We start from the raw sequence: 55193 nt of genomic DNA, 5'->3' as shown, positions 1-55193 counted from the left end.
AGACATATGGGGCATGGTCAGCAGATCAAACATTTGGCGCAGTGACTAGCCCCGAACTAAAGGGGTATACACCAGATCAGACAGCAATTGCAGCGCAGACAGTGACTGGTGATTCGGCAGATCTGGAGTATACGGTTGTGTATACAAAGGATAATAAGCCCGTCAAGCCCGTCAAGCCCGTCAAGCCCGTCAAGCCCGTCAATACAATGGGTTCAAATGCCCATTTAAATTACAAAGCGTCAGTTAATACTGTAGTTTCTAATAAATCTACAAAGGAAAATAAATCTGTTAATAATACACTGCCTCAAACAGGTGAGCAAGAAAGTAATAATCTAAGCGTCGCTGGAATTATTGCGATGATTCTAATAAGCATGGGGTCGTTTATTGGGATTAGACGTAAGGAAAAAAAGTAAATCAACGTCGAAAAATTCACGTAAATATAATCCATTTTTTATATAAAAGGTAGTCTGACTTCTTAAAAACGGAAGTTAGGCTATTTTTATGTTGGGGGTGGTTTTTATGTAAATGGTACTAATTACTATTTACATAAACGTCTTAGTACGATATTCTAGATAATGTATCTAGGTTGTTGTATTTATTAAGGTAGGTCTGGATGTAAGCTGATTCCTGAGACAACTTTTAAGAGAGCGTATAATGAATAAATCGTCTCTCAAAAGGAAGGAATTTTTACATGCCAACTCGTTACGACAAAGAATTCAAACAAAACATCATCAACCTATATAAACAAGGCGAATCAGCCGCCCAACTGGCCAGAGAATATGGCATTGGCTATTCAACCGTTCATAAGTGGATCCAGGGCCAAGCCAAAACGCAATCCGGTAAATCGCCAGACGAAATTAAAGCGATGGAAAAGCGGCTGGCTTCCCTGTCCGAGGAGAACGAAATCCTAAAAAAAGCCCTGGGCTTCCTTGCGCAGAAGTAACCAATATTTTTGATTACATTCACCAAGAAAGCCATCACCACCAGGTAACTAAGATGTGCCGAATCCTCGGTGTTTCCAGAGCTCAGTATTATCGTTATCGATCCCCAAAGCCTTCAAAACGCCGGGCCGAAGATGAGGACTTAAAACAACGGATTCTGCGGATCTTTGCGGAATTCAAGCAGCGATACGGCGTTATGAAGATCCACCATGAATTGAATCTGGAACTTCAACCACTGCAGCGTCGGTGCAGCCCAAGACGGATTTCCCGGCTCATGAAGGAACTGGATATCCACTCCGTTACCGTCAATAAATGGAAAGCGGCTTCGGCTTCCAAAACCAAGGTTGAACAGCGTCCCAACTTGCTTAAGCAGGATTTCTCGACCACTGGTTTAAATCAAAAATGGACCGCTGATATGACCTATATTCAAACGAAGCGTAATGGCTGGTGTTACTTATCAACCATCATGGATCTGCACTCAAGACGAATTATCGGCTATTCATTCTCAAAAAAGATGGATACTGATTTAGTCTTAAAGACCCTGGAAAGCGCGGTTAAAAATCGAACCATTACTGGGGACCTGATTATCCACACAGACTTAGGATCACAGTACACCAGCGATGATTACAACCAACGGTTAACAGAACTACATATCCGCCACTCTTACAGCCGTAAGGGGTGTCCATACGATAATGCACCAATGGAATCTTTTCATGCTTCCCTCAAAAAGGAATGTGTTTATCCAGTGCCGGTCTTTGAGAATTATGAAACTGCCGCTGCTGTCCTTTTTGAATATGTGCATGCTTTCTACAATAGGAAGAGAATTCATAGTTCACTGGGCTACCAGACCCCCTTACAAGTTGAAATCGCAACACTTACGAGCCAAATGGCCGCCTGATTTAATGCTTTCCATGGTTCAAATAAGTTATTAATCACGATTAATGATTTATTTGAGCTGTGGAAGGTAAACGCGGTTCTGAATGTCTCTTAAAACCTGTCTCAAATATTGACTTCAATCCAGTGAATGTCAATGAATGTAATCGTATGTAACTAGAAACTATGTAGTTTAATGTTGGTATTAAGGATGAACTGACGTAATTGAGTACTTATCATGGAAGGATAGCACTGTTTTGAGAACATTAAGAAAAAACATTTTAGCATTAGGAGTTTTTCTGTCTATTGCTTTAATTAGTATAGCTTTAGCAGGTTGTAGTAGTTCAAAAAGTTCTAGCGATTATTCGAGCAGTAAAGACATTAAAATTGTAGCCACTACTGATTTTTATGGCGAGGCAGCAAAGAAAGTTGTTGGTAATAAAGGTACTGTTAATTCGGTTATTAATAATCCTTCTGTAGATCCACATGACTATGAGCCTACATCTAAAATAGCCAATGAGGTCAGTAAAGCAGATGTTGTAGTTGCTAGTGGTATTGATTATGATCCATGGATGAGTAAACTCGTAAAGAATAGTAAATCTTCAACTAAGTATATTAAAATTGGCGAGGATGTATTAGGCAAAAAATCAGGAGATAATCCGCATATTTGGTATGATCCAACTACGATGCCTAAGTATGTAAATTTTTTAGCTAATAAGTTAAGCAAAATCCAGCCAAAAAACAAGAAGTATTTCCACGATAATGCCAAAAAATATATCAAATCCCTTCAAGCTGTTAATGCTGAGATTAGCAGATTAAAAAAATTGGCTGATAAAAAGACTAATAGTGAAGTTTACGTTAGTGAACCGGTTTTTGATTATGCATTGACGGCTCTTGGATATAAAGTTGCCAATACAAACTTTGAGAATGCTATGGAGAAAGGAACAGATCCTTCTGCTAAGGAAATCCAAACAATGGAGAAGGGAATCAAGAACCATAAGATTGCCTTTTTCGTATACAACAAGCAGGTTTCTGATAAAACGGTCACGAATTTTGTTAAGTTAGCAAAGCAATATAATGTGCCTGTGTTGAAGGTTACAGAAACATTGCCAGCACATATGAATTACAAACAATGGATGCTTTCACAATATAAAGAGTTAGACAATATTTTGACCAAGGTTAATCGTGAATCTAAATAGATATGGTTTGTATTAAAAGGCTCATGAATCTCTTTTGAGATGACTGAGTCTTTTACAATAAAGAGAGGTCATAATGAATAATATTTGGGTCTCTGTCAAATCGTATTGGTGGAGATTTTGAACGGCACATTTACTTCGGTGAATGTGCTTTTTGTTTACTCATGAATTAAACTAATCCGGATAAAGAAGTTGTCAATATTTCGAAAACCAAAACAGTTACGCTTTAATGCCTTGATTTTACGATTAAGTCCTTCAATTGGACCGTTGGAAAATGGATAACGACAACTGTTTAGAAGGGCTGAACCATTTTTGATAAACGTGTTGATCGTTATGTCCATTTGATTACTAGTGGGTTGGTAGTTAGTAAGTAAGGATTGGAACGCATTAGCATCCTTTTGGTGTATGGCACTTAAGATACCTTGATAGGTTTGATACACAGATCTAAATCTGGGAAAAGCGTCTAGAGCTAAATCAATGGCGTTTTGTTGCGTCATATACTCGTTAATTCCGCGTAAATAAACAGCCTTAGAATCATTAACTTTTATTTCATCAAGATGAAATAAACGCCATTGAGATTTTAAAATATGATAAATTCGTGAATGCTTATCTTGGATAGTACGAATGGTCTGCGTGCGTTCATTATCTAAGGCACGCCCAGCCAGTTGAATAATATGGAAACGATCGATAATCGTGGCCGCATTGGGAAATAAGCGATGAATGAAGCTGCCATATTCAGCATTCATGTCAATCGTCACTGATTGAACTTGGGCACGTTCTTGAACCGAAAAACGAGCTTCAAAGTAGTCAATGATATCTTTACTTAGCCGATCTTTTAAAGTAACAATTCGGCGATGACTAACGGCATCGCAACAATTAAAGGACATCCAGTGATTACAGGAACGAAATTCATCAAAGCAAAGATTCTCTGGGAGATGTTTAACACGATAGGCTAAGTGAATATTGGCATTTAGGATTCGTTGAACACTGCTTGGCGAAATTCCACAAAGTTTAGCAATTTCTTTACTCGTCAACATATCGCGTGCCAAAACGATCACTTGATGTTTGATATTATGTGTGAAAGTTTCGTTACGATTAACCAACTTAGTTTTAGCACCACAGGTTTTTGAACAATCTTTACATTGGTATCTTTGACGTTTTAAATGCATTTCGTAACGACCACCGGATAAGGTTCCTAAACGCAGGTGACTCATGTGAGTTCCGTTTTTAATTAAGCTTTTATGGCCACAATGTGGGCACTTTAAAAGTTGATAAGACAAAGTTGCATGGACGACATGAATACGTTGGTTTGTGGAACACCGTTCTTTAGAAATACCAGTGACAATTAAGTTTGGGTCTGTTATTTCGAATAAGCATAAGATAGAATTAGTTAGGGACATCTGAATTTCCTCTTTTCGATTTGTTTTGGCGATTAAATCGTAGCACAAAGAGGACAGATGTCCTTTTTTATTTTTCTGATTTTCAAAACAGACAAAAAACCGGTATTAGTTATTCACCAATACCAGAAAGTGTAGACCCTAATATTTTAACCGTTGAGGATCTTTCATTGGCATATGGAAGCAAAGTAGTAATTAATCATTTGAATCTTGCTTTAAAAAGAGGAGAGTTTAAAGCAATTATTGGTGAAAATGGTGTAGGTAAGACCACATTTATTCGTGCTTTACTGGGCCAATTAACGCCACAAGGTGGCTGCATAACATTTGAAGATGCGTCTTTAAAAATTGGGTACGTTCCTCAATTCCGAAATTTAGATGAAGAATACCCACTATCTATCACTAATTTTGTGGGATTAAATTTAATGACTAAGAAAGCTCCCTGGCCATCTAAGCATGAGAGATTAAAACTGCAACGAGTCATGGATGATACTAATCTCACTGATGTATGTAAACGGCCGATTGGTGTTGCTTCGGGTGGTGAAAAGCAGCGGGCTTATTTGGCACAAGCGCTTGTTAATGATCCAGACCTGTTGATTTTAGATGAATCAACAGCCAGTTTAGACAATGTAGTAAAGGTTGATCTCTTAGACTTAGTTAGTGATTTTCAAAAGGCTCGAAACCTAAGCGTGTTGTTTATCACGCACGATTGGCCACTTGCTAGAAAATATGCGGATAGCTTTTTATTGATGAAACCTATGCATTATATTTCAGGAGTTATGAATGATTTTCCTATTGATAAGATTGGAGAAATTGATGTTTAATTTAGAATTTATGCAACACGCTTTTACGGCGGGGACTTTTATTGCAATTATTAGTGGGATTATGGGGGTATTTGTAATTGCTAGAAAAATGTCTTTTTTGACTCATACTTTGTCAGAAATAGGATTTTCTGGTGCCGCCTTTGGTGTCTTTATTGGTTGGGCACCGTTGAACGGTATGCTACTCTTTACATTAATTAGTTCGGTAATGGTTGGCCAATTAGGGGTTAAGTCATCGCGTAGGGAATCGGTTATTAGCGCTGTTTCCTCATTATTTATGGGACTAGGAATTTTATTTTTATCCATATCTAACCAGACTTCAAATTCAGCCACTAGTATTTTATTCGGTAGTGTAATAGGGATTAGTGAGCAGGAAGTAAATCAGATAATGCTGCTTTCAGCAATTATCTTAATAGGAGTCTTAGTTCTATATAGGCAGTTAAAGTTTGATTCCTTTGATTCTGTCGGAGCTCAAGCGAACGGTATTAATAATATGCGAATTTCAATTGTGTTTTTGTTGCTAGTATCCATTACAGTAAGCGTAGCTGCACAAATAATCGGATCATTGTTGATCTTTGTTCTGCTAACCTTACCAGCGGCTAGTGCAAGGTATTTTGTTCATGGGGTTGGAAAAATGATGTTACTGGCAATTATATTTGCGCTTTTTGGTACTTGGACAGGGTTATACTTAGGATACGTCACTAATTGGCCTGTTAGTTTCTTTATTGCCACTGCAGAGGTTATTATCTTTATGGGGTCCTTAATTTGGTACCAAATTAGATATTAGTTACTGTGAAGCGAGTGATTATTGCCACTGTTAGGATCTTTTAGATAAAGTCTGGACTTTTATGAAGTTTACAGTATCGAAGACCTGTCTCTTAGAACAATCTTCGTTTTTTAAATATCGGAGTGCTCTGGCAATCTGTTTACGGTATAATGCATTTGTTATGATGAAAAACATTATTTGTAATTAGAAAGGGGTTTTAAATGATGAAGGTACGCAAAGCGGTTATACCGGCAGCTGGTTTAGGGACGCGCTTTCTTCCAGCTACAAAGGCACTGGCTAAAGAAATGCTGCCAATAGTGGATAAGCCGACGATTCAATTTATTGTTGAGGAAGCGAAGGCAAGCGGAATTACCGATATTTTGATTGTTGAGGGTAAGCAAAAGAGATCGATTGAAGATCACTTTGATTCAGCACCTGAATTGGAACAAAACTTAAAAATGAAGAATAAGACGGGGTTACTTAAACTAGTTAATGACACAACCGCTATTGGTGTGAATTTATTTTTTGTTCGTCAACCTTATCCTAACGGATTATGTGATGCTGTGCGTATGGCTAAGTCGTTCATTGCTAATGAACCATTCGTGGTTATGCTGGGTGATGATTTAATGAATGATAAGATTCCGCTGACTAAGCAATTAATTAATAGATATCAAAAGACTCACGCATCTATTCTGGCGGTTAAGAAGGTACCACATGAAGATGTATCCGATTATGGTGTTATTGATCCTGAGAACCAGGTCTCTGACGGGCTTTACAATGTTCGTCAGTTTGTTGAAAAGCCAACTATAGATAAAGCACCTAGTGATTTGGCTATTATTGGAAGATATTTATTAACCCCAGAAATATTTGATATTTTGGATAACCAAAAGCCAGGTAAGGGTGGTGAGATTCAATTAACCGATGCTATTGATACGTTAAATCAAACCCAGCGAGTATTTGCTCACGAATTTAAGGGTCAACGATATGATGTGGGCAATAAGCTTGGGTATGTTCAAACCAATATTGAATATGGGTTAACGCATCCTGAAATTCAGGATAAGTTAAAAAACTACATTTTAGTTTTAGCAGAAAAATTAAAGGCAGAGGATAAACAGAGTAAAAAAGTGGTTTCTTCACGGTTGGACAAAAAATAATTGTGTGAAAAACAATATTACGTTTGGAAATTATAGGAAGCGATCAGTATGGGAACACAAAATATTAAACATCGTGAACATCACAGTTACCATCACCGGCGAAAACGCTATCTTAAGTATATAACATTAGCAGGAGTTGCCATTTTATTGATTGGTATGGGAAGCTATGTTGGTTACGCTTGGTATAAACTGTCACAAACATCGCAAGTGATTTATAAAACATCTGGGGCTCCAAAGTTAAGAAGTGCTAGCGATGTCATTAATAAGACTAAGCCGGTTTCGATTTTGCTGTTGGGAACAGATACTGGTGCTTTAGGCCGAAGCTATAAGGGACGTACGGATACTATTATGATGATGACTATCAATCCTAAGACACAGAAAACAACGCTGATGAGTTTACCCCGAGATATGAAGGTTGATTTGCCAGGCTATTCTGCTTATTCACCTGCCAAAATAAATGCTGCCTATACCTATGGTGGCACGAAAGAAACCATCGCTACTTTGCAGAAATATATGAATGTACCAATTGATTATTATTTATTGATTAATATGGGTGGGCTAGAGAAGGCTATCAATAAGATTGGTGGCCTAGATATTGTATCGCCGTTAACATTCACTTATGAAGGCACTAAATTTACGAAAAACAAAGCAATGCATATGGACGGTAAGACAGCTTTAAAATTTTCACGTATGCGCTATGATGACCCACGGGGAGATTATGGACGGCAACAGCGTCAAAGATTGGTAATTGAAGCACTGATGCGTAAATCAATTTCATACAAGACAGTTCTTAATAACGATTTTTTAGTGGATATTGCAGACGAAATGAAGACAGATTTAACACGTTCACAATTAATTAAACTAGCACTGAACTATCGTCATTCGGGCAAAAATGTGAAATCAGAATATGTTCAAGGAACATCTAAGAAAATCGGTGGCCAAGATTTTGAAGTGGTTTCATCGGTTGAACGCCTAAGAGCAACTAATATATTGCGAAAGAGTCTTGGGCTATCATTGGAAAAATAATGGCAATTAGTATTAGTCATTATCTCCTCTCTAATTTCAGTTCCAATCACGAAGTGTTAAAAAGGAAAATTCTAAAGCCGAATAGTGGAAACAGCCTACCAATTTTATCATGTTAAATATAAGTAATAATTCATCGTTGGAGGATTGATATGGAAAATAGTTTAGATTTACGGCAAATAATCGGTATATTAAGAAAACATTTATTGTTTATCATAATCAGTGCGTTTGGACTAATGATAATTGCATTCAGCGTGTCAGAGTTTGTATTAACACCGAAATATACTTCTACAACACAATTACTAGTTAATCGAAAGTCGGATAATGATGCTGCTGGTACCGAATATCAAGACCAACAAGCAGATGTTCAAATGATTAGTACATATAAGGACATCATCACTAACGAAGTTATTTTAAAGCAGGTCAAGCATAATCTTGCTAGTCCAGAACGAGTGATCCGAAAAGCACAAAAGGCCGTGTATAGAAGAAGTTCTGCAACTGGCAAAAAAAAATTAGTGCGGGCGGCCAGACCTGCATTAATTGAATCAACTGGGAATTCATATAATGTTTCAGTGACTGACCTAGAGAATTCGATATCTATTTCGAACCAGCAGAATTCGCAAGTGTTTGCATTGAGCGTTGAAAGCACGGATCCACAAGAGGCAGCAGCAATTGCTAATGAGACAGCTGATATTTTTAGGTCTAAAATAAAAAATATTATGAGTGTAAATAACGTCACTATTGTATCTAAAGCTACAGCTAATGATAATAAGACTTTTCCTAAGACTAGTTATATTACATTGTTTGGATTATTATTAGGAGTGTTGGTAGGTATAAGTTATTCGTTTGTTAAGGAATTAACAGATACAACGATTAAGGATGATGAATTTTTAACTAATGAGTTAAAATTGACTAATCTAGGTCACATAGCAGAAATTCGTAAAATACATGGTTCACATTTAGCTAATAAACGGCATGAGGAACATCTCAAACCGAATCATCGAAGAGTTTAAATTTTAATTTATGTAGGAGAAAATTATGAATATTTTTCATCATCAAAGAAAAAAGCTTTCCACCGATACTTTAAGGAACGGTGTGAAATTAATTACTGATGTTGATCCTAAAGACGTTGTTTCTGAACAATTTCGTACAGTTAGAACAAACATTAATTTTTCGGCAGTTAATCAGAAGTTAAAAACAATTATTTTTACTTCTTCGGCAGTTAGTGAAGGAAAATCAACTGTTTCAGCTAACTTGGCGGTTATTTGGGCTCAGCAGGGGCAGAAAGTTCTATTTATTGATTCAGACTTGCGGCGTCCAACTTTGCATACTACATTTGGTTTATTAAATACTAATGGTTTGTCCACGACTTTATCCACTGATATAGATTTCAATTCAGTAGTGCAAAAGACGGAGATTGATAATTTATCTGTGATCACTAGTGGACCCATTCCACCTAATCCATCAGACCTGTTGGCTTCTAATCGGATGAAAGAATTAATTTCTTATTTTAAGAAAATCTATGATGTGATTATTTTAGATGTTCCGTCATTATTGTCAGTTACTGATACGCAAATTATTGCAGCTCAGGTTGATGGGGTGGTGTTGGTAGTGCGCCAAGGATTAGCACAAAAATTAGCTATAAAGCGCTCAACTGAACTCTTAAAAATGGTTAAAGCCAATTTATTAGGTTATGTATTAAATGACGTTGCACCTAAGAATGGGTACGGTTATGGCTATGGATATGGATATGGGTACGGTTATGATAATGAGGGTAAATAGTTGCCAAGGGATATGATATAAAATGATTGATTTGCATTGTCATTTGCTTCCAGGGGTGGATGACGGGTCTAAAAGTATGGATATTTCTTTGAAATTAGCTAATGATGCAGTAAGGGATGGCATCGACTATGCATTATTAACGCCTCATCATATGAATGGTGTTTATCTTAATCACAAAAAAGCAGTTATTCAGCAAACACAAGAGTTTCAAGTGGAGCTTGATAGACACAAAATTTCACTCAAGGTTTTTCCTGGGCAGGAAGTTAGAATAAATGGCGATTTATTAACCGCTCTTGATCAAGATGATATTTTATTTGCTGATAAGGGTGGGCGATATCTAATGTTGGAATTCCCGGATAATGATATTCCAAGCTATACTAATAATATGATTTATGAACTTATGCAACGGGGAATTATACCGGTTATTGTTCATCCAGAACGTAATACTATGATTATGAAAAAACCAGACATTTTGTATGATTTATTAAGTAGGGGCTGCCTTTCTCAAATAACAGCTAGCAGTTATGTTGGAATCTTTGGTCACAAAGTACAGAAATTTAGTAAACAATTAATTCAGGCTGGACAGGCATATATTTTTGCTTCAGATGTCCATAATTTACCTAATCGTAAATACGAAATGACTAATGCTTTTGTAAAAATGAATCATGAATTTGGTAATGATTATGTATCTCGATTTAACGAGAATGCTAAAAGAATAATTAATGGTGACAATATTTTGCCCAATAATTTTTCTGAAATAAAAACACATCTATTTCGTTTATTTTAGTCTGAGGGGGGGGCTGACTTATGCAAACTGAGGGACATGGTAGAGGAGATTTTCAACACTATCATTCATTGAAAAGCAATAATACAATAAGTAAAGATCAGATTGAAAAACGTGTTTTCTACCATTTCTTTAAACGTTTTTTTGATGAATTATTAAGTATAATTGCTATTATTTTATTAATTCCGATATTTGTTATTACTGCTATTTTAATAAAAATTGATGATCCTAATGGGCCAATAATTTATTCTCAAATTAGGATTGGAAAAGATGGTCATCCTTTTAAGATGTATAAATTTAGATCAATGGTTATTAATGCCGATAGAAAACTAAAGGTTTTATTGGACAGGAACGATGTTGATGGCGCAATGTTTAAAATGGAATCTGATCCGCGAGTCACCAGAGTTGGTCGAGTTATTCGCAAATATAGTATTGATGAATTACCCCAACTTATAAATGTAATTAAGGGAGATATGTCTTTGGTAGGCCCAAGGCCGCCTTTAAGATGGGAAGTAAAAAAGTATACCGAATATGATAAGCAAAGATTATTAGTTATTCCTGGATGCACAGGCCTCTGGCAAGTAGGAGAAAGAAATAATGTTGGCTTTCATGAGATGGTAGAATTGGATCTTAAGTACATACGGAAGGCCGGAATATTATTTGATTTTTACATTTTAATAAAAACGATTACAATTATGATTTTTCCTAACAATGCCTACTAATAAAAGGGGGGAGATGAATAACGTTGGAAACTAAGATATTGGTAGCGGCTCACAAAAAATTTCAGATGCCGCGAAATCAAAAATTATATTTTCCCATATTAGTCGGAGCAATTTATAATTACAAGCAGGGAATTAATTATCAACGTGATGATGAAGGCAATAATATATACTGCCACGAATTCCATTACAAATAAAAATAAATTATTATTGGCAATAGATCCTATGTATTCAATTATTGGATGTAAGCTGATTCCTGAGACAACTTTTAAGAGAGGGTATAATGAATAAATCGTCTCTCAAAAGGAAGGAATTTTTACATGCCAACTCGTTACGACAAAGAATTCAAATAAAACATTATCAACCTATATAAGCAAGGCGAATCAGCTGCCCAACTGGCCAGAGAATATGGCATTGGCTATTCAACCGTTCATAAGTGGATCCAGGGCCAGGCCAAAACTCAATCCGGTAAATCGCCAGACGAAATCAAAGCGATGGAAAAGCGACTGGCTTCGCTGTCTGAGGAGAACGAAATCCTAAAAAAAGCCCTGGGCTTCCTTGCGCAGAAGTAACCAATATCTTTGATTACATTCACCAAGAAAGCCATCACCACCAGGTAACCAAGATGTGCCGAATCCTCGGTGTTTCCAGAGCTCAGTATTATCGTTATCGATCCCCCAAACCTTCAAAACGCCGGGCCGAAGATGCAGACTTGAAACAACGGATTCTGCGGATCTTTGCGGAATTTAAGCAGCGATACGGTGTTATGAAGATCCACCATGAATTGAATCTGGAACTTCAACCACTGCAGCTTCGGTGCAGTCCACGACGGATTTCCCGGCTCATGAAGGAACTGGATATCCACTCCGTTACCGTCAATAAGTGGAAAGCGGCTTCGGCTTCCAAAACCAAGGTTGAACAGCGTCCCAACTTGCTTAAGCAGGATTTCTCGACCACTGGTTTAAATCAAAAATGGACCGCTGATATGACCTATATTCAAACGAAGCGTAATGGCTGGTGTTACTTATCAACCATCATGGATCTGCACTCAAGACGAATTATCGGCTATTCATTCTCAAAAAAGATGGATACTGATTTAGTCTTAAAGACCCTGGAAAGCGCGGTTAAAAATCGAACCATTACTGGGGACCTGATTATCCATACGGATTTAGGATCACAGTATACCAGCGATGATTACAATCAACGTTTAACTGAACTACATATCCGCCACTCATACAGCCGTAAGGGTTGTCCGTATGATAATGCGCCAATGGAATCCTTTCACGCTTCCCTCAAAAGGAATGTGTTTATCCAGTGCGGTCTTTGAAGATTATGAAACTGCCGCTGCCGTCCTTTTTGAATATGTGCATGCTTTCTACAATAGGAAGAGAATTCATAGTTCACTGGGCTACCAGACCCCCTTACAAGTTGAAACTGCAACACTTACGAGCCAAATGGCCGCCTGATTTAATGCTTTCCAGGGTTCAAATAAGTTATTAATCGCGACTAATGATTTATTTGAGCTGTGGAAGGTAAACGCGGTTCTGAATGTCTCTTAAAATCTGTCTCAAATATTGACTTCAATCCACTACCCTCTGAAGTAGAACAATATACAGATTATGATAAGCAACGATTGTATGTTGTTCCGGGATATACAGGCCTTTGACAAGCCACTGAGCGGAATAATGTTGGATTTGATGAAATGGTTGAATTAGATCTTGAATACATCCAAGATGCCAGTGTAATGAATGATTTGAATATTATTTTGAAAACTGTTGCCATAATTTTTAAATCAAATGGATCATATTAAGTGACGAGGGAAAATATGAGGAAAAAAAAGGTATTATTCTTTGTAGAGGCCATGGGTGGCGGTGTTTTCACATATATTACCAATTTAGCTAATGGATTATCAGAAGATTTTGATGTTTATGTAGCATACGCTGTTCGAAAACAGACGCCCATTAATTATAAAGACTACTTTAATAAAAATGTGCATTTAATTAAGGTCAACAATTTTACTCGTCAAATATCAATTCACGATATAAAAGCTTTCTTTGAAATCAAAAAGATATGTAAAAATGTTAACCCGGATATAATTCATTTACACTCATCTAAAGCTGGTGTATTGGGAAGATGGGCTTTTAATGGGAAAAATATTCCTGTTTTTTATACTCCTCATGGATATAGCTTTTTGATGTCCAATATTAGTCCTTTTAAGAAAAAGTTATATAGATTTATGGAATTTATTTCTGCTAAAAGAAACTGTACAACAATCTCATGTAGTGTTGGTGAAAATCGTGAAACTCAGAAGTTAACTTCGCGTGCTTTTCATGTTGATAACGGTATAAATGTTAAAGATATTGATGCTGTTCTTAATAATCAGGATTCAAATAAGAATAAAAGTAAAGTAGTATTTACAATTGGAAGAATCTCGACACAAAAAGGGCCCAAGGTTTTTAATAAAATTGCTGAGAGCTTACCTAATACTAAATTTGTTTGGATAGGTAATGGGGAACTTCGATCTCAGTTAACATCACCTAACATTGAAGTAACCGGATGGAAAAATAGAAGTGAAGCATTAAAGTTGGCTTCAAAATATGGAATTTTTCTATTAACATCTAAGTGGGAAGGATTGCCAATGTCACTTTTAGAATCTATGTATATGAAAAAAGTATGCGTGGTTTCGAATGTAAGTGGGAATAATAATGTCATTGTTAATAAAGAAAATGGTTATCTTTGTAACTCAATTGACGATTACGCTGGCACCATTAAAAGATTGTTGGTAAATATACCGGATAAAGTTGTGGATAATGCTTATGAAGATGTAATAACACATTATAATTCCACTGTGATGGCAAAAAGCTATGCTGATATTTATAGGGAAGCATTGAAAGAAAAGTAATGTTAAATGAAAGAAAAACAATGAAAAGGAAAATCAAAATACTTCACGTCCAAATTACAGATAATTACGGTGGGATAGAGTCGTTATTGACTAATATTTATTCGGATATTGATCGGAAGAAATTCAAGTTTGACTTTATAACAACGGCTAAAAAGCCGTATCAGGATAAATTAAAGAGCTTAGGTGCAAATATTTATTTAATGCCTTCAATTAAGAACACTGTTTTATATATTAAAACATTTGATCATGTGCTAGATAATAATTACGATATTGTGCATTTTCATAAAAACTCTGCCGCTAATATCATTCCTATCTTATTAGCCAAACATCATTCAAGCCATCCTAAAATAATTATTCACTCTCATAATACATCTCCTAGTGTGAATAACGCGGCTTTGACATTTTTACATAAGAGTAATCGTTGGCTTGTCAATCTTATGGCAGACAAAAAAGTAGCATGTGCTAATGTTGCGGCTAAATGGATGTTTGGTACATTAAATAATGTTCAAATAATTAATAATGGAATTGATATAAATAAATTTACTTACTCAGGCCAAGATAGAGACTTGATTAGGGAAAAGTTGGGTATTTCACCTAGTGATCTTGTTTTAGGAAATGTCGGCCGGTTTAGTGAACAGAAGAATCAATCATTTCTAATAGACATTTTTGGTGAAGTTAAAAAAGCTGTGCCTAATTCTAGACTTATATTAGTTGGAGATGGCTTATTGCTAGATAAAGTGAAACAAAAAGCTAAGAAGCTTGGCCTAACATCTAAGATTAATTTTGTAGGGAAGCAGTCTGATATTCCTGCATACTTATCAGCAATGGACGCGTTTGTAATGCCGTCTTTATATGAGGGATTACCAATATCTGCTGTTGAAGCGCAGTCAGAAGGATTAGATGTCTTCTTAGCAAATACGATAAGCAAAGAAGTTGTCTTGACTAAAAACGTTAAAATGTTTTCTTTAGATGAAAGGCCAAAGGAAATAGCAGGTATGATATTAAAGAATATTAAATTTAATGATCGTAAGAATGATGCAATAACGGTTAAGAATTCCAACTATGGTTTGAATACTACAATAAAGAAGTTCATTGATTTATATCAGGGATTATAATATGACAAGAAGAATTAAAGTGATGCACTTTGTTTCTGGATTAGGAAACGATGGTGTAACACAAGTTATAAAAAATTATACTAGTAGACTAAATCGACACTATGATATCGACAATATTATTGTTTATCAGCATCATGTAGACCGCGCTAAATTAGCAGAACTTGAAAGAATTGGTAATCGTCTTTATGAAATACCCTATAAATTGGATCATCCTTTTGCTAATTTGCGTGATACGTATAAGTTGATAAAAAAAGAAAAGCCAGACATAGTTCATGCTCACATGAGTTTACTAAGTTTTTATCCGTTGTCTATTGCCTGGTTGTTGAGGGTTAAAGCGCGTATTGCACATGCACACATTGCACAAGATAATGTTAATCCACATTTAGCAAAAATTTTTAAAAGATTAAATTTAATTTTTGCTAATCATTATATTGCGTGTGGACAAGCGGCGGGAGAATACTTATTTAATGGGCATGACTTTGATATAATGTATAACGCCATTGACCAAGATAAGTATAAATTTGATCTAGAAAAAAGAAAGGGACTTCGGAAAAAATTAGGTATCTCAGACGAAACCATTGTATTTGGTACCTTAGGGCGATTAACAAAACAAAAAAACCAAGGATTTCTGATTGACGTTTTTAATCGTTATTGGAAGGTCAATGAGGATTCCAAGTTGATTATTGTTGGAGTTGGTGAATTAAAGGATAAGCTCACTCAAAAAATAAAAGCGAATAATCAAGAGGATAATGTTATTATAGTTTCTGGCACAAATGATCCAGAGAGTTATTATTGTGCGTTTGACTATTTTATGTTGCCTTCGCTATATGAGGGGTTACCCGTTTCAGCCGTGGAGTCTCAAGCGAGTGGTGTAAATATGATTTTATCGGATAATATTGATAAAGAAGTAAGATATAATAACAATGTCGTTTTCGTTCCGATTAATCATGGTGTAGATCCATGGATATCAGCAGTGAATAAATTAAAACCAAGTTATAGAGAAAAGCCATCTAAAGATAATAAATATAATATAGAAAAACAATACTCAAAAATCTATCGATTATATTTAGACTTTATTAAAGATTAAAAGAGAAAAAGATGAATAAAAAAATAGGATTATTTTTACCTTATTTCGGTAAATTCCCAAATTATTTTAGGTTATGGATTAAAAGTGTAGCAATTAATCCTGAGATACAGTTTATATTAATTACAGACCAAAATTTAACTGCCACGTTGCCTTCTAATCTGCGTGTTATAAAGAAAGAATTTAAAGATATTCAACGGTTAATAAAAAATAAGTTTAATAAGCTGGATATTTCATTGGATAGTCCTTATAAATTGTGTGATTTTAAGCCAGCATATGGTTACATTTTACTTTAATAAATATTGCAATTTTAAGAGGATTTACAGAATTTGTTTTATTAACTTCAAGATCGGTATATTGTTGGCGTTACCGGCAAGAATTTAGTGATTATGAAAATGGGGTTATTTAAATCAGATACTAATGCGATGAATTCTTGTTTAGGCTCACAAAATTTTTTTAGGGAGGAATAATATTTGATATCAAGAAAATTTATATTTACGTCTTATGGAATGTCTTTTTTTTCACTGTTCACTTTTTTTTATTGTTTATACAGTAATTCTAATAATCTTTATCAATATCTCTTTATAATTCCATTAATTTATTCAATTGCTAATATTACATTTACTGTTTTTTTAATCCACAAAGAAACATATGGGTTAAATATAATTTTTTATATAGCCTATGTACTAATATTTATTAGATATGTGTTAACCCCCTTTTTCATTATCTTCTCAGGTAAATTTATTTCCTGGGGCTGGGGACCTAATCCTTTAAAAGGATCAATGCTATTTGCTGAGATATTAATGAGCTTAGAGCTAATTATCATTTATTGCACACAATATTTTTCTATAAAATACTATAGTAAAAGATATAGAAATATTTTTAATAATCAAGCGAAGTCTTTTACTAAGAATAATTGTGATCACTTATTGGTATTATCTGTTTATGCTCTTTTTTCGGGCACTCTTGTATTGTGTTTTCAACCATCTCTGTTATCCATCGGTTCCTTAATAAAAAATGCTATCACAAATGATCCCACTATTTTTACTGGGAATAATAATTTATATGGTGCGTTCACTATTCTTTCAGATACTTTTAAAAAAGTAATAGTGATTATTTTATTTATACTATTACAGAAATCATACATAAAAAATAAAGGCCATTTATATTATTTTCATCTATTTTGGGGAATATCCATAATCCTTTTAAGTGTACTTTTGAATATGGGTTACAATCGCTTAAGAATTGTTTTTGCACTTGTTTTGGGCTTGTATTTTACTAGATATATTTTGGGGAAAATCCCGCTAACATTTTATGTAGTTTTAAGCATGGGCTTAATAATTCCGGTAATTTTAATTTCGATTAATAAATTTTCTTATGCTTTGTCTTTGAGTACTAGTCCTGTAAAATCAGTGATTGCAACTATGAGTGGGCAATTTCAAGATTATTTTTCAGGGCCAAGGTTAGTTGGCCAAATGATAGATATGAAGAAATATGGCAGCTTTAATATTAATATAAGCACATTTATCAATGACTTTACCGGGAGTTTACCTTTCATTTCAAATTATGTAAATCAGGAAAATCGGATTAACTATTACTTTAATATTTTTAATGGTATGAGTAATCAATCACTGATTGCTCCGATTTTGGGAATAGGATATGTTTACTTTCCTGCGTTTCCTTTTTTGTTTTCTATAATTTTTGAGCATTATGTTATTAAATTAGATTTTTTAATGACTAGATCAAATAAGATATCATATAAATATATATATGCATATATGGGTTATGTTTGTTCCATGTGTATGGGATATAGTACACAAAACATATATGCTCAATTTATGAATGCTTTTATTCCTTTAATCATTCTATTAAAATTAAATGATGTGATATTTAAAGCAAGGATGGGAGAAAATAAGGGCAAATTTCTTATTGGTATGAATAATACTAAAAACAATTAGAGATTTTAAAATAGGAGTAGTATATGAAATTTTCTGTAATTGTACCTGTATATAACATAGAGAATTATTTATCAATGTGCATTGATAGTGTTTTAAAGCAAAAGTTTTATGATTATGAATTGATTTTAATTGATGATGGCTCCACAGATCATAGTGGAGAAGTATGCGATCAATATTCCAAATTGCATAAACAAGTTAAAACGATACATAAAGAGAATGGAGGCCTCTCAGAAGCACGTAACCTTGGAATAGGTATGTCTAGCGGAGAATATATCATATTTCTTGACGGAGATGATATGCTCAAAAATGATGCATTATATAATATATATTCCTTAATTAATAATCATAATTATAATGTTATTATTGGAAATAGAACAAATTGGTGTCCTGACAATGAATACGTTAGTTATGATCTTACTGAATTTCAACAAAATGGTATTAATACTATGAGCTCTTTATGTGAACATATAGTAAAAAGGGGATTCCAACTTCCATGGCCAGCATACCAGACTATATATAATAGGATGTTTTTACTAAAATCCCACGTTAAATTTAATATTAAGAATTCTGGGGCAGAAGATGCCGAATTCTTTTTTGAAATTATTCCAAAAATACATTCATTTAAAGTCACATCGTTATCTTTTGTAAATTATCGTCTTAATCGGGAGGGATCTATAGATAATACAAAAACGTATAAAACAGTAATAAGTCAGTTACTAACTTTTAGAAAAGCGTACAATAATGCTAGTGGTTTTGAAAACCCAAAGTTAATGAAGATGTATTTTGCTAATTGTTATACTAGTATAGCACCTCAAGCAATCTTAATCCAAAATAGCCATGACAGGGCAACATGCATAAATTTTATTAAAAACAATAAAAATATTATTCAATCTTCTAACGGCTTTAAATATGTATTAGCTAAAATAATATGGCATATTTTTGGGTATAAAGCAGGTTCTCAAATAATTTGGAAGTTAAGATTTAAGAGAATTAGGGACCATTTTAATATAGTTAATATTCGAAAATTTTAACGTTACTTGTGCAATAGAGAGCGTAAAATATCTTGTGTAAATGCATAAAAGATTTCTGAATTGTATAGAAATAGGGAATGCCTTCCCTTATGATATTTAGTAACCACAGAAAACATCACAGGAGGCATTCCCCATGAATGAACTTACCACAGAAATTATCGCTGCACTAGCCCAAAAGCAAGATTTGGACGAAGTTTTTCGTCACCACCTCGAAATTGCGATTAACCAGCTGCTTCAAACCGAATTGGCAGAGTTTTTGGGTTACGAACGCTACTCATACGCTGAAATTAACACTGGTAATAACCGCAAAGGCAGTTATGAGCGCTCGTTTGATACGAAGTACGGCCAACTTAACTTAACCATTCCTCGAGATCGCAATGGCCGGTTTGAAAATCATACCTTGCCAGCCTACGGTCGGCACAGTGATAATTTAGAAACAACGGTCATTCAGTTGTATACCAAGGGAATTACCACTGCTGAAATTGCCGAACTCATTGAGAAAATGTACGGTGCTCACTACTCCAAAGCCACGATTTCCAACATGACTAAAGCCGTCAATGAACAGGTTCAAGCTTTCCAGCAACGTCGACTGGCTTCACAATATGCGGCCATCTTCTTAGATGCCACTTACTTGCCGTTAAAGCGGGATACCGTTCAAAAAGAAGCCGTTCATATTGCGATTGGCATTCGTCCAGATGGTACGAAAGAAGTGCTGAACTACCAAGTGGCGCCAACGGAATCGACTGGAATCTGGACTGAACTGCTGGGAACCTTGATCAAGCAGGGCGTTAAAGATGTGCTGTTGTTTGTGGCCGATGGGTTAGTTGGTTTGGATGAAGGCTTGAATCGGCATTTCCATAAGAAACTGTCCAAGATCTATGATTTTTGATATACTTCTATGTAAAAAGCGAGTTTAAGCTATGAAAAATTATCCCAGCAATATTACTCGGCAATAATTTGAATTAATTCGACCAGCTTTAGAAAATTTTCGTAAGCGAACTAAGCCTCGAAAATATGACCTCTACGAGGTCTTCTGTGCGGTCCTATATGTCTTGAAAACCGGTTGCCAATGGCGTCAAGTCCCCGGTGATTTCCCAGAATGGCGGTCAGTTTACAACTATTACAAAATTTGGTCAACTAAAGCTGAGCCTACAGCTGATTCTTTATTGGAACAAGTTTTAAAAAAATTGTCATTGCTCGGCGAACTTACCAAGGACGTTCAGCTTTAACTTCCTTTATTATCGTTGACGCTCAGAGCGTCAAAAACACCGCTACTGCTGAAAACAAAGGTTACGACGCTGGTAAGAAAATCTCGGGGATTAAGCGCCATCTGGCAGTTGATATCAATGGCTTTCCGCAGGCCATTCACATGACGCGAGCGAACGTCTCTGATCGAGACGGGGCCAGTGCAATGATCGCTTTACATGCCATGCATTTACGCCAGGTTCAAAATGTCTTAGTTGATGGTGGTTATTCAGGCGTTAATTTTCAGCTCGATGTAGCCAGTAATTTAAACGCAACCGTGCAGGTTGCGAAGCGCAATGAGTTGCATCGATTCGAAGTCATGCCCCAAAGTTGGGTAGTCGAACGATCTTTTAGTTGGCTAGAGAATTGTCGGCGACTTTGGAAAAATTGTGAGCGTCAATTAACCACCAGTCTGCAAATGGTCGTTTTAGCGTTTTTAGCACTATTACTTAAGAGATTTTAGACAGCTTCTAAAGCCAAACGACAACGTTGCCTGGTTCATGTTGGGCGGAATCTGATGAACAAAGTTCGCGTAAAAGACCGCAAGGCCGTGATCAGTGACTTTAAACAAGTTCATCGGGCCGCCAACCGTGAAGCAGCCGAACTGAAACTGAATGAGTTCGCCAACAACTGGCATCAGACCTATCCCAAATTAATCAAAGATCTGCTTAAAATGCCGAATTTACTCACTTTCATGGACTTTCCACCAGCTATCCGGCAATCACTATACTCCACTAACCTGATTGAGAACTTTAATAAGCATCTCAAGCGCACCACCCACCACAAAGAACAATTTCCAACGGAAGATTCACTGGATCGCTTCCTGGTTTCTCAGTTTAATGTTTATAACGAGAAGTCTCTGAAGCGGATCCACCGAGGGTTCAAAGGACTCCAGGACACCTTGGAAGCATCATTTATTTAAGTTAGATACATATTATATGTACGAAGGCATTTCATTTACACAAGATTCTTGACGCTACCCAAAATTATTAAATTCGACATAATTTTTGCCAAAAAATAATTTTTATAGTTGGGTATCTGAGATGAACATTATTACTACAAATTGTAATAGGATCATTGATAAAAAGAAATTTGAATGTTTTGACATTCATCATTGCTCCTTATTTTTAATTGCTCAATATGTACAACTTTTAAAAAAATATAAAAATTAATAAATTATAAAACAAATATTTTGGATAATAGATTTTAATAGTTTAGAGGTCGAGATGTATGGATAAAATAGATTTTGTTATTACCTGGGTTGATTCGGATGATTTTAAATGGAGAGCCAAAAGATCAAAATATAGAAGTAATGAAGATGATTTACTGACAAGTGACAATACAGGAATACAACGATATAGAGATTACGGAACGTTAAAATATTTATTTAGATCTATATATCTTTATGCTCCTTGGGTAAACAAAATATATTTAATAACAGATTCTCAGATTCCAAAATGGTTGAATAAAAGTAATGATAAAGTGACATTGATTGACCACAAAGATATTATAGATTCGAAATATCTTCCGTCATTTAATTCGAATGCCATTGAATGGTCAATTAGCAACATTAATGATTTAAGTGAAGAGTTTGTACTTTTTAATGATGATATGCTGTTGAATCATAGAATATCTCCTGATTTTTTCTTTAAGAACTCTTTACCAAGAGACTTCAGAGCTTACAGACCATTTATGCCAATTGAAGAATTTGATAAAAGCATTTTTAATGATATATATGTACTAAATTTATGGATTAAGAAATGGCCTAAAACATATAAAGGAATTTTTAGGGTTAGAAGTTTTAAGCCCTTAATAAATTCGCTTTTTATGTTGACTAAGCATAAAATATCGGCTTATTACGACCCCCATCTTCCTCAGCCATATCTAAAAAGTAATTTTGTGAGTGCTAAAAAAATATGGCATCGCGAAATCCATAAAACACTAACACATAAATTTAGAAGCGATGAGGATGTTACTCAATGGTTAGTTAGGTATTATCAGTTAGAACAGGGGCTATTCGAACCTTGTTCTAAAATAAATGGACATTTTTATACAATTAATGATATAGATTTGCTGAGTAAAGATTTATTGAATAGTAAAAGCATGACTTTATGCATAAATGATAAAAATAGTGTGAATTATTCTGCAAATGTCAACTCAATTAAAAATATCTTGGATACTAAATTTCCATATAAGTCTCCGTTCGAATATTAATTTAAAAATCAATAAACTATTTTTTCTTACTTTTCACTATTAATAGCCTTATTTAAACACGTAATGTTAAATTTTTAATAACAAATATTTTAAATGATTGGAGCTATATTTATGAATAAGGTAGATTGCAAATTTAATCCGAATTTTTGGACAAATTTGTCAGCATAACCTGATACGGTGTTTGCCAGTCGAGTATTTTAAGCGGTCGCTGGTTAATTTGGAGTAACGTCGTCGTTAAATCTTGAGCACTAATGTGCTCAAAACGAGTCCCTTTAGGATAAAAATAACGTAAATTCCGATTAAAGCGTTCATTACTACCACGTTCAGCTGGAGTATAAGCATGGCAGTAATAGGTCTTAATACCATATTGTGATTCAAGTGATACTAGCCCACTAAACTCAGTGCCACGGTCCACAGTAAAGCTGTGCACCGGACCATTAAAATTGGTTAGAATAATGATAATATACCAATCACTTTTGTTGATAATTAAAGGAGTAAATTGTGAAAGCTAGTAGATCGAGGAGTACAATACTTAATTCGTCCATTTTGACATTAGTTCAAATATTTACAATTCTAGTAAAATTTATTACACAGACAATCTTTATCAAGTATTTAGGCAAAGAATTTTTAGGGTTGAACGGGCTTTTTACAAATGTGCTGAGTGTGCTTTCATTTGCTGAACTTGGTGTTGGAAGTGCGATTGTTTTTTCTCTATATGGTCCACTTGCCAAAAATGATGAGGAATCTGTTAGTGCGTTAATGAATTTGTTTAAAAAAGCATATGACGCGATCGGCATTATAATAGCCGTTGCAGGAATGGTTATGATTCCAATTCTGCCTGTGCTCATCAAAGATTATAGCTCACTAAATAGCGTAACTTATTATTTTGTGTTGTATTTGACTAATTCAGTTGTTAGCTATTTTTTCACGTATAAAAGATCGCTTCTGATTGCTGATCAAAAAGAATACATAAGTGCGCTTAATCAGCTGAAATATACTGCAGTGCAAGTTGTATTACAAGTAACTGTTCTATTTCTTTTTCATTCATATGCATATTATTTATGGGTTGCAATTATTTGTACAGTATTATCAAATTTTACAATATCACGTAAAGTAGACAGGCTTTATCCATATCTTAATAAAAATAAGAATTTGAAGGTCAATCGTAACGAAATTCATCATTTACGAAATAACATTGCAGGTATGGTTGGTTCTAAAATTGGTAGTATTGTGGTGCGTTCAACTGATAATTTGTTACTTTCGGCCTTTATGGGCATCACAGTAGTTGGAATATATTCTAATTATTTGCTGATTGTAACGAGTATCAGTAATATTCTGTCAAAGCTGATTAGCTCGGTGACAGCTAGTGTGGGTAATTTAATTGTTGAGAATAATCAGAAAAAGGCTTTTCAAGTATATTCAGCCCATTTTATGATTAACTTTTTTATTGTTTCTATTTCAGCGGGGTGTCTCTATGTGTCACTCAATCCATTTATTAAATTTTGGGCTGGGAAGAGTTACGTTTTGTCGTTACCTGTTGTTGTTATCGTTGTTCTCAATTATTTTTTTGATCAATTGCGACAAAGTTCAATCACTTTTATTAGTGCTTATGGATTATTTGTTCCAAATGGTAAGAAGTCGGTGATTGAGGCTATTTTAAATTTCGTATTATCATTGTCATTATTATTAGTTTTTCATCTTGGGATTCGAGGAGTTCTATTAGGAACCATTTTGACAAACTTATTCCTGAATTCTTGGTGGGAACCTTTATTGCTCTTTCGACTCGGATTTGGATTCAAAAAAAAGTATTTGCGATTCTATGTTTTTAATTATGCGTTGAATAGCGTATTTGTGATACTTGTTGTTTTTGTGATTTCAAAGACTATTTTGTATTTAGATCAATTTATGTTTCAATCTAATTTATTTATTGCTTTTTTGAATTCATTGATAATGATTTTTTTTATGGTAGTATTTTTTAGTGTTTTTTATTCGAAAACTACTGGGTATAAATATATTGTTTTATTTTTAAAAAAAATATTTAGAAATAATTGAGCGCTTCTTTTTTTGTTTATACTGGACTAAACACTTATCTTAGTAAGATAAGTGTTTTTATTCAATAAAAAAGTTAATTCAAATATTTATAAATAATTGAATAGAATAAATGAGAGCGTAAAATCAAGCTATTAGCTTTATGATGATTGGTAAGGCACCAGTTGCTTACATTCCCTTTCAAGAATTAGATCAATTAGGATTCTGGCTAAACATCATTATGACTTGTCCCTTAGGAATATTTACCTATATTTTATTCTCTCCCAAATTCAAAATTTCTCATGTGATTACAACTGGAATCCTTATTGGATTCACTATCGAATTTATTCAATTTATAACAGACAATTTGGCAATAACACATCGTTGGGTAGATATAAATGACGTGCTTGCTAATACTTTAGGATTTGTAGTTGGTTATTATCTATCAAAGTTAATTGATAAATAACCCGTAGGTAAATTTATTTGGGTCTAGAATTTTTGGTGTTGGAAAGTATTTCCATTCCAAAAGTACTAGGCCCTAATTTAAAAAGCCATTGATAATGGGTCAAAAAAGGCCAATAGGGTATACCCTATTGGTCTTTTTTATTTCTGTGCTATACTAGGAATTACAAGTGTTCATTAGAACTGTCCAAAATGAGAACTGGAAATGGCTAAAATCGGTTATGCGCGTGTGAGTTCCAAGGAGCAACATTTAGATCGACAGTTAGCGGCTTTAAAAGACGTTACTCCAAAGCCACGGTTTCCAACATGACTAAAGCCGTCAATGAACAGGTTCAAGCTTTCCAACAACGTCGACTGGCTTCACAATATGCGGCCATCTTCTTAGATGCCACTTACTTGCCGTTAAAGCGGGATACCGTTCAAAAAGAAGCCGTTCATATTGCGATTGGCATTCGTCCAGATGGTACGAAAGAAGTGCTGAACTACCAAGTGGCGTCAACGGAATCGACTGGAATCTGGACTGAACTGCTGGGAACCTTGATCAAGCAGGGCGTTAAAGATGTGCTGTTGTTTGTGGCCGATGGGTTAGTTGGTTTGGATGAAGGCTTGAATCGGCATTTCCCTAAAGCCAAACGACAACGTTGCCTGGTTCATGTTGGGCGGAATCTGATGAACAAAGTTCGCGTAAAAGACCGCAAGGCCGTGATCAGTGACTTTAAACAAGTTCATCGGGCCGCCAACCGTGAAGCAGCCGAACTGAAACTGAATGAGTTCGCCAACAACTGGCATCAGACCTATCCCAAATTAATCAAAGATCTGCTTAAAATGCCGAATTTACTCACTTTCATGGACTTTCCACCAGCTATCCGGCAATCACTATACTCCACTAACCTGATTGAGAACTTTAATAAGCATCTCAAGCGCACCACCCACCACAAAGAACAATTTCCAACGGAAGATTCACTGGATCGCTTCCTGGTTTCTCAGTTTAATGTTTATAACGAGAAGTCTCTGAAGCGGATCCACTGAGGGTTCAAAGGACTCCAGGACACCTTGGAAGCATCATTTATTTAAGTTAGATACATATTATATGTACGAAGGCATTTCATTTACACAAGATTCTTGACGCTACCAAATAAAGTATTAAAGATATATTTATTATGATAGGTAGATGTAACTTTCCTACAGGTAGGAAATAAGTATGCTTTTGTAAGCGCTGACAAGCAAAATATAATAGGAATTGTTGATAGGCAATGATTCTTATTAATAAAGCAGATAGGAAAATATTATGAATAAGAATATTAATAAAATGCTAGATGTATTGCTACAACAAAAGGGTTTTATAACTAATAAGCAACTATCAGATTTGGTTGGAGTAACGGAAAGGAGCATAAGAAATTATGTAGCTAAAGTTAATGGAACTTTTAAAGATGATAAATTAATCGTTTCTACAGAAAAAGGCTACAAAATCAATAAAGGAAAATATGATTCAAGTAGCATAGGATCTAATGATCCAAATACTGATGATCAGATATTATTTCGGATTGCTTTGTTACTTACAAATAGTGATGAATATACTCAGATTGATGTAATTGCAGATAAACTTTCATATTCAGGTGAGAGTATTCGAAACAAAATCCAAAAACTATTTATGAGAATAAAAAAACTTGATATTGAACTTAACTTTGAATCCAAAATATTTACAGGTGTCAGATTGGTAGGTAATGAGGAGTCCAAAAGATTGCTGTTAGAAGAATTGATGCCTATTAAAATTTTTTCAAAAGAAAATTTATCTTATCAGATATATAGCTTTTTTGATGAAATGGTAAATATGGATGATATATCAAAGATTATAAGAAATGTTGAAAGTACTTTGACAAAGAATAATTGTACTATGGATTATTGGACTTACGTAAAATTGATAATTCATATGATTATTATGAATTATAGAATGGACAATAATAATTTTGTTAAACGACTTTCGGTATATGAGAAGACAGTCGATGGGTTTTCGGAATATAAATTAGCATACGACTTAATAAATAACTTAGGAAATGATTGTACTAAAGAAGAATTATTAAGTTTAACGTATTATCTTTTGGCATTGCCATTGGATATCACTAATCCAGAAATTATCTTGAATGATGAAAAAATGATTTCTCTCATTGAAGACACGCTGTTTAGAGCAGAAAAATATTTTAATATTCCTGTTTATTCTAATGAAAAATATAGGAATCAAATAGTGAATCATATAGCGAGATTATTGAACCCAATAAAAGAAAAAATTCCTATATTTAATCCTTACTTTACAGAATTAAAACATGAGTATATTTTTGCTTACTCTATATCCAGTTTTATTTATGATGATTTGGAAAAACATTTGGATTTAACAATACCAGAACCTGAGATAGCGTATTTATCCATACATATTCAGTTAGTTTTGAATGATGAAAAGAAAGATACGTTGAAAGCTTTATTAATCGTTAACAATAAACAAATTGAAACAAAGTTAATTAAAAATAAAGTAGAAATGTTTTTCCAAAATATCCAAGTTAAGCAAATAGATCATGAATTTAATAAGAGTGATTTTGATGAATTTGATTTGGTTTTAACGACAATTAATGAAAATACAAATGAGAACTGCGGTAAAAATGATAAATTAATACACATTTCAAGAAATTTTAGTAGTGCTGATATTCAAAATGTTCAGCAATTTATTTCAACGATAGGAACTTCAAACTTAATAAACGATGTTGATTATTATCAGATAAATGAAACTTCAAATTTGGCTGCAATAGAAAAGCTTTTAGATTTATCGGGGTATTCTAATTTATTTATAAATTTTAAAGAAAGAGAATCTATGTCTAGTACTGATGTGGGTAATTTTACTGCTTTACCTCATCCATTTTTAACTAAATTCTCTTATGATCCCAAGGTAATTGTTGGAATAAATAAAACAGATATTCTTTGGGAAAACCAAAAAGTTCGATTGATTATTGTATATATTCCATCGAAAGAATTAGAAGTAAACAAAGGATTTTTTAGAGATGTTTATGTGCATACCAATAATTTGGAAACGGTTCAAAAGTTATTAAAAACAAAAAATAAAGAAAAATTTATAAAAACATGGAATGAAGAAAGAGGTTATTAAATATGTTAATGAATATGGTTGATTTACTAGACGTTGCATATAAAAACAAGTTTGCAGTAGGTTCATATAACGTTTCAAATAGTGAATTTGTAGAAGCTATTATTAATGCTGCTGAGAAGAAAAATGCTCCTGCAATTATTCAAATTCATCCGGATGAATTAAGTTTTGTTGGCGATGATTTTGTAGCGTATGTCAGACAGGCTGTAAATCGTACTAGAATTCCTATGGCTATTCATGTAGATCATGGTGCTACATATCAAGATATTTTGAAGGGAATTCAAAATGGTTATAGTTCAGTAATGATTGATGCATCAGCTAAACCATGGGATGAAAATATAGCAATAACTAAAAAATGTGTTGAAGCAGCTCATGCCGTAGGAGTATCTGTAGAAGCAGAATTGGGTACGATTGGAAGTAATGAGTTGTCAGTAGATAGTAATGGTGTCAATAAGATCCTTTATACAGATCCAGAAGATGCAAAGAAATTTGTTGAAGCAACTGGAGTGGATACCTTAGCTGTAGCAATTGGAACACGCCATGGTCATTATGCACACGTTGAAAAGCCGGAGTTGAGAATTGATTTGTTGGAAAAAATTCACGAAGCAGTAGACATTCCTTTAGTTTTACATGGTGGATCAGATAATAAAGATGAAGAAATCAGAAAAACATATCAACATGGTGTTGCTAAAATTAACCTTTCCACTGATATGAAAACAGCATTCTTTAAACAATTACGTAAAACATTGAGCGATCAACCGGATGATTATGAACCTAATGTACTAATGCCTAGTGCACGTAAAGCAGCTCAAGAACTTGTTGAATACAAGATGGATTTATTTAATTCAACAGGAAAGGCCAGTTTATATTTCAAATAAATAGATATTTGAATTAAAAGGAGAAAATTATGAATGTTAAAGATGTGATTGATAAAAAGAATATCATTATTTCTAATGCATCTATGAATAAGCAAGAGGCCATTGATAAGATGACCACAATGCTTGGAAAAAATGGATATGTTTCTGATGTAGCATCTTTTCAAGCTGCCGTTAATAAAAGAGAAAAGGAAATATCGACTGCAGTTGGATATGGAGTTGCTATACCTCATGGCAAGTCAAACGGCGTAGAAAAAGCCACAGTTGTCATTTTAAAGAACCTCAATGGAATTAAATGGGGAAATGAGATTGTTAATTTAGTATTTATGATTGCAGCACCGAGCGATTCTAATGATGAACATTTACGAATGTTATCAACCATATCGACTTTTTTAATGGATGAAAAATTTCGGGCTAAATTATTAACAGCAATGACTGTTGATGAAATTTATAAAGATCTTATTGATCAGGATGAGATAAAGTCTAATGAAGAAGACTTAAAGACAGCTACTAAAAACAGTGGTAAATATTTAATTGGAATTTCAGCCTGTATGACGGGTATTGCTCATACGTATATGGCAGCCGAGTCATTGGAAAATGAAGCCAAAAAACGTGGTATGAAATATAAGATTCAAACTAATGGGTCAACTGGAATAGAAAATGAATTAACCGCGGAAGATATTGCAAAAGCTGATGCAATTGTTGTGGCACATGATGTTAAAGTTGATACAAGTGTGTTTAAGGATAAAGAATTTGTAGATGTTCCGGTTAAAAAAGCTATTGATAAACCAAAGGACGTAGTAGATGAAGCTTTGTCTTTAGGAACTGGATACAGTAATGATGTAAAAAAAGTTAAAGTAGAGAAGAAGAATGAAGAAATAGAAGAAAAAGGAAGTAGTTTTGCTAGGGCCTTTTATACGCACATTATGAGTGGTGTTTCTTATATGATTCCATTCGTTGTAGTTGGTGGTATATTTATTGCTATTTCATTTATGTTTGGTATTTATGCCAGTGATCCAAAGAGCGATCAATATAATATTTGGGCAGCCTTCTTTAATGAAATGGGAGGAAATGCTGCGTTTAAGTTATACGTTCCTGTTCTAGCTGCGTATATTTCATGGAGTATTGCTGATAAACCAGGACTTGCACCAGGTATGATTGGTGGGATGATGGCCATGAATGGTGGTTCCGGATTCCTAGGAGGTATGTTGGCTGGATTCTTAGGTGGATATATAACAAAATTGATTACTAAGAAGACTAAGAATATACCTCATACTTATCAGGGGTTGATTTCAGTACTATTAATTCCTTTGTTAGCAACATTTGTTGTTGGTTTTGTAATGTTCTTCATTTTAAATACGCCAATGTCCAATTTTAATGAATTCTTAACGACATGGCTAAAATCAATGAATGGTTCTAGCGCATTTGTAATGGGAGCAATTTTAGCAGGAATGATGTCTTCTGATATGGGCGGTCCTATTAATAAGACTGCATCAGCTTTCGGACTTGCAATGTTTGCTTCAAAGATATATGGGCCATCAGCAGCTTTGATGGTCGGTGGTATGGTTCCACCACTAGGAATTGCTTTAGCTACTTTATTGTTTAAGAATAAATTTACTAATCAAGAAAGAGAAGCAGGTAAGGCTAACTGGATATTGGGTGCATGCTTTATTACTGAAGGAGCAATTCCTTTTGCAGCTGCTGATCCATTGAGAACAATTCCAGCTAATATAATAGGTGGAGCAATTGGTGGGGCTCTAAGTATGATGTTGGGTATCACTTTACAAGCTCCTCATGGTGGAATCTTTGTTATTCCAGTTGCATGTAATAAACCATTGCTATATATCGGGTGTATTTTAATAGGTACAGTTATTACAGCCTTGATATTAGGATTTACAAAGAAGACTTTAAGTGACAGTGAAATGAATAAGCATATGGCTGCCGGTATTATTTAGTAAAAACCTAGCCAATTAATCAAAAAAGACCTTAACTTGAACAATATCGTTCAAATTAAGGTCTTTTTGATAAGAATCTATTTTTGCTGTCGATTAACTCTCCAAAAATAAACAAAGAACCAAATACAACTTATAAATACTAAAATTGCTGTTACTAAAGTAAACATTCCGTGCGAACTTATCGGCAAGTAAGTTTTTAAAATATTAGTAGTAGTTAATACCCAAATAATAGGACTAATGGCGATCATTAATGGTCGCTTATTTTTATCTGTTTTAATGAGGAGAGCGTAAAATATCTTGTGTAAATGCATAAAAGATTTCTGAATTGTATAGAAATAGGGAATGCCTTCCCTTATGATATTTAGTAATCACAGAAAACATCACAGGAGGCATTCCCCATGAATGAACCTACCACAGAAATTATCCCTGCACTAGCCCAAAAGCAAGATTTGGACGAAGTTTTTCGTCACCACCTCGAAATTGCGATTAACCAGCTGCTTCAAACCGAATTGGCAGAGTTTTTGGGTTACGAACGCTACTCATACGCTGGGATTAACACTGGTAATAACCGCAACGGCAGTTATGAGCGCTCGTTTGATACGAAGTACGGCCAACTTAACTTAACCATTCCTCGAGATCGCAATGGCCGGTTTGAAAATCATACCTTGCCAGCCTACGGTCGGCACAGTGATAATTTAGAAACAACGGTCATTCAGTTGTATACCAAGGGAATTACCACTGCTGAAATTGCCGAACTCATTGAGAAAATGTACGGTGCTCACTACTCCAAAGCCACGGTTTCCAACATGACTAAAGCCGTCAATGAACAGGTTCAAGCTTTCCAGCAACGTCGACTGGCTTCACAATATGCGGCCATCTTCTTAGATGCCACTTACTTGCCGTTAAAGCGGGATACCGTTCAAAAAGAAGCCGTTCATATTGCGATTGGCATTCGTCCAGATGGTACGAAAGAAGTGCTGAACTACCAAGTGGCGCCAACGGAATCGACTGGAATCTGGACTGAACTGCTGGGAACCTTGATCAAGCAGGGCGTTAAAGATGTGCTGTTGTTTGTGGCCGATGGGTTAGTTGGTTTGGATGAAGGCTTGAATCGGCATTTCCCTAAAGCCAAACGACAATGTTGCCTGGTTCATGTTGGGCGGAATCTGATGAACAAAGTTCGCGTAAAAGACCGCAAGGCCGTGATCAGTGACTTTAAACAAGTTCATCGGGCCGCCAACCGTGAAGCAGCCGAACTGAAACTGAATGAGTTCGCCAACAACTGGCATCAGACCTATCCCAAATTAATCAAAGATCTGCTTAAAATGCCGAATTTACTCACTTTCATGGACTTTCCACCAGCTATCCGGCAATCACTATACTCCACTAACCTGATTGAGAACTTTAATAAGCATCTCAAGCGCACCACCCACCACAAAGAACAATTTCCAACGGAAGATTCACTGGATCGCTTCCTGGTTTCTCAGTTTAATGTTTATAACGAGAAGTCTCTGAAGCGGATCCACCGAGGGTTCAAAGGACTCCAGGACACCTTGGAAGCATCATTTATTTAAGTTAGATACATATTATATGTACGAAGGCATTTCATTTACACAAGATTCTTGACGCTACCACGTGCTATGATTGTATCAATAACTTAGCATATACTTGAAAGGGTGGTAGATTTGACAACAATTGCAGAAATTTCAAAGGATTTACACATATCAAGAGCAAGAATTTATCAAATAATAGATTCACTAGACGACAAAGACAAGCCTTTAAAAGATAGCGATAATAGATATATTTTAAGTCAAGATGTTGTTAATGCTATACATCAATATTATGCCAACAATACAAATAAGGATAAACAAGACAAAAACACGTCAAGCAACGATCAATTAGTTAATATACTTAGACGCCAACTTGACGAAAAAGGATCAACAGATAAACAAATTTCAAAAATTATTAGACCAACAACAGCAATTGAACTTATCCAGTCAGAAATTACTTGAAAATCAAAAGTCAGAACAAAATATCAAAAGCAACACCACACAAAGCCGTGAGAACGATTCTAAGGACGATAGAAATGATTCAGATACAAATATAAGCAAGCAAAACGAAAAGCCCTCTAATGAGACGAGAGAGAACTTTTGGAAACGGTTGTTTAGATAGGTTGTGAATATTTTTTGAGTAGTATGGGTGGCTTTTTTGAGTAAGTTAAGTGACAGCATTGATTGTTATATGATTGTGTATGTCCTAAATGGACACAAGCAACGCTCCTAAGCAAAGCCTGTATGTACTGATTTCAGAAAAGCCCTCTATTCCGCATAATAGAGGACTTTTTTGTGTGCATTCTGCTTAATTTAAACGGACAAGTATACATCTAAAAGGTGAACGTGTCGTCTGAGAGCACGTGATTATTTACTTTTTACTTTGTTAGCATCGCCGGTTTCCAAAGTCTGTATTTGAGTCGTAAGCGTATTTTGTTCAGACTCAGTTAACGATTCAAAAAAAGTTTTTTGTAATTGGGCTAATCCGTTTTGTTGAGTTGAGCTATACCCTAAAATTACCATAGCTTTCATAAAGTTTTTTAGATGATTGTCAATTCTGAGCGTAGTATCAAAAGTAACACCATCTATTTGTTTAGACTTCGTTTTGTTTGATTCGTTTAGAGAAGATATGGAAATTTCTTTTTGGGGCTGGGGCACCGATTTTCTAGGAATTATTTTGCTTTTATTTGAGTTAGGATTGTGTAAAAGTTCCACCATGCTAGTCCGCCCTTTCAACAATTTCTTGTGCCACAGAATCGTATAATCTAATTATTTTTTTATCGAACTGATCTTTTAGAAATACACCTCTGATTGAATATCTTTTGATTCTTTCCATATTACGAATTAGGGTTTTTAACATGTTTTCTTTCCCAAATTCTTCTTCTGCTACTTCTAATGTGCTGTGATCAACAGGCGCCCCATTCTTTAATAGCACAGGAAGTATACCGAGTAAATTCAAACTAGGTGCTTCGTATTCATCGATTACCTGTTCCTGTATATATTTTAGAAACGATTCGGCACCCTGAAGACTGTGCTCTTGAGTTTGAAGGATAATCAGAACCCAATCTGAAGCGTATAAGGCGCTATCAGAAATTAAGGAAATAGTCGGTGGCAAATCAAATACCACAAAATCATATTTTTCTTTTAGTGAAGCAAGTAGCTTGCTAAAATATGTGACTCTATCTTTATAATTATTTTTAAACTTTTTTTCCATAATCCGTGGGTACAATGAAAAATCTGCGCTTGATGGAATAAAGTCAATGTTTTTATCCAAAGTAACCAACGATCTTGATAAGTCCTCTTCTTGGATTGATGCAAGCAAGGTTTGATTAAATTTAATATCATCGTGGCCTAAATTAGCCGCGGTTTTAAAGTAAATATCTGTAGCGTTTGCTTGAGGATCGAAATCAATTAATAGCGTTTTTTTACCAGCACGAGCTAGTGCCAGGCATGCAAGCGTGGCATTTGTTGTTTTACCGGTGCCACCTTTAAAATTTCCAAAAGTAATTACTTCACCCATTATACTGACCTCCAATTAAGTATCCTAATATACAAGGATACTTGGATACAAGGATGATAACATACAAAGATGCAAGGATACAAGGATACAAGGATACATTTCTTCTCAAAAGCCGTTAAATTAAGATTGACTGCAAGTATCCTAATATACTTAGATACAAGGATACAAGGATACTTAGATACAAGGATATTAATATACAAGGATACAAGGATACAAGGATACATAAAAAGAAATGTTGATTTATCACCAAACAACGAGTAATATTGGTTACATAAAATAGAACATAAAAAAACACCCACCGACGGGAATCGGTGAGCGCCACATAAAAGTCATCTAGTTTAATGACTATTATATCATGGCCGGTGCGATTTTTAAAGCCCTAGGGGACAAGCTGGGGTCTAAATCCAAGGGGACACGTTTGCCAGTGCGACTTCAATAAGTCTGGCTATACCACAACAAGGTCATCTGTACGGCTGGGTGGTGAATGGTGAGCGCGACCATTAACGGCGCGGGTGGTAAAACGAAGCTTCGGCTTGGTGCCATTGATTAGTTGGTGATCGAACAAAAATAAATACGTATCATCAACGCCTTCTAGGGCGTTTTTTAGTAGGCTAAACCGAAAACGTAGATTTATAATGAATGGTGGTAGCAATACCGCAATTGTACAGACAAGCGACGGGCGTTAACGACCGACGAACTAGGGGGAAACCTTAGCGTAGAATTGCACTCTGGTTCAGTTATTCCAAATAGCTGTTTCCAGGGAACAATTCTGCGCTCAAAACGTCACTCCCTCTAAACTGAATGGAAAACCATAACCCGTCAAGTCAAAACCAACATTAGAATCAAGAAAGTTGATGATTTAAAATGCTCGATTTAAGAGATTGTGAGATTGCTTTTACCGGACGTCTAACTACCATGAATCGGGATCAAGCTTTTAGTTTGGCGAAAGTCTTTGGGGCGAAACCACAAAATTGGGTTACGAAACAGACAGATTATTTAGTGGTTGGGTTAATTGAGACGGCTTTAGGTGAGGAGCCCATCACAAAAAAGTTATTGACGGGAACACCAACGATTTCAGAACGGGATTTTTTGGACTGGTGTCAGGCACGATTGGCGCAATGGTCTAGGAGTTTAGGCGGTTAAATTTGCAATCTACCATTTGATATTAAAAAAATTGGCTTTTTATATAATTTTTATAGTGTATCTCTTAATAAGGTGGTCATATAAAAAAGAAAATCAACCTTCAATGCATATTATTAACATTTCTAACGTTCACAATGGGTTTGAGTCAATTTATTATAATAGGAATTATAAATAATTTATCGACAGATTTTAGAGTTTCTATTAACCCAAGTCAATCAACGATGCCTGCTAAGCCGGTTCAGGATGGTCAAGCAACGGCTACTAATTTTGTGGATCAATGGTTGGCTCAAACTGATTAAACTGATCAATGACATATGACACTGAGTGGCTTATTACTATTAGTCATGAGTAGTTTGTTAGGACTCTTCGGAATGACTAAGCGGCAGCAAAAAGAATAGGATGATATTATATGCTAAATCATCAGCAAATTAAGAACCAGTTTGAGAGCTTAGCAACCCTGCAAGCTATTCAGAAACAGGCATACCAGATGTTAGCGCAAGGATTGGCCAAAACTGATTTTTCAATGCGTGAGTGGGGAATATTAGTCTATCTTGAACAACATGGGCAAGCTACTGCTAGTGAATTAACTGATGCATTCATGGTTACGCGCACACTAATTTCCAGGAATACTTGGCGATTGATTCAAGATAATTTAATTCAATCACAAGTGAATCCAAATGATCGACGAATTGTTCGGCTAACTTTGACTGTTAATGGCCAAGACAGGGTCCAAAAGGTTTTTCGGCAAATGCAAGCGAACTTAAAAACTTTCGACCAGAGTCACAATCTGGAGAAGTTGACTAAACAAGTGGAAGATTTGTTACAACAACTTGCTAGGATAAATTAAAGCTTTTTCAAAATAAGTCAAGATGCATTAATGTAAATAAAGATCAGTCTGTTAAAATCTTTGGGTTTTGGCAGATCGGTCTTTTGTTGAAGTGAAGCAAATTTAAACATTAAGATTATTTTTGGCTCGTGACAATAATCATTTTGTATACCCAAGTAATTAATCGAGCGTTGCAAGTGGCAAAGTTTCTCACCATTAAAAAAGCTTAGATATATTTAGATACAAATTTTTTGACGTTTTGAATATGTGATAATTAAAGTGTTTAAATTAGTATTTTCAATTATAATACTCATACGCGTGGTGCTAGTTAAATTTAGACAGCAAAAAAGCCTGACGGTTTACACTTAAAGCAATCTATAGTAAAGAAGTGTTAAGCATATCAGACTAGTTTAAGCCTTATCAGCCGGGAATGAGTGCTGTTGATATTGCCGAAGTACATGATTAAAGCGGCCAAAATCGTTACGTTAATTATTTAATAAATTGTTTATTTGTTTGCTTGATAATGATATAATTAAGCTAGATGAAGACTTGTGGTCAGAAGTCAAGTAGGTGATACGTAAAATATTGATAGTTCTAATTGTGAGGAGAGTATACTTCCCCCAGCCCAGTGAAGTACAAAAATTCACTGGTTAGAAACTTGCAATGTTAGCGATGTTCGTCGCGCTAGACCAATTTAGGAGGCGTGTACAGTTTATGTTCAGTTAGTAGATTAATAATTAACCGAACCAGCTTCCTAGCGGTCAACACACAAGCTCGACGATGTTGATACTTTGGTACCTCCCGGAACTTCTTCTGGTAGTACCTGGCATAAGTGGGATCATAGCGCCTTACTGAGTTGGCAGCTTCAACTAAGTAATAACGTAGGTATTGGTTACCACTTTTGGTTCGCGGCGTTAATTGTCGCTCATGATTTCCTGATTGACTGCGTTGCCATGATAAGCCAGCGTAGCCGGCGAGACTAGCATCATTGGGGAAACGGTCAATTTGGCCGATTTCAGCCAGTAATCCGGCCGCATACACTGGTCCAATTCCCGGAATACTTTGGAGTGAGTCTGCACCTGAAATGACCGAGCACAGATCAGAAATGCTTTTATTTAACAGCTTTAGCTGTTGATTAAGCATCCGCAACTGATTAGCGTACATGGCCAATACTTGATCAACGGAATCGGCAACCGTCTTGCTAAGCCGATAAGAACTTCTAATGGCTTTCTTCAGTGCTTTGGCAACACTTTTGGCATCGCCAAACCGGCCATGAGATAAATGATTTAGCTCATCAGTTAAGGCTGACAAGGGTATCTGAACCAGGTCATCTAGGGAATACTTCTCATCACTCAGAATGCTAAGCATGGTTGACCCAAAGACTGAGGTAGGCAAGACCGTATCGATGGTGTTCACCTTGTAGTACAGGTTATTTAAAAAGTGATTTTTACAATCATTGATCTGATGGACTAAGTGGTATCGTTCCCGGGTCAAGCGTTGTAAAGCGATGTGCTTTTCATCGCGGGTAACCGGAACTTGATACCGGCCGATCCGTAAGAAATCGGCAATGTGAAAGGCATCAACGGTATCGGTCTTATCATCATCAAATAACTTACTGTAACGGTGCGTCACTTTAGGATTCAAGGTGACCACAGTCACGTTTAACTGATTAAGGCGATCATCTTGTTCAAAGAACAAGGTTGGGTGGAAATTATAAACTGAGGTTGCTTCCATGCCGATAATAATTTGGTCAGCTTGCTGAGACCGCTTTAAAATCTCATCACGAATATGACCGGCCCCCTTCGGGGTGTTTGTTACTTCACCTTGGAAACACACTTGCTTATTTGAATCCATTCCACAATAATCAAGCTTCAATTTTGAAACATCAATACCAACATTCAAGTTCATTGATTCAGACCTCCTTTCCGTTCTTATTTTGGATAGGCTTGGGTGCTGTGTGATACTCCCTAATTATGAATCTTCAGAACATCCTCGCAATTTATGAGTAGACAAGTCATCCAATGACTAGCTGCTTGATAGAACGCGAGCTATCAAAATCATCAGCTAACACTACAGCTTGTGGTTTGAACTTAAACAATTCATCTGGGCGGCATTCTTAAAATGTAGATAAACTACAGGAGGCGAAAGCCTATACCAGTTGGATCCGAATCCAATGAACAATTAGAGAATATCACACAGCATCCAAACAGCGAAGCTGGTCAATACTTGAATACATTTTTAATAATACGAGGAGGCATCAAGATGAAGATTATTACTTTTACTGCTATCAAGGGTGGTGTCGGTAAAACAACCTTGACTTTGAATTATGGTGATTGGTTAGCTAAAAATGGTAAGAAGGTTCTATTAATCGATTTAGACCATCAGTGCAATTTAACAACCGTTTTTGAAAAGACACGACGAAACAATACCATCGCTGAAGCATTCAAAGAAGACAATAATGCTCAAAAAGTAAAAATTGACAGTGTCGGACCAAATCTAGATTTAATCGCCGGTTTTATAGACCTAGATGTTTTAGGAAGTTATCTAGAAAATAACAGTAACAAAGAAATGATGTTGTTCATGTGGTTTAAAAACAACTCCGATTCATTAAGCTTAACCGACTATGACTATATCTTAATTGATACACACCCAGATTTTAGCACCATCACTAAAAATGCTATTGCTATCAGTAATTACCTTCTCAGTCCCATCACACCCAGTGAACATGGCTACAATGCTAAGTTTGATCTAGAAACACGACTCGAAAAATTCAGAAAATCACTTTTTGATTATCGAACTGGCGAAACTTACGTAGACGCAAAGCTTTTCTTTATCGGCAATATGATTAGACATAATACAAGCATGTCTCGCGATTTGCTCAAACACATAGAAGGCGATGAAACAGTCGCGACTATAATTCCTGAAAGAGAGCTCTTTAATAAAGCTACTGCAAAGCACGCTTCAATATTTGAATTAGCCAATCATGATGAATCCATTTTAAAGCAAAATCAAAAGTTCATAGAACACGCCGATCATCTTTTTCAAGAATTAGCAAATAAAACCAAGTAAGGAGAGTTAGATTATGAGTTTAGATTCATTCAACCACAAAAAAGACGAAGAAATGAGAGAAAGTTACGAGACTACGTTGAAAGACAACAAGAAAGATGCAGTCGCATTTTTGAAAAATATCAGTCGAAAGGAAGTAGAGCGTAAGCGATCAGTGACCTTCTCAATTACTGAAAGTCAACTTAAAAAAATGGATGTGGCTGCCCGAAAAAACGGATTTAAAAATCGTTCAGAATTCTTAGCTTCAATCATAGATGCAATTTAGCAGTTAAACAAATAATTAGCCAAACAAGTAAATACACAATTTATTTGTTTGGCTAATTTGTATTTAGGTAAAATCTAGTAAAGTGCACTGAACCAAATACGGTTGCCTGTAGGTAAGCGCTATGCTAGACTAAGATTAATTTAACAATCGAATAAAGAGATCAAGCTAAACAGAAAAATCCCCGATTCACGAGGAATCGGGGATTTTAGGTTTAGAAAGTAGCTAATAGAGAGCCACTTAGATTCAGACGATTTAGACCGCCAAGTTAAAATCGTCTGAACATTGTTCTTAATTTGTAGGTTAATTATACCGCAAACCAGTCCTATGGGACAAGTGAAGGATAGTTAAAAACAAATTAAACCCAATGGACTAAGTAGCTAACCAATGCTATTTATTCCATTTTTGTTGTTAGAAATTAAAAAAGTTGCCGTATGGGCAACCCAGAATAGACACATGCCGGTGAATTTACAAAGCCGATCACGTCCAATGTTCGCTTTGTAATTCAGTTAAAGCATACCAGACTTGTATTTTAAAACAAGTCAGATGTTTTAGCAACTCTCTTTTAAGACAGCGTGTGTCAGTTAAGAAAGGGAGCTTTTATTATGGATCAATCAAATTTCAACTTTACAAATGCTAAAAGGGCATATGAAGTAAAGTTCTACGCTTTGCCGCAGATCTTACTCCAAGGAGAAAAATATAAGGATCTTAGCGATAGTGCCATTTTACTTTATTCGGTGTTACGCGATCGTCTAAGTTACTCACTGAGCAATAATTGGGTTGACGAAAATAACAACGTATATTTCATATACACAAACAATGAACTAAAAGATTTACGAAACTGGTCAAATAATAAAATCAATAAGATTAAACACGAATTAATGGACGCAAAACTTTTGTATCAAAAACATATGGGTTTTAATCCAAGATCAGGCAAAAACGAACCAAATAGATTATATTTGGCAGATTTGGAAGTAACAGCAAAAGACGTTTATATTAAGCGAGAGCCATTAAAATCGCCTGAACCCCTTGGTACAAGCGGACTTCTCAAAAAGAGAAACCCGCATGACACCGTTGAACCCCTTGGTACAAACGGACTTCTCAAAAAGAGAAACCCGCATGATACCGTTTCTGATACATCTGAATCCCTTGGTACAAGCGGACTTCTCAAAAAGAGACAAGATCTAGACTATACTAATAATTTAGATACTAATAGATACAATATAGATACTCAAAAGTTGGACTTTTCCACAGCCAATTTCTCACCAGCAGAAATTCAAAAGCAAAACCAGGATTTGGTGAACCATGCTAATGATTTCTTAACTGATGAAGACAGTGGCTTACCGGTTTTCTTAGAACCAGAAGCTGTGCAACTACTTAGTTTTTGGTGCCGTACCCCGCAACAAATGCGGCGCTTCATTGGCATTATCTTAAATGCTAAGTACCGAGTTGAGAAAGATCACAAAGATATTGGTGTCATAATCCTACTTGGTGATGAGGAACTGAGACCTTTAATGACTAAAGCCTTGAGACGCTACTTTAACGCCCTGAGAAGCAATGAGAAGCACATCAAGAATGTTGAGAACTACTTATACGGCACCATGCAAAACCTATTTGGCGTTTGGTGGAATAAACAAGCGGCTAGAGGATATGTTGCTAAACACCCCGAGGAGCAGAACGCTGACAATGAATGATTTTAAAATCAAACGGCATATAAGCTCATTTAAGCCGTTTTAAGTGTTACATGCATAATTATATTAAAATTGCTTTAAAACCGCTTAGAAATAAAAATAGGCATCTTGAGTGGCCGAATTGGCGATAGCTGAACTAGAAAAATGGGATAGGAGCTTTTTAAATGACCAACCCCAGCAAAGAAATCGAAACAATTGATCAATTGTTGACTGACCCATGGGCCGTCGACATTCAAGAAATTTGGGAGCAAGCAGCCCATAATCCAGATCCTGATAAACGCAAGCTGTTTGACGCGTTACACACTTACCTCTTAGATAAACGCCAAGAGCAAATTATCAACGAAAAGCATTTTGTGATTTAACATGGACAGGTCAAATAATCAGTGACTGAAATAGAAAGGAGGCACAAAATATGGCTAAAACTCGAACATATATGGACAAGTATAAATTCACAGCTGCAGAAAACCAACGGTTTGCCCGAGCAAACTTTACCAAGTTAGTGCATACTAATGCTCGTTTTGAAGGCGTTAATACCACTTTGCCACAAACACAAACTATTATGGACGGTATGAGCGTAGCAGGAGTACCTGTTGAAGATGTTTTGACGATTGTTAATTTAAAGCGTGGGTGGCAATATATCACTGCTCAAAATTCCCCTTTAACGTTAACCATGGAAAAACAAATCAACAAGATTGTGGCAGCGGAAGACGCCTTAGTACCGGGAGAATTACGGCAAGGGAAAGGAGGAGTTGATTTAGGTAGTGAAGACTTTTTTGAACCACCTTTAATTAACGAAAAACAAGAACAATCCTTTTTACAAAAAATCTTGGCTGATCCACGAACGACGATTACTGATAAAGCATTGACTGTCATGTATCATAATATGCGCCAACAAATCTTTTGGGACGGGAACAAAAGGACGGCGACTTTAAGTGCTAATAAAATTATGATTGACGGTGGTGCAGGCTTAATCAATGTGCCGTTAGATAAGTGGGATCAATGGAACGAACTAATTGCCAATTATTATCGAACTAATGACATGGCTAAAATTAAACGGTGGACATATGACAATGGCATTCAAGGATTACAAATTAGAGCAAACTTAGCGCTTAAATCAGTTAAAGACAAAACTAGTAAAAGAATTCAAAAACAGTTAAAAGATTTTGCGGATCAGAACCCAGAAATCAATCCCAAAAATGATCCAGAAAATAAAGACGATCGGCCTAGTTATTAGGCTGATCGTCTTTAAATTTATTCGGTTTATGAGCATTAACATAATTAGCAAATATTTTTAAAAGCTCTTCGGTTTGTTCGACCGATAGGTTATCAGCTTGAAAGTATTTTTCGAGCAAAGCTCCTTTTTGAATTAATCGGCGAGAACGGGCTTTGCGGGCTTGCCGATTTTCGTAGTATTTAGATTGCCGTAATTTAAAATCTTCTCGCTCAATTTTTTGTTTTAAACGCGCTTGTTGCTCAACTAGTTTTTCATATTGATTAGGCATAGTCATTACCACCTAACTATTATCGGTTATTTTGAGCTTGATTTAAAAAGGCGGCAACTTTTTTAGCAATCATTTTAATCTGTGGAGTGGTAAGTGTCCCATAATCCAAATTGGCTGATCTAATGATTTGCTTACCGAGATTTTGTTCAATCTTATTTTTTTCGTCCTTAATTTTTTGATTAAGGGCTTTTAATTTAGCTTCTTGTTTTTCTAAGTTACTTTGAGACATAATGATCCCTCCAATCGTATTAAAAATAATCACCGACACTATATCATACAGAGAACGTTAAGTCAAAGGATAGAAGTTGAAATAGCGAAGCGGAAGGCATACACTAGAAGTAAATTTAGGGGAATCAGCAGGCCGAGTGAAACGAGGTTAATGCGCACTTACACATAGAATAAATTCTATGTTGTGCTAACCCCATTAAAACCTGTATTAGAAGTCGCCGTTGGCGACAACAAAATCAAAACCATAAACCCAAAGAGAGATGGTGGCCAACACGGCAATTTTTCACATGAGTTTTCAAAATATTAGTGCTGGTAAAGGACGTAGTGCCATTGCTGGAGCTGCTTATCGTAGCGGTGAAAAACTATTTGATAATAAAGAAGGTCGCTACTATTTCTATGACCGGTTGGTCATGCCGGATAGTTTTATTTTGATCCCCAAAAATGCACCGGAATGGGCGAACGATCGGGAGCGGTTATGGAATGAAGTTGAAAAGAAAGATCGTAAATCAAACTCACGGTATGCCAAAGAGTTTAACGTGGCGTTACCAGTTGATTTAAGTACAGATGAACAAAAAGCATTACTGACAAAATATGTACAAGAAAATTTTGTCGATCAAGGGATGGTAGCAGACGTATCAATTCATCGCGATCACCCAGATAATCCACATGCTCATGTAATGTTAACTAATCGGCCATTTAACCCAGATGGTACTTGGGGATTGAAGGCAAAAACTCAGTACATTAAAGATGAAAATGGCAAGCAGCTTTTAACCAAAAGCGGGTTTCCAAAACAAAGAAAAATTTGGCTGGTTGATTGGGATAAAAAGGAAAAAATAACTGAATGGCGTCACAATTGGGCAATTGGCGTTAATCAGTCTTTAGCACAAAAAAATATTCCGGATCGAATTAGTGAAAAATCATTTGTCGACCAAGGAATAGATGAAACACCAACTCAACATGAGGGGATCAATAGTCAGCGGCAAGAAAGAAGAGCATTTAATCAACAAGTTAGAGCACAAAGAAGCGCTCAAGCTAAATACCATAGTCTTGATGAAAAGATTAGAAATTATGAACACTTTGACGCATTAACTGACGAACTATCATTCTCTGAAAAACACACAATTAGTCATCTAAGTCAGCAATTGAAGACCTATGTCGATTTAGAGCATTTAGATGATAAACAGCGCATGCTGTTTAATTGGAAAAACAGCTTATTGATTAAACATGCAGTTGGTGAAGATGTAACCAAACAACTGCTGACCATTGACCAGCAAACGACATCACTAGCACAAGCTAATCAGTTGTTAAATAAAGTGGTGGAACGAGCAACTAAAAAACTGTATCCGGAACTTGATTTTGAACAGACAACCGCGGCTGAACGACGGGAACTGATTAAAGAGACTAATAGCGAACAAACCATTTTTAAAGATAGTGAATTGACTGAACGGCTAACGGATATTCGAAACGATTTACTGACCCAGCAATTATTGACGTTTACCAAGCGGCCATATACCAGCTGGCAGTTAGTTAATCAGCAAGCCCAGACAATTGAGAAGCAGTTAACCGCAGTGCTAGCCAAACATGGCCACCAGTTAGACGATTTGAAGCATACTGATCGGGGCATGTTAGCCCCTTATGAACCTAACGAACTCGAATTTATTTCGAAAGCGGTGAAAGAATTACGGGTCATTCGGGAAGTTAAAGCCGTAGTGCAAACCCAATACAACAGCATTCTAACGACTGCTTTTCCGGACAGTGATCTCGATAAGCTAGAGACGATTGACAAGGAGCAAATCTACACTGCCGTGGTTTACTATGATCCAGAATTAAAGCCATTAAGCGCCAATGATCTTAGTCAATTACAACAGCAGCCACCCGTAGTCTTTACTAGTCAGCAACACCAAGCTGGTTTGAATTACCTGTTAGGTAAAATTGAATTAAAAGATATTCAGGATCACCGGCTGCAACGGGTCTTAAAACATGATGGTACCCGGCAGCTATTTCTCGGTGAATGTGGGCAAGACAATAAGTTGGATCACAAACAAATTGAAACCGTGCAAGCCCGTTTGAAACAACAAACAACGCGGTTTGATCAATATAAGCAAGACCAAATTAAGGCCTATCAGGCCATCAATTATTATCCAACTAGTCCGAAAAACTACCTGATGAATGCTTTGGACGAAGCCTTAATAACCATTCTATATGCGAAGAACACAGACTATCTAAGAAAGCAGCAACTACGCGGTTTAAAAGAGACCGAGTGGGAAATGGCGAAAAAGCAACGGCAACATCAAACTCGTAATCGGCATGAAGATGGGGGCATGCACTTGTAATCGAAATAAAAATTGCACCGTTAAGCCTGGTTAAAAGTGGCAGAACAAGGTATAACAAAAGCTGAATCATAAGGAGTGAACGAACATGACCACTGTTATCTTAGCTGAAAAACCTAGTCAAGCCCGTTCATACGTCCAAGCCTTTCAAAAGCGCACAAAAAAACAGGGTTACTATACGGTTAGTGACCCTGTTTTGCCCGATAATACGCTTGTGACGTATGGTCTCGGACATTTAGTTGAACTGGCCACACCGGATAAATATGATCAGAAATATCAGCAATGGGCCTTATCTAATTTACCGATTTTTCCCGATAAATACAAGTTTGAAGTGTCAGCTAGTAAAAGAACGCAATTCAAGATCGTTAAAGACCTGTTAGCAAAAGCCGACATCATTATTGTCGCCACCGATAGCGGTCGGGAAGGCTCCAATATTGCGTGGTCAATCATGAACCAAGCCCAGATTGACGTTAAAAAGAAGACTATTAAGCGGCTATGGTTGAATAGTTTGGAAAAAGACGCCATTATTACCGGATTCAAAAATCTTGGTGATTGGCACAAAGACTATTTGGCTTATAAAGAAGCCCAAACCCGTCAAATTAGTGACTGGTTAATTGGTATGAATGGTAGTCCCTTATATACTTTGTTATTAAGACAAAACGGAGTACGCGGGGTGTACTCGATTGGTCGCGTGCAGACGCCAACCTTGTATATGGTCTATCAAAGAGACCAACTCATCAAAAAATTTAAGCCCAAACCCTATTTTGAACTAAATGCGGAAATTTTAGCTAATCAGCAAAAATTCGCCGCGAAATTAGCCCCCTATCAGCAGTTTAAAGATGAAAAAGGGCTAATGATATTCATGAAGGGCAAAAACGTTGAGAAGGGCTTACAGGGCGGTTTAATCAAGGGCGTCCAAAAGCAGGCTAAAAAGCGTGCTAGTCCACAGTTGTTTTCGCTATCCAGTCTCCAAAGTGCCATGAACAAACGGTATCATGCCAGTGCCAGCCAAACCTTAGCGGCCATTCAGAGTTTATACGAAGCTAAGTTCCTTAGCTATCCCCGAACCGATTGTGCTTATATCACTAATGAAGAATTTGAGTATTTAGTGGCTAATCTGACGAAGTATCTGGGGTTAGTCTCTAAGCCAGTCGCTTTAACCAATACCACGCCGAATAAGCGTTATGTTAATGGGAAAAAGGTTGAAGAACATTACGCCATTATTATGACTAAAGTCGTGCCGACGAAAGATCAATTAGCTGCCTTACCTAAATTACAACAACAAGTCTATGATTTGGTGTTACGAACGACGTTAGCCATGTTTGCTGATCCGTACGAGTATGAAGAAACCACCATTACTACCCAAGTTGGCGACGCTAATTTTAAAGCAACCGGTAAGGTCCCAACTAAGCAAGGTTGGCAAGTTCTATTTGATGAAACCAAAACCGAGCAGCAAGAGGCAGCCATCCTACCGATCGTTCACCAAGGCGACCAAGTTCAAGCGAATCTGCAAACACCGCAAAAAGAAACGACACCACCGGTGCCCTTTACCGAAGGTACCTTAATTACGGCAATGAAGACGGCCGGTAAAACACTTGATGATGAAGAAGCCCAAGCGATTCTTAAAGATGTGCAAGGCATTGGGACAAGTGCAACCCGGGCCAATGTGCTGGAAGTGTTAAAGAAACGCGGCTACTTAGTTACTGAAAAGAATAAGTTGCACGTCAGTGAAGCCGGGATCACATTATGTAAAGCGGTCGAACTCGAACCCTTGCTAACTAGCCCAGAAATGACGGCTAAATGGGAGCAAGCGTTACAGCAAATCAGTAACGAAGAACGCACCCAGGATAATTTTTTGAGCCAAATTAAGAAGTTTGTGGCGAAGTTGATTGCTGATGTTCCCACACAATTAACTGGCAGTGCAGCCATTAAGCAACAAATTGATCATCAACAGCAAGCCCAAAAAGCCGCCGAAGTATTCTTAGAAACACCGCAAGCCACCGTGTTAAATAAACCAAAGTTTTACATTGTGAAACCTAAGCAAGGCGAGGACTTTACCCTGCCCAAGAAATGGAGTAGCAAGACGCTTGGTAAGACCGCAATTAAAACGCTGGTCACCAAAGGGGAAACCAACAAGTTAAAGGGTTTCAAGAGCAAAAAGGGAAAGTCGTTTGCCGCCAAGTTAAAGCTTGCCGGTCATAAATTAAGTTTTGATTTCGATTAGACCTTACCTACCGCTCGACACTACGTTCCGGTTGGTGAACCCGTGGCTTAGGTTCACTTTGATAACCCCCAAAGTAAACCTAAACAACGGGTGAGATTAGCAGAGCAAAGGAGAGCATGAAATGGATAACGAATTAGCAGTCATAGGGAGTGAATTACCGGTTTTGCAGGCTAAAGAACCCTACAAGTATTTAAAAGAGATTACTGGAAATGGGGCTTATTATCAAGTGGCCTGGCAAAAATTAGTCGATGGCTACGTTGCCCTTTATGCCACGACCCCGATTCAAATAAGATTAGTGCCGACACTGAATGATATTTTTGAAGATGAGGAGGGGTAACTTATGCCGAATAAAGCAGATATTAAGGCTTGGAAAGCACAATTAGTCGCCCAGGCTGAACAACAAATCCTAAAATTAACCGATAGTGACCAATTTAAAAAGTACCTCAATACCCTGGCTAAATTTCATCATTATAGCGCCAGAAACATTGATTTAATTTATGCGCAAAATCCTCAAGCCACTCAAGTCGCTGGTTTTAAGTAATGGCAGACGGCTTTTAACCGCACCGTCAACCGGGGCGCAAAAGCGATTCGGATTGCGGCCCCGATTATTAAGAAGTTAACACCAGCCGAGCAAAAGCGTCTTGATACCACCGATGAGCGGGCCATTGTCGGTTATCGTTATCTCCCCGTCTTTGATGTGTCACAAACTAGCGGTGAACCAGTGTTAAGCGCTAGAGACTTTGCCACAGAAAATTTAGCCGATCATCAGAACGTGACGAGCTTGTATAACGCGTTCAAAGATTATTTAAACCAGCAACCCGACCTTAAAATCAGTGAAGTGCCTTTAGCGACGCTAAATGGGGCTAAGGGGTATTTTCAACCCAGCACTAATGAAATCGTCATTGGTGGCGATGAGCCCGACAATGCTTTGAAACTAAAGACGTTATATCACGAATATGCGCATAGTCAGTTACATGGGTTAAAATCAGCCTTTAAAGATCGGCCGCGAGCCTATCAAGAAACCCAAGCCGAAGCGGTTGCATATGTTGCCATGCAAAATATTGGGGTTGATACGGGTAATTACTCCCTCGGTTATGTGGCAACCTGGGCCAAAGATAAAGCCGTGATCCATAATGCTTTAAGTGAAATCCAACAAGTTAGCAACAAAGTGATTGAACTTAGCGATGGCTTAACCAAACAATTAGGTTTACAAGAAGCACAAAAAGAACCTGAACATGAATCAGCCCAAGCACTTAATAAGTCATATAAAAGCTTGCAACAACAAATTCAACAAGCAACTAGTCCACAACAGAAAGCGCAATTTAAAAACCAGTTAAACGATGTGCACCAAGAAATCAGTGAGCGAACACAGAAGCAACTGAAATCCTTTGCTGAACAGAATCTGGAAATCAAACAGCCTGATCCTGAATCTGATCAAAGTCTGAAACGTTAGCCAGTTTTTAAAGGGCATGCTATAATAAAGACAGAAAAAGGAAGCCCCGCTGGAACAGGACTTCCCGTGCAAGCCGCTTCAAAGGCGGTGGCCTTAGCTAAAGAACGATATCAAGTCGCCCCATAACCGGTCAAAGTTATGTGGGGCGGCTTTTTTATTTGTGGTGCTTGTCGATATAGCTGAGTAGCGCGATTAAAAACGTGCCAAACAGCAACATCAACGAGAGTGTCTGGAAGACGCTCATTGACTGTGAAACCTTCCTGAAGATTATTCCATGTTCCCATGGGCCTCACCTCGCAAGGGAAAAGACAGTCACCGCCCTTAAAACTTCTTACTTAATCTATTATACAGGGAAATGGGGATAGAACAATGTCTATGCATAATCAGCTTTCTTTAATTTTTGAGCCATAAATATCCAAGCTATTAACGAAAACAACAGGACTATAAACACCGTTATGTAACTCGTGTTTCCGTGATAGGTTAACGAACCGTTATTATAATTAACGATTTTCAAGAAAGCAGTAATTGGATAATAGTCTTGCAGGTTTTGTCCAGCTACAAATACGCCAACAAAGCCATAAACAAAGGCAATAACCACGTTGAGATAAGATGAGGCTTGTCGAATAAACAAAATCAAGATTGGTAAGACAGCGATAAGAACCCCCAAGCTAATACCAATTAACTGAATCATTGAGATCAGAGAATGATATATGGGTTCACTTTTATGCGGTAAGAACAGGAACATCAAGTATGTTAAAAACGCATTTAAAGCTGCAAATACTACGTTGATTAGGCATAAAGCAACCAATTTGCTAACATACAATTTATTGACAGAAACGGCGCAAGTAATGTTATTCTTTAGTGCTCCAGATATATGCTCAACATTAATTAAATAGTTACTAAAGATAACAATCATTGCCGGTAAGACTAAACTAAAACTATCCCAAATAACGATATTCATAAAATCAGTGTAATTATAGAGTGAATGTTCATTGCCACTGTATAGTTGAAATATTGAGAGTAGATCAGTAAAGACAAGGGAGATAAAAAATACGAGTAAGACGTCACATCTTTTCAATTTACGAAACTCATTGATAATTAGGGTTCCCATATCTATTCCTCCTCGTATTATATGTTTATAAGTTACACATCTTTTACTAAATATACTTGTTTTTTGAACACCACATGTTAGTCTCTAATTGTCATTGGCTTTGGTCAACTGGTATAGGTTTTTTCCTCCTGTAGTACAACTACTCGTTAAGACTGCCGCCCAGACGATCACTTAAAGTTCGAACCACACGCTGTATTGATCAACTGATTTTATTGATTCGAGCAGAGTCAATCGCAGCTTTTAATCTTTGACCTATAAATACTTATACCTTGCGAGGTTGAACTTAATGGTCGTAATTAGGGATTATCATGCGGTGTCCAAAAGAAAACCTGACAAATCTGAAGAAAGGAGGCCTTCCCAATGAATTTATTTATCGGTATTGATGTTAGTTCACGTCAACTAGAAGTCGTTATGTTGACTTCTGAAAAGACAATCTTATTTAAAGCAACAGTTTCTAATGATTTGATTGGTGTTTCAAAAATTAAAAAACAAATTTTAGACTTCCAATCTAAAAATCAATTTTCTAAAATTGTTCTAGGCATGGAGGCAACTTCAATTTATAGTTTCCATCCAGCGTTTTTCTTTAAAGAAGATCAAGAACTTAAAGCTCTCAAACTTCAAGTAGTAGTCATCAATCCGCGAAGCACTAAGCGCTATAAAGATGTTTTCGAAGATAATAAAACGGATCGAATAGATGCTTATTATATTGCGGATTATCTAAGCATTGGCCGCTATTCGGTTGGAATTGTCAAACAAGAAGAATACCAAGCACTACAGCGGTTAACACGATCACGCTTTGAGATTACCAAGAGTTTGACGCGAGCAAAACAACATTTTCTTGAAAATCTTTATTACAAAGTAAATAAACTAGCAACTGGAGCACTTGAAAACTCTTCGGTTTTCAGTGCAACAATGTTTGATCTGATTACTGGTGAACTAACGATGGATGAACTAGCTCAGATGCCTTTGAAAGATTTGGCAGAACTGTTGAATAAGAAAGGGCATGGCAAGTTTTCTCAGCCTGAGAAACTAGCACAAGCACTGCAAAAAGCAATCCGTGGATCTTATCGTTTAGACAAAGTTTTAGCTGATTCAGTCGATATTGTTTTATCAATTTACGCTAATGAGATCCGTAATTACCAAAGACTTATTAAACAACTGGATAAATCAATTGAGAAAGTTGTTACTATTTTGCCTGAAAGTCAAATACTAGAATCAATTCCCGGAATCGGACAAGTTTACACCGCAGGTATCATCGCTGAAATCGGCCAAATAGAGCGTTTCAGCGACGAAACTAAACTAGCAAAATACGCAGGTTTAGCCTGGCGCCAACATCAATCAGGAAATTTCAAAGGTGATCAAACACCCATGACTCACTCAGGAGATAATTATCTACGTTATTACTTAATCGAAGCTGCCGGTTCAGTAATTCGCTATGATGATACAATGCGAACGTATTATCAGAAAAAATATTCTGAAGCCATCCGATCACCACGCAAGCGCGCCCTCGCACTAACAGCACGAAAATTAATTAGGGTGATTTACACACTGCTCAGTAGACACCAAATTTATCAGAAAGAAGAATTGGTATAGCTAAACAAATCTCTTTTTAAAGATGTTTTAACTTCTTTGAAAAAAATTTATTTTTCAAAGGCTTAGTTAGTGTACGCTTTTCAGGTTTTCAACAAGCATATTCAGTTTTCAAAGAACTAAGATTCAACTTGACTTATAACCACATGTCTCACTTTCAAATAATTTGACTGCGACATAGCATGATAAAAATCCCACAATACACAAGATTCCAATACAAGAGGGCGTGGAAAAGAAGAGTCTGGTAATGCTAGCGGACATCGTACCAGATGAAATATGTGGTAATGACCACTTGAAGACAACAGAAAGCGGCAACGGGAAGCGATTATATTGTAATGAAGTGACAAAGCTCAATATTGTATATGACAAACTTACCACAAACGACATTAAGTAATTCTTTTTCATTTTCAAGACGACTATCAGTAATGGTAGATCAGCAACGGTTACCATTACACCAATGATCAGGCCGATCCCAAGGGTGGTAAAGAATTGCCCCAGATCAATATTTCCGCGTACCACACCTAATATAATGGGCAATATTAAAGAGACAACTGCGAAAATCACCCCGATAATTAATGTTGCAATAATTTTTGCTAATAATAGACTCCTTTTAGAAACCCGGAATGTCAACTCAAGTAATAACCTTATTTAAATCGGTTAGTGATATAATTTGGTGCAATACGGAAAAGGATGTTTAGCTATGAATCAGGACAATACTACGCTTTCTAAAGCAGAAATTATTGCTATTTTACAGGGCAGTGAATTTATCATTTATCTGCATAACGGTGAAAAAAGGCTGGGCCACATCATAGATGCAGGAAAATTCTATGAACGCACAGTTAAATATTTTCCCGATAGATTCAAGGATTGTACTAATATACCGCAGGTCATGGCTGAAGCCAGTCTGGGTTTTGAAGGAGCGCTTAATTTAACCGGTGAAGATGGTGGTGTTGAATTAGACTAACCAAAAAGGCCAGGAGTTCAGTCGATCTATCAAAAACGGTCTACACTAGTATGGCATTAGCCAGACTGGTGTAGACCATTAGCTTATTTTAAAAGGTTATCAAAAGCTTTATTTACGGCCTCTTGATCACGATTAGTGGTAAAGATTTTCACCGGTTGTAAATTACTCAGATCATTCGCGACTTCTTTGGTTGCATAGATCATGACTGGCACCCGTTTAGAAAATTTGGTTTTAACCAAGGCTACATTACCAATCACTGGGGTTCCCTTCGTCTTATCGGTAATTCGCCACTTATAGAGTTTTTTTGTATTCAAAACATGTTTCGTTCGGTCATTGGGATCAAGCACAATATGGTAGGCCATTAATATATTATCTGCCATTTTAATTCCTCCTATTTATTAATCTCAATAGGTTATCCATTAGTATAGGTGATGAGTTCCCAAATTGGTAATTATTTGGACAAAGCTAATAGGCAATAAAACCACATTTGATGACAAGCCTGTTTAATCCTGAGAATGTTGCAAATCAAGTCATTTATCCATATCAACAAGTATCACCAATGAAAAAGTTGCTTGGTGTAACGCTGACCATTACAAGACCCCCCACCACTAATGTAACTTAATTTTGTTTTATTAACGTTGACAATGCATTGAGGTACTCTTGGCCAACTGGTATTGGTGGTGGGGATTGAGGTAGATCACCTAAGAAAAACCGTTTTCGACAAGACTTCCTGTTTCTGCCTGCCATTGTAGCAGGTTTTAACAAATCAGGCGAATGTTTCATTCCTTGGTTCAGTTCTGAAACAGATCCGCAAAGGTTCACGCAAAAACCACTATTGTGAAGCGAGGCCGTTAGTTAGCAAGCTGGAGCAGCTTCAACAAGCATGGTATTGGAGGAGGGGTGTGCTGCTCTTAACTGAAGGGTACAGCACTGCCAACCTAACTGGCAGCATGACAATGGTTAAACGGAATTAGTTGTTTAATAGCTGATGATTGATGAGCTGTCGTTGAATATGATAGACCGTGTTGCGAGCTACTCCAGTTTGTCGCGCAATTTCAGTAATTGGCAGACGTTTTCCCTGAGCGCGAGCTTGCAATAACTTAACGATTTGTTCATAAATCAATCGTTTTTGAGGATCATCAGAGTCGGCGACATATTGTGGTTTTCTTCCTTTATAGACACCACGTTGTTTGGCAACTTGAATCCCTTGACGTTGGCGTTCATGAATTTTTTGGCGTTCATTTTCAGCCGTATATTTTTGAATTTCTAGGACCAGATTTGTGAGCAGAGCTTTTAAGTTACAATCACGGACCCCTTCAAATGAGGGAAGATCTAAAACGTTTAAAACGGCTCCTTTTTGGCGAATGGTTTCGATAATTCTAGTTAAATCTTCACTGTTACGTCCCAATCGGTCTAAGCTTAAAACAAAAACTTCATCGTCTTGGCGAATAAAATCTAAGAGTGCATTTAACTGCGTTCGTTGGGTGTTTTTACCAGAAACCTTTTCCTGAAACAATTTATCGACGTTAGCTTGATTTAATTGGTTTACTTGACGAGCCAAGTTTTGATCAGCGGAACTAACACGAGCATAGCCGACACGCATGAGTAGGCCTCCCTAAAAAAGTTTAACAATATAGTCAAAAGAAAATGAACACATTTCAAGTCTAATCACTTACGGTAGTATTTATTGATATTACTAGTTTTTTGATAGAGAAATAATTATACCACTCAATGTTCAAACAGGGTACACCCTATTTGAACAT

General features: G+C 36.3%; 54 protein-coding genes and 7 pseudogenes. 49 read left to right on the top strand and 12 right to left on the bottom strand.

Annotated features, from left to right (window positions below):
- The 4 genes from KH893_RS10050 to KH893_RS10035 form a co-directional block, all read left to right on the top strand.
- The coding region (locus KH893_RS10050; protein ID WP_281165992.1) for a mucin-binding protein at positions 1–413 on the top strand (413 nt) is incomplete at its 5' end.
- Between the two features lie 278 nt (positions 414–691).
- A complete protein-coding gene (locus KH893_RS10045; protein WP_002816285.1) occupies positions 692–943 on the top strand; it encodes an IS3 family transposase in 252 nt (83 codons plus the stop codon).
- 5 nt (positions 944–948) lie between these two features.
- The gene (locus KH893_RS10040) at positions 949–1839 is read left to right on the top strand and encodes an IS3 family transposase (RefSeq protein WP_316043434.1); all 891 of its coding nucleotides are present in this window, start codon (positions 949–951) and stop codon (positions 1837–1839) included.
- Positions 1840–2071: 232 nt separating this feature from the next.
- A complete protein-coding gene (locus tag KH893_RS10035) occupies positions 2072–3013 on the top strand; it encodes a metal ABC transporter solute-binding protein, Zn/Mn family (protein ID WP_010622503.1) in 942 nt (313 codons plus the stop codon).
- Between the two features lie 155 nt (positions 3014–3168).
- On the opposite strand, the gene KH893_RS10030 is transcribed toward KH893_RS10035, so the two are convergent.
- A complete protein-coding gene (locus KH893_RS10030; RefSeq protein WP_063697918.1) occupies positions 3169–4410 on the bottom strand; it encodes an ISL3 family transposase in 1242 nt (413 codons plus the stop codon).
- Between the two features lie 167 nt (positions 4411–4577).
- Between KH893_RS10030 and KH893_RS10025 the strand changes: the two genes are divergently transcribed.
- The 23 genes and pseudogenes from KH893_RS10025 to KH893_RS09925 all read left to right on the top strand — a co-directional run bounded on the left by KH893_RS10025 (position 4578) and on the right by KH893_RS09925 (position 23002).
- Positions 4578–5228 (top strand): ATP-binding cassette domain-containing protein, encoded by a 651-nt coding sequence (locus KH893_RS10025; protein WP_281165991.1) that lies wholly within the window; start codon positions 4578–4580, stop codon positions 5226–5228.
- Positions 5221–6012, top strand: a complete 792-nt coding sequence (locus tag KH893_RS10020; RefSeq protein WP_281165990.1) for a metal ABC transporter permease — start codon at positions 5221–5223, stop codon at positions 6010–6012. The genes KH893_RS10025 and KH893_RS10020 overlap by 8 nt, the downstream gene beginning before the upstream one ends.
- 203 nt (positions 6013–6215) lie before the next feature.
- Positions 6216–7145, top strand: a complete 930-nt coding sequence (gene galU / locus KH893_RS10015) for a UTP--glucose-1-phosphate uridylyltransferase GalU (protein ID WP_281165995.1) — start codon at positions 6216–6218, stop codon at positions 7143–7145.
- 48 nt (positions 7146–7193) lie between these two features.
- Positions 7194–8171 carry an LCP family protein gene (locus KH893_RS10010; RefSeq protein WP_281165989.1) on the top strand — a complete coding sequence of 326 codons (978 nt, stop codon included), beginning with the start codon at positions 7194–7196 and terminating at the stop codon, positions 8169–8171.
- A gap of 149 nt (positions 8172–8320) precedes the next feature.
- Complete coding sequence (locus KH893_RS10005; RefSeq protein ID WP_281165988.1) at positions 8321–9181, top strand: YveK family protein; 861 nt, start codon at positions 8321–8323, stop codon at positions 9179–9181.
- Positions 9182–9206: 25 nt separating this feature from the next.
- Positions 9207–9950 (top strand): CpsD/CapB family tyrosine-protein kinase, encoded by a 744-nt coding sequence (locus tag KH893_RS10000; protein ID WP_281165987.1) that lies wholly within the window; start codon positions 9207–9209, stop codon positions 9948–9950.
- Between the two features lie 22 nt (positions 9951–9972).
- Complete coding sequence (locus tag KH893_RS09995) at positions 9973–10737, top strand: tyrosine-protein phosphatase (RefSeq protein ID WP_281165986.1); 765 nt, start codon at positions 9973–9975, stop codon at positions 10735–10737.
- A 20-nt stretch (positions 10738–10757) separates the two neighbouring features.
- Positions 10758–11456: a sugar transferase gene (locus tag KH893_RS09990; protein WP_281165985.1), complete on the top strand. Its 699-nt coding sequence runs from the start codon at positions 10758–10760 to the stop codon at positions 11454–11456.
- Positions 11457–11479: 23 nt separating this feature from the next.
- Positions 11480–11650 (top strand): DUF4422 domain-containing protein, encoded by a 171-nt coding sequence (locus KH893_RS09985; RefSeq protein WP_083274459.1) that lies wholly within the window; start codon positions 11480–11482, stop codon positions 11648–11650.
- Positions 11651–11809: 159 nt separating this feature from the next.
- Positions 11810–12025, top strand: coding sequence for a helix-turn-helix domain-containing protein (locus KH893_RS13220; RefSeq protein WP_032760944.1), 216 nt, complete (start codon positions 11810–11812; stop codon positions 12023–12025).
- Between the two features lie 5 nt (positions 12026–12030).
- Complete coding sequence (locus KH893_RS09980; RefSeq protein ID WP_345803731.1) at positions 12031–12780, top strand: IS3 family transposase; 750 nt, start codon at positions 12031–12033, stop codon at positions 12778–12780.
- Positions 12710–12919, top strand: coding sequence for an IS3 family transposase (locus KH893_RS13215; RefSeq protein ID WP_427860267.1), 210 nt, complete (start codon positions 12710–12712; stop codon positions 12917–12919). Before KH893_RS09980 ends, KH893_RS13215 begins: the two co-directional genes overlap by 71 nt.
- 119 nt (positions 12920–13038) lie before the next feature.
- Positions 13039–13263: pseudogene (locus KH893_RS09975) on the top strand (sugar transferase); the annotation flags it as partial.
- 15 nt (positions 13264–13278) lie between these two features.
- Complete coding sequence (locus KH893_RS09970) at positions 13279–14355, top strand: glycosyltransferase (protein ID WP_281165984.1); 1077 nt, start codon at positions 13279–13281, stop codon at positions 14353–14355.
- Positions 14355–15470, top strand: a complete 1116-nt coding sequence (locus KH893_RS09965; RefSeq protein ID WP_281165983.1) for a glycosyltransferase — start codon at positions 14355–14357, stop codon at positions 15468–15470. The genes KH893_RS09970 and KH893_RS09965 overlap by 1 nt, the downstream gene beginning before the upstream one ends.
- Before the next feature lies 1 nt (position 15471).
- Complete coding sequence (locus KH893_RS09960; protein WP_281165982.1) at positions 15472–16557, top strand: glycosyltransferase; 1086 nt, start codon at positions 15472–15474, stop codon at positions 16555–16557.
- A gap of 11 nt (positions 16558–16568) precedes the next feature.
- Complete coding sequence (locus tag KH893_RS09955) at positions 16569–16850, top strand: DUF6625 family protein (RefSeq protein WP_281165981.1); 282 nt, start codon at positions 16569–16571, stop codon at positions 16848–16850.
- Positions 16851–17027: 177 nt separating this feature from the next.
- The gene (locus KH893_RS09950) at positions 17028–18512 is read left to right on the top strand and encodes a hypothetical protein (RefSeq protein ID WP_281165980.1); all 1485 of its coding nucleotides are present in this window, start codon (positions 17028–17030) and stop codon (positions 18510–18512) included.
- A gap of 23 nt (positions 18513–18535) precedes the next feature.
- Positions 18536–19543, top strand: coding sequence for a glycosyltransferase family 2 protein (locus KH893_RS09945; protein WP_281165979.1), 1008 nt, complete (start codon positions 18536–18538; stop codon positions 19541–19543).
- A 133-nt stretch (positions 19544–19676) separates the two neighbouring features.
- Positions 19677–20405 (top strand): annotated as a pseudogene (locus KH893_RS09940) (IS256 family transposase); the annotation flags it as partial.
- Positions 20406–20508: 103 nt separating this feature from the next.
- Positions 20509–21251 (top strand): IS5 family transposase gene (locus KH893_RS09935; protein WP_281165993.1). Its coding sequence is split into 2 segments (ribosomal slippage): positions 20509–20722 and positions 20722–21251, totalling 744 coding nucleotides; the frame shifts between segments, so codons are not numbered across the junction.
- Positions 21252–21260: 9 nt separating this feature from the next.
- A pseudogene (locus KH893_RS09930) lies at positions 21261–21710 on the top strand (transposase); the annotation flags it as partial.
- Positions 21711–22018: 308 nt separating this feature from the next.
- Positions 22019–23002: a Stealth CR1 domain-containing protein gene (locus KH893_RS09925; RefSeq protein ID WP_281165978.1), complete on the top strand. Its 984-nt coding sequence runs from the start codon at positions 22019–22021 to the stop codon at positions 23000–23002.
- Positions 23003–23135: 133 nt separating this feature from the next.
- Here KH893_RS09925 and KH893_RS09920 read toward each other — a convergent pair.
- Positions 23136–23453, bottom strand: a pseudogene (locus KH893_RS09920) (IS30 family transposase); the annotation flags it as partial.
- Between the two features lie 50 nt (positions 23454–23503).
- Between KH893_RS09920 and KH893_RS09915 the strand changes: the two are divergent.
- The 9 genes and pseudogenes from KH893_RS09915 to KH893_RS09875 all read left to right on the top strand — a co-directional run bounded on the left by KH893_RS09915 (position 23504) and on the right by KH893_RS09875 (position 33482).
- Complete coding sequence (locus KH893_RS09915) at positions 23504–25054, top strand: lipopolysaccharide biosynthesis protein (RefSeq protein WP_281165977.1); 1551 nt, start codon at positions 23504–23506, stop codon at positions 25052–25054.
- Positions 25055–25193: 139 nt separating this feature from the next.
- Positions 25194–25496 carry a VanZ family protein gene (locus KH893_RS09910; RefSeq protein WP_032490715.1) on the top strand — a complete coding sequence of 101 codons (303 nt, stop codon included), beginning with the start codon at positions 25194–25196 and terminating at the stop codon, positions 25494–25496.
- A gap of 201 nt (positions 25497–25697) precedes the next feature.
- Positions 25698–25775 (top strand): annotated as a pseudogene (locus KH893_RS09905) (recombinase family protein); the annotation flags it as partial.
- Positions 25775–26521: pseudogene (locus KH893_RS09900) on the top strand (IS256 family transposase); the annotation flags it as partial. The pseudogenes KH893_RS09905 and KH893_RS09900, both read left to right, overlap by 1 nt.
- Positions 26522–26780: 259 nt before the next feature.
- On the top strand, positions 26781–28643 hold the full coding sequence (locus KH893_RS09895) for a BglG family transcription antiterminator (RefSeq protein WP_281165976.1): 1863 nt from the start codon (positions 26781–26783) through the stop codon (positions 28641–28643).
- 2 nt (positions 28644–28645) lie between these two features.
- Complete coding sequence (locus KH893_RS09890; protein ID WP_119326722.1) at positions 28646–29518, top strand: ketose-bisphosphate aldolase; 873 nt, start codon at positions 28646–28648, stop codon at positions 29516–29518.
- Between the two features lie 29 nt (positions 29519–29547).
- On the top strand, positions 29548–31470 hold the full coding sequence (locus tag KH893_RS09885) for a PTS fructose transporter subunit IIABC (RefSeq protein ID WP_281165975.1): 1923 nt from the start codon (positions 29548–29550) through the stop codon (positions 31468–31470).
- Between the two features lie 398 nt (positions 31471–31868).
- The gene (locus tag KH893_RS09880; protein ID WP_281165974.1) at positions 31869–33044 is read left to right on the top strand and encodes an IS256 family transposase; all 1176 of its coding nucleotides are present in this window, start codon (positions 31869–31871) and stop codon (positions 33042–33044) included.
- Between the two features lie 111 nt (positions 33045–33155).
- Positions 33156–33482, top strand: a complete 327-nt coding sequence (locus KH893_RS09875) for a hypothetical protein (RefSeq protein ID WP_281165973.1) — start codon at positions 33156–33158, stop codon at positions 33480–33482.
- A gap of 405 nt (positions 33483–33887) precedes the next feature.
- Here KH893_RS09875 and KH893_RS09870 read toward each other — a convergent pair whose 3' ends face one another.
- A complete protein-coding gene (locus KH893_RS09870) occupies positions 33888–34238 on the bottom strand; it encodes a DUF5388 domain-containing protein (protein ID WP_046872462.1) in 351 nt (116 codons plus the stop codon).
- Position 34239: 1 nt separating this feature from the next.
- On the bottom strand, positions 34240–35040 hold the full coding sequence (locus KH893_RS09865) for a ParA family protein (protein ID WP_046872463.1): 801 nt from the start codon (positions 35038–35040) through the stop codon (positions 34240–34242).
- A gap of 864 nt (positions 35041–35904) precedes the next feature.
- On the opposite strand from KH893_RS09865, the gene KH893_RS09860 reads away from it, so the two are divergent.
- Positions 35905–36183, top strand: coding sequence for a BRCT domain-containing protein (locus tag KH893_RS09860; RefSeq protein WP_024855821.1), 279 nt, complete (start codon positions 35905–35907; stop codon positions 36181–36183).
- A gap of 409 nt (positions 36184–36592) precedes the next feature.
- Positions 36593–37030, top strand: a complete 438-nt coding sequence (locus tag KH893_RS09855) for a MarR family winged helix-turn-helix transcriptional regulator (RefSeq protein ID WP_281165972.1) — start codon at positions 36593–36595, stop codon at positions 37028–37030.
- Positions 37031–37693: 663 nt separating this feature from the next.
- On the opposite strand, the gene KH893_RS09850 is transcribed toward KH893_RS09855, so the two are convergent.
- Positions 37694–38917, bottom strand: coding sequence for an IS110 family RNA-guided transposase (locus tag KH893_RS09850; RefSeq protein WP_068222268.1), 1224 nt, complete (start codon positions 38915–38917; stop codon positions 37694–37696).
- 354 nt (positions 38918–39271) lie between these two features.
- Between KH893_RS09850 and KH893_RS09845 the strand changes: the two genes are divergently transcribed.
- The 5 genes from KH893_RS09845 (at position 39272) to KH893_RS09825 (ending at position 43262) form a co-directional block, all read left to right on the top strand.
- Positions 39272–40078, top strand: coding sequence for a ParA family protein (locus tag KH893_RS09845; protein WP_281165971.1), 807 nt, complete (start codon positions 39272–39274; stop codon positions 40076–40078).
- A gap of 13 nt (positions 40079–40091) precedes the next feature.
- Positions 40092–40340 (top strand): ribbon-helix-helix domain-containing protein, encoded by a 249-nt coding sequence (locus KH893_RS09840; RefSeq protein WP_281165970.1) that lies wholly within the window; start codon positions 40092–40094, stop codon positions 40338–40340.
- 602 nt (positions 40341–40942) lie between these two features.
- Positions 40943–42031: a replication initiator protein A gene (locus tag KH893_RS09835; RefSeq protein ID WP_046870849.1), complete on the top strand. Its 1089-nt coding sequence runs from the start codon at positions 40943–40945 to the stop codon at positions 42029–42031.
- Between the two features lie 161 nt (positions 42032–42192).
- Entirely contained in the window at positions 42193–42390 is a 198-nt protein-coding gene (locus KH893_RS09830; RefSeq protein WP_281165969.1) for a hypothetical protein, read from the top strand.
- A gap of 50 nt (positions 42391–42440) precedes the next feature.
- Positions 42441–43262: a Fic family protein gene (locus KH893_RS09825; RefSeq protein ID WP_281165968.1), complete on the top strand. Its 822-nt coding sequence runs from the start codon at positions 42441–42443 to the stop codon at positions 43260–43262.
- Here KH893_RS09825 and KH893_RS09820 read toward each other — a convergent pair.
- Positions 43252–43530 carry a hypothetical protein gene (locus KH893_RS09820; protein ID WP_075141395.1) on the bottom strand — a complete coding sequence of 93 codons (279 nt, stop codon included), beginning with the start codon at positions 43528–43530 and terminating at the stop codon, positions 43252–43254. The two genes, KH893_RS09825 and KH893_RS09820, sit on opposite strands and share 11 nt — an antisense overlap.
- 19 nt (positions 43531–43549) lie before the next feature.
- Entirely contained in the window at positions 43550–43759 is a 210-nt protein-coding gene (locus tag KH893_RS09815; RefSeq protein ID WP_281165967.1) for a hypothetical protein, read from the bottom strand.
- Between the two features lie 259 nt (positions 43760–44018).
- Here KH893_RS09815 and mobQ point away from each other — a divergent pair, with 259 nt between their 5' ends.
- From mobQ to KH893_RS09795, 4 genes and pseudogenes are all read left to right on the top strand, one after another.
- Positions 44019–46091 (top strand): MobQ family relaxase, encoded by a 2073-nt coding sequence (gene mobQ, locus KH893_RS09810; RefSeq protein ID WP_281165966.1) that lies wholly within the window; start codon positions 44019–44021, stop codon positions 46089–46091.
- A gap of 85 nt (positions 46092–46176) precedes the next feature.
- Positions 46177–48312: a type IA DNA topoisomerase gene (locus KH893_RS09805; protein WP_281165965.1), complete on the top strand. Its 2136-nt coding sequence runs from the start codon at positions 46177–46179 to the stop codon at positions 48310–48312.
- Between the two features lie 121 nt (positions 48313–48433).
- Positions 48434–48649, top strand: a complete 216-nt coding sequence (locus tag KH893_RS09800; protein WP_054762702.1) for a hypothetical protein — start codon at positions 48434–48436, stop codon at positions 48647–48649.
- Between the two features lie 3 nt (positions 48650–48652).
- Positions 48653–49765, top strand: a pseudogene (locus tag KH893_RS09795) (hypothetical protein).
- A 154-nt stretch (positions 49766–49919) separates the two neighbouring features.
- Here KH893_RS09795 and KH893_RS13075 read toward each other — a convergent pair.
- Positions 49920–49982: a putative holin-like toxin gene (locus KH893_RS13075; RefSeq protein ID WP_222843308.1), complete on the bottom strand. Its 63-nt coding sequence runs from the start codon at positions 49980–49982 to the stop codon at positions 49920–49922.
- A 156-nt stretch (positions 49983–50138) separates the two neighbouring features.
- Entirely contained in the window at positions 50139–50876 is a 738-nt protein-coding gene (locus KH893_RS09785; protein WP_281165963.1) for an ABC transporter permease, read from the bottom strand.
- A gap of 360 nt (positions 50877–51236) precedes the next feature.
- Here KH893_RS09785 and KH893_RS09780 point away from each other — a divergent pair, with 360 nt between their 5' ends.
- A complete protein-coding gene (locus KH893_RS09780; protein WP_281165962.1) occupies positions 51237–52469 on the top strand; it encodes an IS110 family RNA-guided transposase in 1233 nt (410 codons plus the stop codon).
- A 123-nt stretch (positions 52470–52592) separates the two neighbouring features.
- Here the strand turns inward: KH893_RS09780 and KH893_RS09775 are convergent, their stop codons facing one another.
- Complete coding sequence (locus tag KH893_RS09775) at positions 52593–53096, bottom strand: ABC transporter permease (RefSeq protein WP_281165961.1); 504 nt, start codon at positions 53094–53096, stop codon at positions 52593–52595.
- Positions 53097–53166: 70 nt separating this feature from the next.
- Between KH893_RS09775 and KH893_RS09770 the strand changes: the two genes are divergently transcribed.
- Positions 53167–53430, top strand: a complete 264-nt coding sequence (locus KH893_RS09770) for a hypothetical protein (protein WP_056996544.1) — start codon at positions 53167–53169, stop codon at positions 53428–53430.
- Between the two features lie 83 nt (positions 53431–53513).
- Here KH893_RS09770 and KH893_RS09765 read toward each other — a convergent pair whose 3' ends face one another.
- The gene (locus KH893_RS09765; RefSeq protein WP_281165960.1) at positions 53514–53810 is read right to left on the bottom strand and encodes a DUF5839 family protein; all 297 of its coding nucleotides are present in this window, start codon (positions 53808–53810) and stop codon (positions 53514–53516) included.
- A gap of 590 nt (positions 53811–54400) precedes the next feature.
- Complete coding sequence (locus tag KH893_RS09760) at positions 54401–55033, bottom strand: recombinase family protein (protein ID WP_056996543.1); 633 nt, start codon at positions 55031–55033, stop codon at positions 54401–54403.
- Positions 55034–55193 lie beyond the last annotated feature (160 nt).

Origin of the sequence: Liquorilactobacillus sicerae (assembly GCF_029916425.1) — a bacterium.
Classification (GTDB): Bacteria; Bacillota; Bacilli; order Lactobacillales; family Lactobacillaceae; genus Liquorilactobacillus; species Liquorilactobacillus sicerae.
This window is presented reverse-complemented; position numbering and strand designations above follow the sequence as displayed.

What these genes read in the sequence shown, in the direction of transcription:
- KH893_RS09800 (WP_054762702.1), top strand. Translation starts at nt 48,434, where the DNA reads ATGGATAACGAATTAGCAGTCATAGGGAGTGAATTACCGGTTTTGCAG.
- KH893_RS09890 (WP_119326722.1), top strand. Translation starts at nt 28,646, where the DNA reads ATGTTAATGAATATGGTTGATTTACTAGACGTTGCATATAAAAACAAG.
- galU (WP_281165995.1), top strand. Translation starts at nt 6,216, where the DNA reads ATGAAGGTACGCAAAGCGGTTATACCGGCAGCTGGTTTAGGGACGCGC.
- KH893_RS09945 (WP_281165979.1), top strand. Translation starts at nt 18,536, where the DNA reads ATGAAATTTTCTGTAATTGTACCTGTATATAACATAGAGAATTATTTA.
- KH893_RS09815 (WP_281165967.1), bottom strand. Translation starts at nt 43,759, where the DNA reads ATGTCTCAAAGTAACTTAGAAAAACAAGAAGCTAAATTAAAAGCCCTT.
- KH893_RS09880 (WP_281165974.1), top strand. Translation starts at nt 31,869, where the DNA reads ATGAATGAACCTACCACAGAAATTATCCCTGCACTAGCCCAAAAGCAA.
- KH893_RS09850 (WP_068222268.1), bottom strand. Translation starts at nt 38,917, where the DNA reads ATGAACTTGAATGTTGGTATTGATGTTTCAAAATTGAAGCTTGATTAT.
- KH893_RS09970 (WP_281165984.1), top strand. Translation starts at nt 13,279, where the DNA reads ATGAGGAAAAAAAAGGTATTATTCTTTGTAGAGGCCATGGGTGGCGGT.
- KH893_RS09860 (WP_024855821.1), top strand. Translation starts at nt 35,905, where the DNA reads ATGCTCGATTTAAGAGATTGTGAGATTGCTTTTACCGGACGTCTAACT.
- KH893_RS10030 (WP_063697918.1), bottom strand. Translation starts at nt 4,410, where the DNA reads ATGTCCCTAACTAATTCTATCTTATGCTTATTCGAAATAACAGACCCA.
- KH893_RS09855 (WP_281165972.1), top strand. Translation starts at nt 36,593, where the DNA reads ATGCTAAATCATCAGCAAATTAAGAACCAGTTTGAGAGCTTAGCAACC.
- KH893_RS09825 (WP_281165968.1), top strand. Translation starts at nt 42,441, where the DNA reads ATGGCTAAAACTCGAACATATATGGACAAGTATAAATTCACAGCTGCA.
- KH893_RS09805 (WP_281165965.1), top strand. Translation starts at nt 46,177, where the DNA reads ATGACCACTGTTATCTTAGCTGAAAAACCTAGTCAAGCCCGTTCATAC.
- KH893_RS09845 (WP_281165971.1), top strand. Translation starts at nt 39,272, where the DNA reads ATGAAGATTATTACTTTTACTGCTATCAAGGGTGGTGTCGGTAAAACA.
- KH893_RS09865 (WP_046872463.1), bottom strand. Translation starts at nt 35,040, where the DNA reads ATGGGTGAAGTAATTACTTTTGGAAATTTTAAAGGTGGCACCGGTAAA.
- KH893_RS10010 (WP_281165989.1), top strand. Translation starts at nt 7,194, where the DNA reads ATGGGAACACAAAATATTAAACATCGTGAACATCACAGTTACCATCAC.
- mobQ (WP_281165966.1), top strand. Translation starts at nt 44,019, where the DNA reads ATGGTGGCCAACACGGCAATTTTTCACATGAGTTTTCAAAATATTAGT.
- KH893_RS09895 (WP_281165976.1), top strand. Translation starts at nt 26,781, where the DNA reads ATGAATAAGAATATTAATAAAATGCTAGATGTATTGCTACAACAAAAG.
- KH893_RS09785 (WP_281165963.1), bottom strand. Translation starts at nt 50,876, where the DNA reads ATGGGAACCCTAATTATCAATGAGTTTCGTAAATTGAAAAGATGTGAC.
- KH893_RS09835 (WP_046870849.1), top strand. Translation starts at nt 40,943, where the DNA reads ATGGATCAATCAAATTTCAACTTTACAAATGCTAAAAGGGCATATGAA.
- KH893_RS09990 (WP_281165985.1), top strand. Translation starts at nt 10,758, where the DNA reads ATGCAAACTGAGGGACATGGTAGAGGAGATTTTCAACACTATCATTCA.
- KH893_RS09780 (WP_281165962.1), top strand. Translation starts at nt 51,237, where the DNA reads ATGAATTTATTTATCGGTATTGATGTTAGTTCACGTCAACTAGAAGTC.
- KH893_RS09770 (WP_056996544.1), top strand. Translation starts at nt 53,167, where the DNA reads ATGAATCAGGACAATACTACGCTTTCTAAAGCAGAAATTATTGCTATT.
- KH893_RS09760 (WP_056996543.1), bottom strand. Translation starts at nt 55,033, where the DNA reads ATGCGTGTCGGCTATGCTCGTGTTAGTTCCGCTGATCAAAACTTGGCT.
- KH893_RS09765 (WP_281165960.1), bottom strand. Translation starts at nt 53,810, where the DNA reads ATGGCAGATAATATATTAATGGCCTACCATATTGTGCTTGATCCCAAT.
- KH893_RS09960 (WP_281165982.1), top strand. Translation starts at nt 15,472, where the DNA reads ATGACAAGAAGAATTAAAGTGATGCACTTTGTTTCTGGATTAGGAAAC.
- KH893_RS09910 (WP_032490715.1), top strand. Translation starts at nt 25,194, where the DNA reads ATGATGATTGGTAAGGCACCAGTTGCTTACATTCCCTTTCAAGAATTA.
- KH893_RS09925 (WP_281165978.1), top strand. Translation starts at nt 22,019, where the DNA reads ATGGATAAAATAGATTTTGTTATTACCTGGGTTGATTCGGATGATTTT.
- KH893_RS09995 (WP_281165986.1), top strand. Translation starts at nt 9,973, where the DNA reads ATGATTGATTTGCATTGTCATTTGCTTCCAGGGGTGGATGACGGGTCT.
- KH893_RS13215 (WP_427860267.1), top strand. Translation starts at nt 12,710, where the DNA reads ATGATAATGCGCCAATGGAATCCTTTCACGCTTCCCTCAAAAGGAATG.
- KH893_RS09830 (WP_281165969.1), top strand. Translation starts at nt 42,193, where the DNA reads ATGACCAACCCCAGCAAAGAAATCGAAACAATTGATCAATTGTTGACT.
- KH893_RS09885 (WP_281165975.1), top strand. Translation starts at nt 29,548, where the DNA reads ATGAATGTTAAAGATGTGATTGATAAAAAGAATATCATTATTTCTAAT.
- KH893_RS10045 (WP_002816285.1), top strand. Translation starts at nt 692, where the DNA reads ATGCCAACTCGTTACGACAAAGAATTCAAACAAAACATCATCAACCTA.
- KH893_RS09965 (WP_281165983.1), top strand. Translation starts at nt 14,355, where the DNA reads ATGTTAAATGAAAGAAAAACAATGAAAAGGAAAATCAAAATACTTCAC.
- KH893_RS09840 (WP_281165970.1), top strand. Translation starts at nt 40,092, where the DNA reads ATGAGTTTAGATTCATTCAACCACAAAAAAGACGAAGAAATGAGAGAA.
- KH893_RS09820 (WP_075141395.1), bottom strand. Translation starts at nt 43,530, where the DNA reads ATGCCTAATCAATATGAAAAACTAGTTGAGCAACAAGCGCGTTTAAAA.
- KH893_RS10020 (WP_281165990.1), top strand. Translation starts at nt 5,221, where the DNA reads ATGTTTAATTTAGAATTTATGCAACACGCTTTTACGGCGGGGACTTTT.
- KH893_RS10005 (WP_281165988.1), top strand. Translation starts at nt 8,321, where the DNA reads ATGGAAAATAGTTTAGATTTACGGCAAATAATCGGTATATTAAGAAAA.
- KH893_RS09870 (WP_046872462.1), bottom strand. Translation starts at nt 34,238, where the DNA reads ATGGTGGAACTTTTACACAATCCTAACTCAAATAAAAGCAAAATAATT.
- KH893_RS10000 (WP_281165987.1), top strand. Translation starts at nt 9,207, where the DNA reads ATGAATATTTTTCATCATCAAAGAAAAAAGCTTTCCACCGATACTTTA.
- KH893_RS09955 (WP_281165981.1), top strand. Translation starts at nt 16,569, where the DNA reads ATGAATAAAAAAATAGGATTATTTTTACCTTATTTCGGTAAATTCCCA.